Annotated in this window: 47 protein-coding genes (1 of these 47 running past the window's edge); 22 read left to right on the forward strand and 25 right to left on the reverse strand. The window is 62.2% G+C overall.

The features are described 5' to 3' along the window. Positions 1-237: 237 nt before the first annotated feature. Complete coding sequence (locus tag PQR67_RS30555) at positions 238-1,839, reverse strand: MFS transporter (protein WP_408466532.1); 1,602 nt, start codon at positions 1,837-1,839, stop codon at positions 238-240. Between the two features lie 129 nt (positions 1,840-1,968). Here PQR67_RS30555 and PQR67_RS30560 point away from each other — a divergent pair, with 129 nt between their 5' ends. Continuing rightward, positions 1,969-2,901, forward strand: coding sequence for a LysR family transcriptional regulator (locus tag PQR67_RS30560; protein WP_408466533.1), 933 nt, complete (start codon positions 1,969-1,971; stop codon positions 2,899-2,901). A 3-nt stretch (positions 2,902-2,904) separates the two neighbouring features. Here PQR67_RS30560 and PQR67_RS30565 read toward each other — a convergent pair whose 3' ends face one another. Then, positions 2,905-5,091, reverse strand: a complete 2,187-nt coding sequence (locus PQR67_RS30565) for a TonB-dependent siderophore receptor (protein ID WP_408466534.1) — start codon at positions 5,089-5,091, stop codon at positions 2,905-2,907. 409 nt (positions 5,092-5,500) lie between these two features. Between PQR67_RS30565 and PQR67_RS30570 the strand changes: the two genes are divergently transcribed. Then, complete coding sequence (locus PQR67_RS30570; protein WP_408466535.1) at positions 5,501-7,729, forward strand: NADP-dependent isocitrate dehydrogenase; 2,229 nt, start codon at positions 5,501-5,503, stop codon at positions 7,727-7,729. A gap of 158 nt (positions 7,730-7,887) precedes the next feature. Here the strand turns inward: PQR67_RS30570 and PQR67_RS30575 are convergent, their stop codons facing one another. Both PQR67_RS30575 and PQR67_RS30580 read right to left on the reverse strand, forming a co-directional pair. Next, positions 7,888-8,115, reverse strand: a complete 228-nt coding sequence (locus PQR67_RS30575) for a hypothetical protein (RefSeq protein ID WP_120342398.1) — start codon at positions 8,113-8,115, stop codon at positions 7,888-7,890. Positions 8,116-8,523: 408 nt separating this feature from the next. After that, positions 8,524-9,330 (reverse strand): alpha/beta fold hydrolase, encoded by an 807-nt coding sequence (locus PQR67_RS30580; protein WP_408466536.1) that lies wholly within the window; start codon positions 9,328-9,330, stop codon positions 8,524-8,526. Here PQR67_RS30580 and PQR67_RS30585 point away from each other — a divergent pair. Next, a complete protein-coding gene (locus PQR67_RS30585; protein WP_408466537.1) occupies positions 9,329-9,469 on the forward strand; it encodes a hypothetical protein in 141 nt (46 codons plus the stop codon). The genes PQR67_RS30580 and PQR67_RS30585 overlap by 2 nt on opposite strands. On the opposite strand, the gene PQR67_RS30590 is transcribed toward PQR67_RS30585, so the two are convergent. From PQR67_RS30590 to PQR67_RS30600, 3 genes are all read right to left on the reverse strand, one after another. Further along, entirely contained in the window at positions 9,463-10,857 is a 1,395-nt protein-coding gene (locus PQR67_RS30590; protein WP_408466538.1) for an MFS transporter, read from the reverse strand. The two genes, PQR67_RS30585 and PQR67_RS30590, sit on opposite strands and share 7 nt — an antisense overlap. 99 nt (positions 10,858-10,956) lie before the next feature. Further along, complete coding sequence (locus PQR67_RS30595) at positions 10,957-13,185, reverse strand: acetate--CoA ligase family protein (RefSeq protein WP_408466539.1); 2,229 nt, start codon at positions 13,183-13,185, stop codon at positions 10,957-10,959. Between the two features lie 20 nt (positions 13,186-13,205). After that, entirely contained in the window at positions 13,206-14,414 is a 1,209-nt protein-coding gene (locus PQR67_RS30600) for an acyl-CoA dehydrogenase family protein (protein ID WP_408466540.1), read from the reverse strand. A 143-nt stretch (positions 14,415-14,557) separates the two neighbouring features. On the opposite strand from PQR67_RS30600, the gene PQR67_RS30605 reads away from it, so the two are divergent. Further along, positions 14,558-15,406, forward strand: a complete 849-nt coding sequence (locus PQR67_RS30605) for an IclR family transcriptional regulator (RefSeq protein WP_408466541.1) — start codon at positions 14,558-14,560, stop codon at positions 15,404-15,406. A gap of 31 nt (positions 15,407-15,437) precedes the next feature. Here the strand turns inward: PQR67_RS30605 and PQR67_RS30610 are convergent, their stop codons facing one another. The 6 genes from PQR67_RS30610 to PQR67_RS30635 form a co-directional block, all read right to left on the reverse strand. Further along, positions 15,438-18,341 (reverse strand): tetratricopeptide repeat protein, encoded by a 2,904-nt coding sequence (locus PQR67_RS30610; protein WP_408466542.1) that lies wholly within the window; start codon positions 18,339-18,341, stop codon positions 15,438-15,440. 50 nt (positions 18,342-18,391) lie between these two features. Next, positions 18,392-19,984: a hypothetical protein gene (locus PQR67_RS30615; RefSeq protein ID WP_408466543.1), complete on the reverse strand. Its 1,593-nt coding sequence runs from the start codon at positions 19,982-19,984 to the stop codon at positions 18,392-18,394. 177 nt (positions 19,985-20,161) lie between these two features. Beyond that, positions 20,162-21,484, reverse strand: coding sequence for a DUF3443 family protein (locus tag PQR67_RS30620; protein ID WP_408466544.1), 1,323 nt, complete (start codon positions 21,482-21,484; stop codon positions 20,162-20,164). A gap of 30 nt (positions 21,485-21,514) precedes the next feature. Then, complete coding sequence (locus tag PQR67_RS30625) at positions 21,515-22,021, reverse strand: DUF2844 domain-containing protein (RefSeq protein WP_408466545.1); 507 nt, start codon at positions 22,019-22,021, stop codon at positions 21,515-21,517. A gap of 175 nt (positions 22,022-22,196) precedes the next feature. Then, entirely contained in the window at positions 22,197-23,759 is a 1,563-nt protein-coding gene (locus tag PQR67_RS30630) for a diguanylate cyclase (protein ID WP_408466546.1), read from the reverse strand. Positions 23,760-23,861: 102 nt separating this feature from the next. Then, positions 23,862-24,749, reverse strand: coding sequence for a LysR family transcriptional regulator (locus tag PQR67_RS30635; protein ID WP_408466547.1), 888 nt, complete (start codon positions 24,747-24,749; stop codon positions 23,862-23,864). Positions 24,750-24,847: 98 nt separating this feature from the next. Between PQR67_RS30635 and PQR67_RS30640 the strand changes: the two genes are divergently transcribed. The 3 genes from PQR67_RS30640 to PQR67_RS30650 are packed head-to-tail and all read left to right on the forward strand — an operon-like array spanning position 24,848 to position 27,899. Next, positions 24,848-26,152, forward strand: coding sequence for a CitMHS family transporter (locus PQR67_RS30640; RefSeq protein ID WP_408466548.1), 1,305 nt, complete (start codon positions 24,848-24,850; stop codon positions 26,150-26,152). Between the two features lie 33 nt (positions 26,153-26,185). Continuing rightward, positions 26,186-27,562 (forward strand): acyclic terpene utilization AtuA family protein, encoded by a 1,377-nt coding sequence (locus PQR67_RS30645; protein WP_408466549.1) that lies wholly within the window; start codon positions 26,186-26,188, stop codon positions 27,560-27,562. Between the two features lies 1 nt (position 27,563). After that, entirely contained in the window at positions 27,564-27,899 is a 336-nt protein-coding gene (locus PQR67_RS30650; protein WP_408466550.1) for an AtuA-related protein, read from the forward strand. A 73-nt stretch (positions 27,900-27,972) separates the two neighbouring features. Here the strand turns inward: PQR67_RS30650 and PQR67_RS30655 are convergent, their stop codons facing one another. Further along, positions 27,973-28,683 (reverse strand): FadR/GntR family transcriptional regulator, encoded by a 711-nt coding sequence (locus PQR67_RS30655; protein WP_408466551.1) that lies wholly within the window; start codon positions 28,681-28,683, stop codon positions 27,973-27,975. Between the two features lie 438 nt (positions 28,684-29,121). Here PQR67_RS30655 and PQR67_RS30660 point away from each other — a divergent pair, with 438 nt between their 5' ends. The 3 genes from PQR67_RS30660 (at position 29,122) to kdgD (ending at position 32,850) form a co-directional block, all read left to right on the forward strand. Continuing rightward, a complete protein-coding gene (locus PQR67_RS30660; RefSeq protein WP_408466552.1) occupies positions 29,122-30,453 on the forward strand; it encodes an MFS transporter in 1,332 nt (443 codons plus the stop codon). Between the two features lie 53 nt (positions 30,454-30,506). Next, the gene (gene gudD, locus PQR67_RS30665) at positions 30,507-31,856 is read left to right on the forward strand and encodes a glucarate dehydratase (RefSeq protein WP_408466553.1); all 1,350 of its coding nucleotides are present in this window, start codon (positions 30,507-30,509) and stop codon (positions 31,854-31,856) included. A gap of 76 nt (positions 31,857-31,932) precedes the next feature. Further along, positions 31,933-32,850: a 5-dehydro-4-deoxyglucarate dehydratase gene (kdgD, locus tag PQR67_RS30670; RefSeq protein WP_408466554.1), complete on the forward strand. Its 918-nt coding sequence runs from the start codon at positions 31,933-31,935 to the stop codon at positions 32,848-32,850. Positions 32,851-32,935: 85 nt separating this feature from the next. On the opposite strand, the gene PQR67_RS30675 is transcribed toward kdgD, so the two are convergent. The 3 genes from PQR67_RS30675 to PQR67_RS30685 all read right to left on the reverse strand — a co-directional run bounded on the left by PQR67_RS30675 (position 32,936) and on the right by PQR67_RS30685 (position 36,655). Further along, positions 32,936-34,444 (reverse strand): MFS transporter, encoded by a 1,509-nt coding sequence (locus PQR67_RS30675; RefSeq protein WP_408466609.1) that lies wholly within the window; start codon positions 34,442-34,444, stop codon positions 32,936-32,938. A 293-nt stretch (positions 34,445-34,737) separates the two neighbouring features. Beyond that, positions 34,738-36,387 carry an NRAMP family divalent metal transporter gene (locus PQR67_RS30680; protein ID WP_408466555.1) on the reverse strand — a complete coding sequence of 550 codons (1,650 nt, stop codon included), beginning with the start codon at positions 36,385-36,387 and terminating at the stop codon, positions 34,738-34,740. A gap of 127 nt (positions 36,388-36,514) precedes the next feature. After that, positions 36,515-36,655: a hypothetical protein gene (locus PQR67_RS30685; protein ID WP_183081230.1), complete on the reverse strand. Its 141-nt coding sequence runs from the start codon at positions 36,653-36,655 to the stop codon at positions 36,515-36,517. Positions 36,656-37,784: 1,129 nt separating this feature from the next. On the opposite strand from PQR67_RS30685, the gene PQR67_RS30690 reads away from it, so the two are divergent. Further along, the gene (locus PQR67_RS30690) at positions 37,785-38,066 is read left to right on the forward strand and encodes a hypothetical protein (RefSeq protein ID WP_408466556.1); all 282 of its coding nucleotides are present in this window, start codon (positions 37,785-37,787) and stop codon (positions 38,064-38,066) included. 121 nt (positions 38,067-38,187) lie between these two features. Here PQR67_RS30690 and PQR67_RS30695 read toward each other — a convergent pair whose 3' ends face one another. Next, complete coding sequence (locus tag PQR67_RS30695) at positions 38,188-40,086, reverse strand: potassium transporter Kup (RefSeq protein ID WP_408466557.1); 1,899 nt, start codon at positions 40,084-40,086, stop codon at positions 38,188-38,190. A 592-nt stretch (positions 40,087-40,678) separates the two neighbouring features. Between PQR67_RS30695 and PQR67_RS30700 the strand changes: the two genes are divergently transcribed. Then, positions 40,679-41,473, forward strand: coding sequence for a substrate-binding periplasmic protein (locus tag PQR67_RS30700; protein ID WP_408466558.1), 795 nt, complete (start codon positions 40,679-40,681; stop codon positions 41,471-41,473). After that, complete coding sequence (locus PQR67_RS30705) at positions 41,470-44,268, forward strand: bifunctional diguanylate cyclase/phosphodiesterase (RefSeq protein ID WP_408466559.1); 2,799 nt, start codon at positions 41,470-41,472, stop codon at positions 44,266-44,268. The genes PQR67_RS30700 and PQR67_RS30705 overlap by 4 nt, the downstream gene beginning before the upstream one ends. A 34-nt stretch (positions 44,269-44,302) precedes the next feature. On the opposite strand, the gene PQR67_RS30710 is transcribed toward PQR67_RS30705, so the two are convergent. Further along, positions 44,303-44,980, reverse strand: a complete 678-nt coding sequence (locus PQR67_RS30710; RefSeq protein WP_408466610.1) for a FadR/GntR family transcriptional regulator — start codon at positions 44,978-44,980, stop codon at positions 44,303-44,305. A gap of 224 nt (positions 44,981-45,204) precedes the next feature. On the opposite strand from PQR67_RS30710, the gene PQR67_RS30715 reads away from it, so the two are divergent. From PQR67_RS30715 to bfr, 5 genes are all read left to right on the forward strand, one after another. After that, positions 45,205-46,989, forward strand: coding sequence for a gamma-glutamyltransferase family protein (locus PQR67_RS30715; protein WP_408466560.1), 1,785 nt, complete (start codon positions 45,205-45,207; stop codon positions 46,987-46,989). 47 nt (positions 46,990-47,036) lie between these two features. Then, positions 47,037-48,449 carry an MFS transporter gene (locus tag PQR67_RS30720; RefSeq protein WP_408466561.1) on the forward strand — a complete coding sequence of 471 codons (1,413 nt, stop codon included), beginning with the start codon at positions 47,037-47,039 and terminating at the stop codon, positions 48,447-48,449. Positions 48,450-48,483: 34 nt separating this feature from the next. Next, entirely contained in the window at positions 48,484-49,038 is a 555-nt protein-coding gene (locus PQR67_RS30725; RefSeq protein ID WP_408466562.1) for a GAF domain-containing protein, read from the forward strand. 33 nt (positions 49,039-49,071) lie between these two features. Then, positions 49,072-50,292: an MFS transporter gene (locus PQR67_RS30730; RefSeq protein WP_408466563.1), complete on the forward strand. Its 1,221-nt coding sequence runs from the start codon at positions 49,072-49,074 to the stop codon at positions 50,290-50,292. Positions 50,293-50,466: 174 nt separating this feature from the next. After that, complete coding sequence (gene bfr, locus PQR67_RS30735; protein ID WP_408466564.1) at positions 50,467-50,943, forward strand: bacterioferritin; 477 nt, start codon at positions 50,467-50,469, stop codon at positions 50,941-50,943. Positions 50,944-51,005: 62 nt separating this feature from the next. On the opposite strand, the gene PQR67_RS30740 is transcribed toward bfr, so the two are convergent. The 4 genes from PQR67_RS30740 to PQR67_RS30755 are packed head-to-tail and all read right to left on the reverse strand — an operon-like array spanning position 51,006 to position 53,085. Next, positions 51,006-51,308 carry a 4Fe-4S dicluster domain-containing protein gene (locus PQR67_RS30740; protein WP_408466565.1) on the reverse strand — a complete coding sequence of 101 codons (303 nt, stop codon included), beginning with the start codon at positions 51,306-51,308 and terminating at the stop codon, positions 51,006-51,008. Then, entirely contained in the window at positions 51,305-51,619 is a 315-nt protein-coding gene (locus tag PQR67_RS30745; protein WP_408466566.1) for a hypothetical protein, read from the reverse strand. Before PQR67_RS30745 ends, PQR67_RS30740 begins: the two co-directional genes overlap by 4 nt. 13 nt (positions 51,620-51,632) lie before the next feature. Further along, positions 51,633-52,226, reverse strand: coding sequence for an RNA polymerase sigma factor (locus tag PQR67_RS30750; RefSeq protein ID WP_408466567.1), 594 nt, complete (start codon positions 52,224-52,226; stop codon positions 51,633-51,635). Between the two features lie 58 nt (positions 52,227-52,284). Beyond that, a complete protein-coding gene (locus PQR67_RS30755) occupies positions 52,285-53,085 on the reverse strand; it encodes an AraC family transcriptional regulator (protein ID WP_408466568.1) in 801 nt (266 codons plus the stop codon). 108 nt (positions 53,086-53,193) lie between these two features. On the opposite strand from PQR67_RS30755, the gene PQR67_RS30760 reads away from it, so the two are divergent. Together PQR67_RS30760 and PQR67_RS30765 are read left to right on the forward strand one after the other, a co-directional pair. Next, positions 53,194-53,493, forward strand: a complete 300-nt coding sequence (locus PQR67_RS30760; protein ID WP_408466569.1) for a hypothetical protein — start codon at positions 53,194-53,196, stop codon at positions 53,491-53,493. 41 nt (positions 53,494-53,534) lie between these two features. Next, complete coding sequence (locus PQR67_RS30765) at positions 53,535-54,500, forward strand: quinone oxidoreductase family protein (protein ID WP_408466570.1); 966 nt, start codon at positions 53,535-53,537, stop codon at positions 54,498-54,500. A 64-nt stretch (positions 54,501-54,564) separates the two neighbouring features. On the opposite strand, the gene PQR67_RS30770 is transcribed toward PQR67_RS30765, so the two are convergent. Beyond that, positions 54,565-55,707, reverse strand: coding sequence for an MBL fold metallo-hydrolase (locus tag PQR67_RS30770; RefSeq protein ID WP_408466571.1), 1,143 nt, complete (start codon positions 55,705-55,707; stop codon positions 54,565-54,567). Between the two features lie 83 nt (positions 55,708-55,790). On the opposite strand from PQR67_RS30770, the gene PQR67_RS30775 reads away from it, so the two are divergent. Continuing rightward, complete coding sequence (locus tag PQR67_RS30775) at positions 55,791-56,405, forward strand: TetR/AcrR family transcriptional regulator (RefSeq protein WP_408466611.1); 615 nt, start codon at positions 55,791-55,793, stop codon at positions 56,403-56,405. A gap of 45 nt (positions 56,406-56,450) precedes the next feature. Here PQR67_RS30775 and PQR67_RS30780 read toward each other — a convergent pair whose 3' ends face one another. Next, entirely contained in the window at positions 56,451-56,765 is a 315-nt protein-coding gene (locus tag PQR67_RS30780) for a helicase (RefSeq protein ID WP_408466572.1), read from the reverse strand. A 226-nt stretch (positions 56,766-56,991) separates the two neighbouring features. Between PQR67_RS30780 and PQR67_RS30785 the strand changes: the two genes are divergently transcribed. Beyond that, on the forward strand, positions 56,992-57,671 hold the 5' portion of the coding sequence (locus tag PQR67_RS30785; RefSeq protein WP_408466573.1) for a sigma-54-dependent Fis family transcriptional regulator. The gene runs 463 nt beyond the window's last position; 680 of the gene's 1,143 nt are visible here — the first part of the coding sequence; its start codon is at positions 56,992-56,994; its stop codon lies off the right edge, out of view.

The raw sequence follows: 57,671 nt of genomic DNA on the forward strand, positions 1-57,671 counted from the left end.
AACACCGCCAGCTCTTAAGCGGGTCCCCCGCGCAGCCACGGTAGTGGTGCATCTGGAATCTGTGTTCCCGCACACTCCGCGTCTGTGACACAGCAGTCATTCTTCCGGCGGCGCTGCGCGCGCCGCCGCGCATTTCTTAACACCGATTGTTTGGGTTGCGAAGTATTTCCGCGGCCTGAACGTATGCGCCCGCATGGGCGCAGGCCGCCCTGGTGGCGGCCCGTTCTTGTGAGTGCTTTAGCACGAGTCGCAACGGGGGACTTGCTGTGCGGCACGGGGTTCTACATTTCTTAGTCGCCTCGATGCGCTGCCCGAAATCATAAAACTAAGTACCGCGAGTACCCATACACCAACGCCACCATATAGCATCACCCACCCAAAGCCGTCGATTAACGCCGCGTGGACCGCCGTTCCCGTGGGATCGATTTGCGCTAGCGCCGGTATTCCCGCTCTGACCGCTTCCACATCTCCCGCGGCAATTTTCTCGGCAAGTCGCGCAAGCAGGCCGGAGTCGATCGTTGCAGGCAGTCTCGCCTTCAGGTGGAACAGGATGCCGGCAATCAGGATCGCACCCATCAACGCTATGTTGATCGCAAGCGTAATCATCCGCGCACTCATGTCGATCCCGGATGCCATGCCCGCTCGCTCCGCAGGAACCGCACCGGTCGTCGTGTTAGTTACCGGTGTGTTGGTCAGGCCGAGACCGGCGCCGGCGAGTATGCAACCAGGCAACATCGTCAACGCGTCCGGATGCGCGACGCTGCTGCCAAACTTCATCAACATGAAACCAAGGCCGATGACGAAGAGGCCACCGGGAATCGCGATTCCTGAGCCGTAACGCACAATAAGCCGTTCGCCAAGCGGAGGGAACAGCAGCGTCGGCAGCGTGTACGCAAGCAAGGCCAGTCCCGCAGTCATGCTGTCGTAGCCAAGACCGATCTGGAAGTAGATCGGTATGTAAATCATGAAAGGCCAGAAACTGAAGTTCATGCCCGCGGAACCCATCAAAGCACCCGAAAACTGCGGAATCCTGAATACCGAGAAATCGAACATCGGGCGCGCGCTAAAGCGCTCCGCGTACAGAAATGCTACGAAGGCAAGCACCGTCGCCACGAGAATGAAAATCGCGCGAGGGCTGCTGAAACCGAGGTCGGGACCCTGCGTGATGAAATACACCAAACCGAAAACCGCCAGCGACAGGGTGGCGATGCCGGCCACGTCGAGTGTATGCGCGTGCGGATCGCGCGATTCCTGCACGCCGCCGAAAACCAGCGCCAAGGTCAGGATGGCGAGCAGCGCATGCACCCAGAAAACCCATTGCCATCCCGATACCGCCACGATCATGCCGCCAATGATCGGCCCAAAGCCCAACCCGATGCCGAGAATAATGCCCCACGCGCTGAACGCCCGGGCGCGCTCGGGTCCCTCGTTGAACTGGTGCGAGAGCACGGCAACCTGACATATCAGCATCGCGCCGCCACTCGCGCCTTGCAACAAACGCCCAACGATCAGCGTCGGCACGCTCTGCGCGAGACCGCAAATCAGTGAGGTCAGGCCAAACAGCGCAATACCCATGACGAAAATCCGCCGGCGGCCGAATCGGTCCGCAAGCGTGCCGGTTGCCATCAGTACCGTAGTGACCGCAAGCGTGTAGGCGTTCATGATCCATTGCATGTCCTTGAAGTCGCCGTGCAGAACACGCTCCAAGGTGGGCAGGATCACCGGCACGCTCGAAATTTCGAGGCCGAACATCAGTGAAGCAAGACACACGGCGCCCAGCGCCAAGGTGTTCTTGCGGATGGAGAAGCGGGTCGTCGTTTGCGCCGGTTCGCTGGACATAGGAATTCACCTCGATAGTCGATGGCCCTGGCCACCAGAGAATGTGTAATATAGAAGGGAATTAGCGTCCCTATTGACGCTGTTTTGTCCCGTGAATGCGTCTTTGAGGGAACCAATGAGGTGAGGGATATGAGCGACATCCTGGATGGCGTGACGACGTTCGTGCGTGTCGTCGAAACGGGCAGTTTTGCTTTGGCGGCGGAGCGCATGAACCTGACGCGTTCGGCTGTCGGCAAGGTGATCGTGCGGCTGGAAAAGCGCCTCGGTGTGCGCCTGCTCAATCGCACCACGCGCAGCCAGAGTCTTACCGAAGACGGGCAGGCCTATTACGACCGCTGCGTACGTGCATTGGCGGAACTCGAGGCGGCCGAAGCCGATCTCGACTCAGGGCGGCGCGAACCCAAAGGGCGTCTGCGGGTGAGCGTGCCACAGGCGTTCGGCCATCATTGCGTGGCGCCGGTCCTGCTCGAACTCGCGCGCAGGCATCCGCAACTGAAGATCGATATTTCGATCAGCGATCGCTTCGTGGACGTGGTGGAAGAGGGCTTCGATCTGGTCGTGCGGATTGGTCCGCTGCCCGACAGCGCGAGTCTCGCGGCGCGCCGGCTGGGGGTGCAATACGCGAGCATCGGCGCGGCGCCGTCCTATCTCGCACAACGCGGCAAGCCCCGTAACGTCGACGAATTGCGCGGCCATACGACCATCGCCTACCTGCGCGCGGGCGTGGCACAGCCGTGGGACGTGGTGGATGTCGACGGGCAAATCCGCCGTGCCCAGGTCGAACCGCAACTCGGTTTTGACGACATGCAGGGGATCGTGGACGCCGCGATTGCCGGCTTTGGTCTGGCGTGGCTGCCGTGCTGGTTGCTGAGCCGTTATGTGCAAACGGGCCAAATGGTCGCGGTCATGGAGAACTGTTTTCGACCCCAGCAGGAGATCCACGTGGTGTGGCCGAAGAGCCGCTATCTGGCCTTGAAAACGCGCTATGCGATCGACGCGCTGGTGGCGGGAATTCCCGCCATGGTCAGGGCGCCCAGCGTGGACGCCCTGACTGACGCATAGTGCCTAGAACTGCATCGTGGCGCTGGCCACGGCCGTGCGCGTCGGCGAAGGGGAGACAAAGGAGCCCCACGCCGTGGTCCAGTAGCGGCGGTTGAACATATTGTTGATGCCCGCGCGCAATGTCACGTCCTTGCCGGCGATCTTCGTCTCATACCGGCCGCTCAGATCGAAGGTGGTATAGGCCGGCACGAACTGCGTGTTGGCGGCGTCGACCGCCTGGTTGCCGACATACTTGCCGCCGAACGCCAGCGTCAGCGGACGCAGATACGACGGGTTGTACTCGATACGGCCCGTGAACGTGAAGCGCGGCGCGCCATAAATGCGCTTGCCTTCGATGGCCAGGTCGTCGATATCGACAGCCTTCGTATCGAGCCACATCATGCCGCCCATCACGCGCCATTCGCTCGTCAACGCGAGCCAGCCGCTCGCGTCGATGCCGGTGTAGCGCTTGGTGCCGTCCTGCACGAACACGTTGGCCGTGTTCGTATAGTTGTAACCCTGGTCGACGCGGAACAGCGCGAGGTTGGCGCCCCATTTTGCGTGATCCGTCTTGAAGCCGATTTCATACTGCTTGCTCCTCAACGGGCCGTACGTGGCGGGGTAGTTGAGGTTGGTGTTCGACGCGGCACCGCCCTGTTCGAGTGACTGGACATAGCTCGCATACACCGTCGAATACGGGTCGGTCTTGAACATCAGCGCGAAGGTCGGCGTGACCGGGTTCGCGCTGTACTGCGATGTGACGGCGCTCGACGGATCGTACTGATGCTGGCGGAATTGCGTGTAGCGCACGCCGACCAGGGCCGACAGACGCGACGTGAATTGCAGCGTATCGCTCGCGTACAACGCGGCCTGCGTGATGCGTTGCTGACGATAGAGCTCCGAGCCGATGCTGACTTCGTCGTTGGTCAGCAAGGTGCTGTTGTACAGATTGCCGGTGCCGAGGAAATAGCCGTTGTTCCAACCCGTGCTGTTGCTGTACTCGGCGGTTTGCGTCTGGTAGCTCGCGCCGGCCACGACGTCGTGCTTGATGCTGCCGGTGTTGAACTTGCCCTGCACCATCGCGTCGACGTTCTGATAGAAGTAGCGCGTCATGGCCGCATAGAGCGTGTTCGAATAGTTGCCCGCGGCGTCGTTGACGAACAGGAAGCTATCCGAGTTGGTGCGGTTCTCCTTGGCAAAACGATACTTCACGCTCGCATGCCAGTTCTCCGAGAGGCGGTAATCGAGGCCCGTGCCGAACGAGGCCATCTCGGTCTGGTAGTAATTCTGCGGCTGCGTCAGCGCGTGGGTGACAGTGCTCGCGTCGGGAATTCCCAGACCGCTGGCGAAGCCCATGCCGAACAGCGTGCCGTTGGTCTTACGCTTCTGATAGAAGGCGTCGACCGTCCAGGTCAGGTCCGGCGTGATACGGAAGTCCAGCGCGAGCGAGGCGACCTGGCGGCGAATATGGCCGTTCTGCTCGGCGGTATTGCCGTCCTCGTTGACGAGGTTCAGGCGATAGCCGAAACGGTTGTCGTTGCCGAAGCGGCCGCCCAGATCGATCGCCTCGGTGAACACGCCGGCCGACCGGTAGCCGACCGAAATGCTGCGGTACGGGTCGTCGGTCGGCCGTTTCAGCACGAAGTTGACGATGCCGCCCGGTGAGCCGAAGCCATACATGAAACCGGACAGACCCTTCAGCAATTCCACCTGCTCGAACGGTTCGAGCGGCAGGTCGGTGTCCCAGGACGGGAACGTCTGGCCGTCCACCTTGATACTGTTCAGCGTGTCGATCGGCATGCCGCGCACCTGGAACATCGAGTTTTCGCCGACCGAGTTATCGCTGCTGACCGACACGGCCGGGTCGTACTTGAACAGATCGTTGGAGGTCGTCGCGAACAGGTCCTTGCCTTCCTCGCTCGTTACGGTGCGGGTCGAAAACGGTGTGTCCACTGCACGGCGCGTACCCAGGGCGCCCGCGCTGACGGTGTCGGCTTGCGCCACGCTTGTGTCTTTCGTGGCCGAGACGCTCACGGCCGGCAGCGTGGCGGCGTCGCTTGCCGCGTCCTGTGCCGATGCCGATGACGACAGCGTGGACAACGACAGACCGACGCTGACGAACAGCCCCGCACTGAGTAGAGACGGTGCGCGGCGGTGGCCGCGCATCGACGTCGGCCGCGCTGGGCGGCTGGCGAGAAGGAAATTCTGCATAGTGTTTGAGTTAGGCAGCGCGACGCCGTCGCGCACCCAGGATGGGCGAAACGGCATCGTTCGATGCGGATGGTGGTTAAACAGGTGGGCCAGACGTCGTTTGCAAGCGAATGGTAATGCATCTGATTCGCATTAACAATATGCTTTCAACTCAAGTCATCTATAAGACATCTGTCTTAAGGCCTAGGGTAACTGGCTGTAAGCCTTATCTGGCGGGACTCGACCCCGTTTGCGGCGGGTCGGCAATATGTTTGTTTAGCAGCGAGTAGAGGAAAACACGCATATACTCACGGTCGAGCCGTAAAAAGTAGTGCCGTGGGTCGCGCTGCGTTTTGCTGCTTCGTCGCAACTCGCGGGCTCAGCGCCACGAACGCCCTGTCTACCACTTCACCTAGCAAAGCATCAAAACATGTCCACATCGCCGAAGATCATCTACACCCTGACCGACGAAGCGCCTGCTCTGGCGACTTATTCGCTGCTGCCGATCGTCAAGGCGTTCACGCGCTCGTCCGACGTGATCGTTGAAACGCGCGATATCTCGCTCGCCGGCCGGATCATCGCTGCATTTCCGGACTACCTGACCGCGGAACAGAAGGGTCCCGACGATCTGGCGGAACTGGGTGGACTCACCACGCGTCCGGAAGCGAACATCGTCAAGCTGCCGAACATCAGCGCTTCGGTGCCGCAACTGAAGGCTGCGATTGCCGAACTGCGCGATCAGGGCTTCAAGCTGCCGTCCTATCCGGACGTAGCGAATACCGACGCTGAAAAAGACGTCAAGGCGCGCTACGACAAGATCAAGGGCAGCGCCGTGAACCCGGTGCTGCGCGAAGGCAATTCGGATCGCCGCGCGCCGTTGTCGGTCAAGAACTACGCCCGCAAGCACCCGCACAAGATGGGCGCGTGGAGCGCGGACTCGAAATCGCACGTGGCGCACATGAGCGGCGGCGATTTCTACGGCAGCGAAAAATCGGCGCTGATCGCAGCAGCCGGCGCCGTGAAGATCGAGCTGACCACCGCCGACGGCTCGACCAAGGTCCTGAAAGAGAAGACGGCCGTGCAAGCGGGCGAGATCATCGACGCGTCGGTGCTCTCCAAAAACGCGCTGCGCAGCTTCATCGAAGCAGAAATCGCCGACGCGAAGAGCAAAGGCGTGCTGTTCTCGGTGCACCTGAAAGCAACCATGATGAAGGTGTCGGATCCGATCATCTTCGGTCACGTGGTCTCGGTGTTCTACAAAGACGTGCTGACCAAGCACGCCGACGCGCTGGCGCAAGCCGGTTTCAACCCGAACAACGGTATCGGCGACCTGTACGCGCGCCTGAAGGACCTGCCGGAAGAAACGCGCGAAGCGATTGAAGCCGACATCAAGGCCCAATACGCGCAACGCCCGCAACTGGCCATGGTCAACTCGGACAAGGGCATCACCAGCCTGCACGTGCCGAGCGACGTGATCGTCGACGCGTCCATGCCGGCCATGATTCGCGAGTCGGGCAAGATGTGGGGGGCGGACGGCGCGCTGCACGACGCCAAGGCGGTGATTCCGGACCGTTGCTATGCCGGCGTCTACCAGGCGGTGATCGAAGACTGCAAGAAGAACGGTGCTTTCGACCCGGTCACGATGGGCACGGTGCCGAACGTCGGCCTGATGGCGCAAGCCGCTGAAGAATACGGTTCACACGACAAGACGTTCCAGATTCCGGCGAGCGGCGTGGTTCGCGTGACCGACGCAGCCGGTAAGGTGCTGATCGAGCAGCCGGTTGAAGCGGGCGACATCTGGCGCATGTGCCAGACCAAAGATGCGCCGGTTCAGGATTGGGTCAAGCTCGCGGTCAATCGCGCTCGCGCCACCGGCACGCCGGCTATTTTCTGGCTGGACGCAGCGCGCGCGCACGACGCCCAGATCATCAGGAAGGTCGAGCAATACCTGAAGGACCACGACACCACCGGTCTGGATATCCGCGTCATGACGCCGGTCGAAGCCACGAAGTTCTCGATCGAACGCATTCGTGCCGGCAAGGACACGATCTCGGTCACCGGCAACGTGCTGCGCGACTACCTGACCGACCTGTTCCCGATCATGGAACTGGGCACCAGCGCGAAGATGCTGTCGATCGTCCCGCTGATGGCTGGTGGCGGTATGTTCGAAACTGGCGCGGGCGGTTCGGCGCCGAAGCACGTTCAGCAACTGGTCGAAGAAGGCTTCCTGCGCTGGGATTCGCTCGGCGAATTCCTGGCGTTGGCGGCTTCGCTCGAACACCTGAGCGGCGCGTATCACAACCCGAAGGCGCAGATTCTGGCCAAAACGCTCGATCAGGCAACCGGCAAGTTCCTCGACAACGACAAGTCGCCGGCGCGCAAGATTGGCGGTATCGACAACCGCGGCAGCCACTTCTACCTGGCCATGTACTGGGCGGAAGCACTCGCCGCGCAAACGGAAGATGCTGCCTTGCAGGCGCAGTTCGCCGGCGTGGCCAAGGCGATGGCCGACAACGAAGCGAAGATCATCGAAGAGCTGGGTGCAGCGCAAGGCAAGCCGGTGGATATCGGCGGTTACTACCGTCCGAATGTCGAACTGACGAGCAAGGCCATGCGCCCGAGCGCGACGCTGAACAAGATCGTGGACGCGGTCGTTTAAGGTCCTGATCGAGGTGCTGCATGAGGTGCTGAACGAGAGGCTGAAGCCGCCGTTCAAGGTGCTGAAGCAAGCACGGAAATAAGCCGTAAGCAAAACGATGGCGCTCGTCAGGAGCGCCATCGTCGTTTCTACGCGTATCGAATCGGTCATGCCGGCCTTCACACGTGAACGATTTCCCATTCGCTGAGTTTTTCAGGAATTTCGAGCGTCGACGTGTCGACTTCCGTCAGTTGCGGGCAGCTCAGGCCGCGGGCGACTTCATCGGCTGCCTGTTCCGGGCAGGAAAATTCACCGAGCGTCTCGTTGCCGTAGGTTGCCTCCCAACCATCCTGGGCCGGCAAAATGTAGAACGCTCCCTGGGTCGATCCAAAGCGAAAGCCTTTCATTTTTAGTCTCCCAATTGCCAATTAAAAATCGCTGTGCCGTGGTGGCTTCAGGTAAGGGGCGGGGGACTCGCTGCGACTGCGCTTCGTCCCGTCTTTTGCTGCACCCTTTTCGCTGCGTTCCATGAAGCGTCGGCTCTTGTAAAAGAGTCTACGTCAGCAAGTCATGGCGCAAGGGGGCGTTAGACGGTTCATTCGATCAAAAAATATCTTTTAAAAATAAAGGCTTAATCGCGACGTTTTACGATGTGCAACGTGGGGCGACATTGCGAAATGGCGAATTTGTGCCACGCACCACGATTTTTTACGAAGCAAGGGCTCATGCCACATCGTGAAATTTTGACGTCCTGGCCAAATAGTGGGCGCCATGCGTTCTCGGCACAGCGAAACGGCACGGGTGAATGGCTCCGTTCAGGGGAGAACCCGCTGCAGAAAAGCGAGCATCACGTGGTTGAATTGCGCCGGCCGTTGCAGCGGGGCGAAATGACTCACGCCCGGCAGGAGAATCAACGCCGCGCCGGGAATGCTGCGCGCAAGATAGTCGGCGTGATCCGGCTTGATGAATTCGTCGTGTTCGCTTTGCACGATCGCAACCGGCACGCGAATCCGGGCCAGATCGTGGGCGGAATAATTAGGCTCGGTTCTCATCATTTCGCTGACGGCGCCAACGAATGCGTCGAAGTCGTCGGGCGTGGCCGAGAGCTGCGCATAGTCTTTGGCATGCCGTGCGAAACACCGGTCGATGATCGGCGTCGGCGCGAATTCTTTCGTCCCGCCCGGATCCATGTTGCAGCCGAAGAAGAACACGCCCGCAACCCGTTCGGGGGCCTGACTGCCCAGCACCATGGCGACGCAGGCCCCATCGCTCCAGCCCACCATCGCGGCGCGCTCGAGCTGCAGCGTGTCCATCACGGCCAGAACGTCGGAGGCCATCAGCTGGTACTGATAGGGACGCGCGTCGCGGGTGCTGCGGCCATGACCGCGGCTGTCGATCACGACCACACGGTGCCCGGAGCCGATCAGCGCCGGAACCTGATAGCCCCAGTTGCCGCTGTGCCCCAGACCGCCGTGCAGCAGGATGACCGGCGCGCCGCTCCCGTATGACGCGTACCAGATGCGTGCCCCTTCGTGCCCGACGTAGCCTTGATCGCTTGAAGCGGGCAGCGGGGCGGCACCGTGGGCTGCGAAATGGGTGAGATCGTCGTCGTGGAATTCCATGGACGGTTTCTTCCTGGTGAGTTTGGCAACCCAAGGATCCATCAGCTTGCCGGCGCCGTCACCAGAAAATCAACCGGGCTACGAATTCTCGCGCCCGAACGGCGCGTCAGGTCACCGCAACCGCAACGTCTTTCAATGATTGGTCTGCCCGAGTCCATGCTGCGCCGGCGCATTCGAATGACCTGCTGACGTGGCGTTCGAAACGACCCTTCCCGGCGCGGGAAACACCACGAGCATCAACCCGACCCCGGCAAGCAGCACCACGGCCAATCCAATCAGCCCGAATTGCGCGCTGCCGGTCTGGGTCTTGACCCAGCCGACGAACGCCGGACTCACGAAGCCGCCTGTGCCGCCGAGGCTCGTGATCATCGCGATGCCGCCCGCTGCCGATGAACGCGGCAAGAAGGTCTGCGGAATCGTCCAGAACACCACGAAGGCGCCGTAGGAAGCCGCCGCGGCCAGCGCCAGCAGGCCCACACCGAGCGCGACGTTATGGCCGGCGGCGGGCAGGAGCGCGAACGCCAGCGCGGTCACGCAAGCGCTCGCGGCGATGTGCCAGCGACGCTCCATGGTCCGGTCGGAACTGGCGCCGACCACATACGTGCCGAGCGCTGCCGCGATAAAAACGAGTGCCGACAACAGCCCCACGTCCAGCACGTTGGCGACCCCCATGTCGCGGATGAGGGTCGGCGCCCAGAAGCCGATCGCGTTGAACGGCATCATCACCGCGAAATAGACGAGCGCCGCGAAATACACGCGTGGATTGGCGAGCGCGCCGCGCAGCCCGTCGAGATGGCCGCTTTGTTTGGTCTTCTCATCGGCGGCGAGTTCGCGCGACACCAGCGCCTTTTCACGCGCGTCGAGCCAGTTCACGTCTTCCGGCCTGTCGCCGAGCATGACGAACGCGACGATGCCGAGCGTCACGGCGGGCACGCCTTCCAGCAGGAATAGCCACTGCCAGCCCGGCAAACCGCCGACACCCGCCAGCCGCGTCATGATGAATCCGGACATGGGGCCGCCGACAATGCCCGCCACCGCCGTCGCCATCATCAGGAATGCGGTCACGCGTGCGCGCCGCGCGCCAGGAAACCAGCAGCTCAGATAAAAGATGATGCCGGGGAAGAAGCCCGCTTCGGTCACGCCGAGCAGGAAACGCATTGCGTAGAACTGCGTCGGCGTGCGGACGAACATCATCAGACTCGACACCAGCCCCCACGCGAACATGATGCGCAACAGCGTGCGGCGTGCACCGACGCGTTGCATCCACAGATTGCTTGGGACTTCGAACAGTACGTAACCGATGAAGAAAAGCCCCGCACCCAGCCCGTAGGTCGACTCCGAAAAGCCGAGGTCGTGCATGAACTGCAGCTTGGCGAAGCTGATGTTGACGCGGTCGATATAGCTGATCACGTAGCAGAGAAACAGCAACGGGATCAGCCGGAAAAAGATCTTGCGGTAAGTGCGTTCGACTTCGACCGGTGTGAGGTCGTCGGTAGTCGGTGTGCCTGAATGCGAATAGCCGTGCATGATGGTCTCGCGAAGAATGCCCACTGCGGTGAGCGTCGCCGTGCATGTTGCTCGGCAAACCAGCGACGTCCAGTCTCAAAGCGGTTCGGCACCGCGTCACTATCCGTCCACGACGGCCGCCGCGCAATGCTCGCTTTCGTGCATGTGGTCGACGGCGCCGACTACGGTGTCCGCGCGCGGCAGGCAGCGTGCCAACGCGTCGCCGGCCCGCACGCCCTTGCCTGCGGGCAGCACGAACAGCGGATTGATATCCAGTTCCTTCAGATACGCCTGCTGGTCGAGCGCCATTGCGGAGAGCGCGACAATCGTTTCGACGAGCGCTTCGATATCGCCGGGCGGTTTGCCGCGCGCACCGTTGAGCATCGCGAAGGCGCGCAATTCGCGGATCATCGCGTGAGCGTCGGCGTACGTGACGGGTGCGAGCCGGAACGTCACGTCCTTCAGCACTTCGGCATAGATTCCGCCGAGGCCGCACATCACAGCCGGTCCGAACGACGCATCGTTCTCGATGCCGACGATCATCTCGATCGCGTCGCGGATCTCTTCCTGCACCAGCACGCCTTCGATTCGCGCGTGAGGCACATGGCGGCGCGCATTGGCGACGATTTCATCGAAGGCGTCGGCAAGCGTGGCTTCATCGCGAATGCCGACCCGCACGGCGCCGGCTTCCGTCTTGTGCGCAATGTCGGGCGATTGCACCTTGATCACGAGCGGAAAGCCGATCGACCGCGCAATCGCGCATGCTTCGTCGCGGTGATGGGCGAGCCCGCTCTTCGGCGTCTCGATGCCGTAATCGCGCAGCAGCGCCTGCGACGTGTGTTCGGTCAGGTCACCCTGACTGACAGCCAGCAGCGCGCGAGCATGCTCGACCTCGTAGCGCGCCTGGGCGCGCGGTTCGGCGTGGCGTGCCGCGGCGCGCTTTCGCTGTGCCTGTGCATAGTCCGACAGCGCCGCGAACGCGCGTCCGCAACGCACGGGTGTGGCGTACAAGGGCACGCCGTGTGCTTCGATCATCTCGTAGGCTTCACGCGCCATATCGCGGCGCGCGTTCCAGGCGAGCATCATCGGCTTGGCCGTGGCGTCGTAGACACGCACGATCGCCTCGGCCATCGCGCGGGCGACTTCGCCGCTCGCCGCGGCCGCCATGATCGCGATGGAATCGATGTCCGGATCGTCGGCAATGATCTGCAGTGCGTCGGCAAAAATCTTCGGCTCGGCGAGGATGCCCGCCGTGAGATCGACCGGATTGTTCAGCGAAGCAAACGCGGGCACGATGGGTTTGAGCCGCTCGAGCGTAGCGGCCGACAACGCGGGCACGGACATGCCGCGTTCAGCGCAGGCATCGGTAATCAGAATGCCGGCGCCACCGGAGAGCGTGACGACCGCGATCCGGTTGCCGTGTGGCAGGCGTTTGGCTTCGAAGGCGCGGGCGTAGTCGCCGAGGTCGGCAACATCGCTGACTTCGATCACGCCGGTCTGGCGGAATGCCGTGCGATAGAGCGCCGAGGCGCCGCCCAGATTCGCCGTGTGCGACGCGGCTGCCTTGGCGCCGTCGGCGGTGTTGCCGACTTTCCATGCAAGGAGTGGTTTGCCGGCATCGAGCGCGCGGTTGGCAACCTCGACGAGACGCCGCGCATCTTTCAGGCCTTCGATATACGCGGCGATCAGCGAGGTCTGCGGGTCGGCGATACAGGCATCGACAAGATCGAGCAGGCTGACATCGGCCTCGTTGCCGGTGGTGATGAAATGCCGCAAGCCGATGCCGAGCTCGTCGGCCATCAACAGCAGCGCGCAGCCAAACCCGCCGCTTTGCGAAATCAACGACAGGCCGCCGCGCCGGTAATCGACACCGAACGGTGCGCCGAAGCCGGCGTAGACGCTCGCGCCTGTGCTAACCAGGCCCTGGCAGTTCGGGCCGATCACGCGGATGCCGAACGCCTTCGCGAGCTCCGCGCATTCGCGTTGCAAGGCGGCGCCGGCTTCGCCCGCTTCAGCGAATCCGGAACTGTAGATGATCGCGAAGCCGATCCCTTTTTCGCCACATTGGCGCAGCATGTCGGGAACGCGGCGCGCCGCGACGAGGATCAGCGCGAGATCGGGCGTAACGGGCAAGGCGGCGATGCTGGTGTGGCACGCTACGCCGTCGATCTCCGCATACTTCGGATTCACCGGGTACAGCGTCCCCTGATAACCGTGCTGCAGCAGAAAGCGCATCGGCTGGCCGCTGATCGACTTCGGATCGTTCGAGGCGCCGACGATCGCGATCGAGCGCGGCTCGACGAGCCGTTGAATGTCGAGCGGTTTTTTGGCGTGCGCGGCTGGGTTCATGACATTTTCCATGGCGGTGTTCATGCGGCACGCGCAGCATCGGCATGATCGCTGTCCTGCGGTTGTGCCTGATTGCGTTCAGCCGCGCGCCGCAGCGTGATCTTCGCGATGTTCAACTGATGAATCTGAGTGGTGCCTTCGTAAATGCGGAACGCGCGCACGTCGCGGTAAAACCGCTCGACCGCATTGCCGGTGAGATAGCCGCGTCCGCCGAGCATCTGGACCGCGCGATCCGCGACGCGGCCGCACATCTCGGAGGCGAACATCTTGCACATCGAGGCTTCCAGCGCGACGTCCTTGCCCGCATCGCGTTGGCGAGCGGTTTCGAGAATCATCGAGCGCGCGGCAAAAATTTCGGTCTGGCATTCGGCAATCAGCGCCTGCACGAGCTGGAACTCGGCAACAGGCTTGCCGAACTGTTCGCGTTTCGATGTGTAGGCAACGGCTTCTTCAAGCATCCGCATGGCCGGGCCCGTGCACAGCGCGGCGAGATGAATCCGTTGCTTGTTCAATACCTTCATCGCAGTACGGAAGCCCTGGCCTTCGACGCCGCCGATCAGACTGGCCGCGGGCACGCGGCACGCATTGAACACGACGTCGCCGACCGGCGAACCCGCCTGACCCATCTTGTCGTAAGGCGCGCTGGTAGAGAGCCCAGCCATGCCGCGCTCGACAAGAAATGCGGAAATGCCGGCGGCGCCGGGCGTGGCCGGATCGGTGCGGGCCATCACCGTGAACAGGTCCGCGATCGGCGCGTTGGTGATGAAGCACTTGGTGCCGTCGAGGATGTAATGATCGCCGTCGCGTCGCGCGGTGGTGCGCAAGGCGGTGGCATCCGAGCCGGCTTCCGCCTCGGTCAAGGCGAAAGCGCCGGTCAACTCGCCGGACGCGAGGCGCGGCAGATAGCGTTGCTTCTGCGCTTCGGTGCCGTCGGCCACGAGCGCTTCCGAGCCGATGCCGGTATTGGTGCCGACCCGCGCACGGAATGCTACCGAGGCTTGCGAAAGCTCGAATGCGCCGCGCACGAGTTGCTCTGTCGACAGTCCCGCGCCGCCGAAATCGCGCGGAATGCTCCAGCCGAAATAGCCGAGTGCGCGCATGCGCTCGACCAGATCCGCCGGCACGGCATCGGCCTTTTCGATCTCGTTCTCGCGCGGTATGGCTTCTTCACGAACGAAGCGCGCGACATCGGCGAGCATCGCGTCGAAAGGCGTGGGATGGCTGGTCATGCTTGTCTCCGTCATGTGAGTCGATTTATGACTTCACTATCGAAGATTTACAGGTATCCGGCGTGATTTGTTCGACTCTGCAGAACAGAGTTTGGATATGCTGAACAGCGAGCGCAAAATTGGCTATCTGAAGGGAGACGATCATGGCAGCCAACAGCAAGCATTCCGCGGCGGCGCTGGCAAGCGACTATCTGGATTCGAAGGCGCGCTACGAACCCGACGAGTTCGACGGCGACCGGCAGTTCGCCACCACGTTGGCGCGCGGCCTCGATATCCTGCATTGCTTTACGCCGCGCGAATCGCAACTCGGCAATGCGGAACTGGCGGCGCGTACGGGCATGACCAAGGCCACGATCTCACGCTTCACCTACACGCTCACGCGCCTCGGCTACTTGCGCGTCAATCGTATGAACAACAAGTTTCAGCTCGGGTCGGCGGTGCTGTCGTTGAGCTATCCGTTGCTCGCGAGCTTGAGCGTGCGGCAGATCGCGCGACCTTCGATGAAAGACCTGGCGGATCAGATTCGCGGCTCGGTCTCGCTCGGCATGCGCGACCGGCTCAATGTGGTGTACCTGGAAAGCAGCCGCAGCACGACGCCTTTGGGGTTGCCCGCGGATATCGGCCTGAGCTATCCGATCGTGCGAACCGCGATGGGCCGCGCGCTGCTTGCGGCGCTCCCGGTCGAGCGGCGCGAGGCGCTCTGCAATGAGATCGCGGTGAAGGCGCCGAATGAATGGAACACGTTTCGCGAGCGCGTGATGAGCGGCATCGATTGCTTCTATGAGCGCGGTTTCTGCGTCTCGTATGGAGACTTGCGCCAGGAAGTGCACGCCGTCGCGGTGCCAATGAAACCTTCGGCCGACGGCGAGATCCTGGTGTTCAACTGCGGGGTGCCGTCTTACCTGCTGAAGGAAAATCAACTGGAAGGCGATATCGGGCCGCGGCTGGTTTCGATGGTGCGCAGTATTGAAGGGGCGATGGGGATTTATTAGCGGCGCTGAACGACCACCTGCGATTTCGATTTCAGTGCGCCTCGATCCCGGCCATGCTGGCAGGAACCGTGGCGATCAGATTGGCCGCCAACTGATGCGCCCGCTCCCGTTCCTCCACCGTGAGCCCGGCGCCGACCCGCTGTTCGACAATCCTGGCGGCGTCGGCATAGACACGCAAGCCCGGTTTGGCGGCAAAGCTCGCCTGGGCACGCTGCAGCCACGCGTCGCCGAGTGCCTTGTCGCGCGTCACGCCGTCGCCCGCGAGGAAGCGGATACCGGTCTCATACTGCCGCAAGGGTTCGCCCAGCAGGGCTTTGTTGAGCGCCGAGAGTGCGCTCCACGTCGCGTCGCTATCGCCTGCAGCGGCAGCGGTCTGTAAGCCGCTGCGCGTAGCCGCTGGCGCATCGTCGGTGGCGAGGGCGAGCCAATGTGTTGAGCGCTGAGTGAGCGAATGGGTGGCATCCGCGGCCTGCGCGCGCAGAGCAAGTGCAATGGTTGCCGCATCGCATCCCAACGCGGCGGCTTTGCGATGCCACGTTAGCGCGCGTGCGTCGTCGCGCGATACAGCGGTGCCCGCGCCGGTGTCGTACAGATTCGCGAGATCGCTCGCCGCTTCACACGACCCCGCCGCCGCGGCCTTTTCGAGCCATTCGCGTGCAAGCGAGAGATCTTGCGCGACACCGCGTCCGCTCAGATAGGCTTCTCCCACCATTTCCATCGCGGCCGAACTGCGGTCCGTCGCCCGGCTGGCCCATGCAAAGGCCTCGTGTTCATCCCGTTCACCGCCGAGTCCGGTGAACAGATGCCACGCGAGCGAGGCTTGTGCTGAGGCATTGCCTTGTGCCGCGGCGCGGCGGAACCAGTACATTGCCGCACCGAAGTCGGCCGTTACGCCGTCGCCCTGGTCGTACGCGTCACCGAGGACCGATTCGTAGACGGCGTCGCCGTTATTCGCGAGCCGCCATTGCCAGTAGACTCGCTCGCGGGCGGCCGTGTCGCTGCCGGTGGACACGCCGACAGCCAACTGACGCATCGCGAGGGTGTCGCCCGCCTGTGCGGCAGCGCGGCACCAGCGCTGCGCGGCTGCCGCATCGCGGGCGACGCCCGAGCCGTTCGCGTAGGCGACGCACAGCACGCGCTGCGAGACGAGGTCGTTGGATTCCGCGCCACGTGTGAACCATTTGAGCGCGCTCGCCTGGTCGGGCGTCATGCCTTGGCCGTTGGCGTAGAGGCTGCCCATCGCGGCGTAAGCGGGGCCGAATTTCTGCGCGACGGCCTTGACCAGCCATGCCTTTCCGCTGTCCTTGCTGGTCGATGACGGACGCGCGAGCAGTGCTAGGCCAAGCATGGTCTGCGCCTGTGGATCGCCGGCTTGCGCGGCGAGTTCCAGATAATGTTCGCCGAGTGCTTCGTCGCGCGCTGTGCCGACGCCGTAAAAGTACTGCCAGCCCGTTACGCGTTCACCTTCGACGTTGCCGAGGTCCGCTGCCTTGCGATACCAGACCAGCGCCTGCGTTTTATCGACCGGCACGCTTTCGCCGGTGAACAGCATCCTGCCCACCATCACCGCGGATGGCGCATAGCCACGCTCAGCGCCCGTGCGCGCGAGCTGGAAGGCGAGCGCCAGGTCTTTCGGCATGCCGAGCCCGGCATGGGCGAGCGATGCGAGATTGAACGACGCGACCCCCAGTCCCTGCGCGGCCGCACGTTCGTACCACTGCTTCGCTTCGACGGGATCGCGCGCTTCGCCTTCGCCACGCTGCAGCATCACGCCGAGATCGTTTTGGGCCGAGCCCACACCTGCCCGCGCGGCGCCGCGCATCCATCCGATGGCGGCATCCAGATCGATCGGGCCGCCAAGCCCGAAGCGGTACTCGACAGCCAGCTCGAATTGCGCCGTGGCGTCGCCCTCGAGCGCGGCCTTTCGATGCCATACGCGCGCCAGTGCGGCGTTGCGCGGGGTGCCGACGCCGCTTGCATAGAGTTCGCCAAGCCGGCGTTGTGCGTAAATCGAGCCTCGGCGCGCGGCCGTCGACATCAACGCAAAGCCGCGTTGGTTGTCGCGCGAAACGCCTGTGCCGCTCAGATAAAGATCGGCGAGCGCGGCGTGCGCCTCGGTGTGGTTTCGCGTCACCGCGACGTTGAGCCAGCCCGCCGCGTTGCTGACATCCTGCGCGACACCCCAGCCGCGCAGCAGCGAGATGCCGAGCAGAAACGCGCCGTTGGCGTCGCCGTGCGTCGCGCCTTGAATGAACCACGTCACGCTGCCCTGAACGTCGCGAGACACGCCTGGCCGGTCGCTCGCCAGCAATTGACCGGCATGGGTCGCGCCACCCGGATCGCCGTTTTCAGCCGAGCGCGCAAAGGCCGCGTACGCGGAGGCGAAGTCGACCGTTGCGCCTTCGCCGTTGTAGTCCATCAGGCCGAGCATGTCGGCCGCGGCGCCGTCGCCGTTGTCCGCTGCGAGCGCCAGCCAGCGGCGCGCGGTGGCATAGTCTTTCGGCACACGCGAGCCGTCGTGGTAAAGCGAGCCGACCACGCGCTGTGCGGCGGGTGAACCGTCGAGAGCGGTCTGCGTCAGGATGGCGAGACCGGCATCGTCGGGGCGCGTCGCGAAACCGAACAGCACCATTTGCCCGTAGATGAGGCGCGCGTCGCGATTGCCGGCGTCCGCCTCCGCCCGGCACGCCGCGAGCAGTTGCGCGGGTTTCGCGAGCGGCGAGGCAGCCCATTCCTGGCCGGCGCCGAAGCGCAATACGCAAGGCGTGGTCGGGTCGCTGAACGGCGCGAACGGACCGGCCGCGAACGAAAACGCCGGACGGGCGGGGTCCTGAGCGATCGACGGCATGGCGACGGCGACGAGCGGCGTCACGGCGGCTACTGCTGATAGCGCGAGCGACGGGAGCCGCCACAGCGACGACAGCGGCGAACGCATGCGCGATACGACAGGCCGCGCGCGATCAAATCGGCTGACGGATGCAACTGTCACGCACCGCCTCGCTGGACCATCATCCACTCGTTGGTTCCATAGGGTTGGAGATCGTTCAGACGGCCGATAAACGCACGTGCGGCGTTGTCGTCGTGTTTCACGTATCGCTCATAGGCCGCGGCCACGAACCAGGTCTCGGCGAGCGCATTCTGGATGGCGGGTGGCTCGGAGAGCATGACGACCTGCATGTACACCTGCGTGACCGGCAGTTTGCCCTGCATGTACAGCAGCAGCCAGCGGCGATAGCTCCCGAAGACCGGTTGCGACGCATGCCGGATGTAGTCGTCGAAGTAGGCATTGGCGGGCGCGGCGCCGGCGCTTCTTGCGCGCACGTACAGATAAAGCGTTGCCATGTAGTCCTGGTCGGCGGGCTCCGCGCCTCTCGCGCTATCGACCAGCGCGTCTATCGCCTCCGGCCACTTGCCCTGCTGCATGTAGGCGAGCGCCGCCGAACCCGAAACCTCGCGGTACGTGCTGTAGACCGCGAAAGGGTTGGCCGCCGCAGCCGCTTCGTCATGGGCCCGCTTGCGCAGCGGTGCGGCATACGCGAGGGCGGCGTCGATACGATTCAGATCGAGCAGCGTTGTGACCTTCGACTGCTGGTAGCTCACGTTGTCCGGTGCGAGCGCGATCGCCTTGTCGATTGCCGCCAGTGCGTCGAGATGCCGGCCGACGCCGTCCGAGAATGCCGAAATGTCACTGTAGGCCTCGGCTTTAGCCTGTGGCGTCGTGGAAGACTTGAGCGACTGCCGTCCCTTCTCGACCTGCTCGGCTGCCATGCTGTAGAGCGGATTAGTATCGCCGAACGGATGGCTTCGTTCGTGCGCGAGATCGATGCCGAGCGAAGCAAGTTTCGCGCGCACCGCCGTATCGATTTCCCGGTCGGACGCCCAGCGGGCGAACTGCACGTAGTCTGCGCGCGCGCCGGCGGCGTCGCCGGATACCTCGCGTACGAAAGCGCGTCGGTGATACATATCCGAAAATGCCGGTTGCAGCGCGATGCCCTTGGTGAACGCGTCGATGGATTCCTGATAACGCTTCTTTGTTGCCAGCGCGGAGCCGAGTTCCTGATAGTAGGACGCGCCGTCCGTCAAATCGAGGTCCTGCGTGATCTCATGCGCTGCCCGAATCCGTTCGAGCGTCGCGAGACTCTCGTCGTTGCGCTGATTGGTTCCATATAGATGCGCGAGCAGCAACAGTTGCACATCGGTTGGCGCCGGCATCAGTTCGATCGCGGCCAACTGCGAATCGAGCGCGGCCCGATCGTCCCGAAGCGCCATATTGATGAGCGTGAGTGCTTGCAGCACTTGCTCGCGCAACGCGACCGGCAGGCTGTGCGAAGCAAGGCATTCGTTCGCGAGACGGTTTGCGTCGGCCGGCTGGCCGCTGTCCATTGCCGCAGGAATACGCTGGCAAATGGCGAGCACGTCCGGCGGCACATTTGCGGTAACGCTCGCGGACGAACCAGACTGCGAGCCGACTGTTTTAGCTATTGCCGTTGCGGCGAGCGGAGCGGGATCATGCGCGCACGCGCTCAGGCACAATGCGGCGGCGACGGCCGCCGCGCGTCGGCTTACGATGTTCTTCATTTTCATTTGCGGGTGGTGAAGAGGCCGGCGCGGCTGTGAATGATTCTGCGCCCAGCATCCATATCGGCAGAAAAATGAAGAACTTGAGCCCTTCGGCTCGTTCGCGGATTCAGGCGTCCCGCACGGTGGATATCGATGCGCGCGCCGATATCCACCGCGCGGGACACTCCCGGCCGCTTAGCTCGAAACGTACGCTACGTAAGGCCCCGTGCCGCCGCCCGTGGACGGCTTGCCGGTAATGCCGTAGTACACGTGCCGGCCATAGAAGAACGGCATGCCGAAGTCGAACTGCCGTGTCATATAGATGCCGAGGTTATTGAACGCGTTATTCCCCGATGCGTTCAGCGTCGTGCCGTTGGCAATATTGAAACCGAGCACCGCATTCGCCGGGCTGGATCCCACCAGCGTCGAGGTCCGGCCCAACGTTGTCGTGGGGACGTAATAGCCAGTCGTACTGTTGATCGGGATGGTCAGGTCCGGGAAGAACATGACCGTCGAGCCGGAATCGAAGAACGTTTGTGTCTGCGTGGACCCGTTGTAACTCGACGTAAAGTCGCCGTTCCCGTCCGTCCTCATCAGCGTGGCGCTCGTGCCGAGCAACGCGTTGTTGGTCTGCGTGTCGATGCCGAACACCAGCGTGCCCTGAGCGGTCGGACTGCCGGTGTCGGACACCTGGGCCATCTCCAGAATCACGCCGTTGTTGTCCTGCGGGAACAGGGAAACCGGATTGGTGATCTGTCCGCTAATGGGCACCGCGGTGCCGACGCCGGCGGTGGTGTAGTAGAACGTCGACTCGGGTTTTTGCTGGCACGCCAGGCCGCAGTCGGTCGGACTCACGCCGATGCCGAGAATGCCATTTGCACCGAGATCGCTCGTGGTGACCAGCGCGCGGCCAACCTGGCATTCGGTCGGGGCGGGCGTTGTCAGCGTGCTGTCGCCGATTATCTGGATCGGCACGTTCGGGGCAATCTCGCCCGAAAGCGCGACGTCCGCGAAATGGACCGTACCCCACGCGTAGCCGCTACCGAACAACGCGCATTCGGCGAGTGGCTGGCTGCTGCCCACGGTTTCGGCTTGCAGTGCATTGAAGGTGGGGGTCGGAATCGCGGAGCGAACCAGACGCAACCCGAACGATGCGGTATCGACGATCACGTTGGGGATGACCGTGCAGTTGCCGGTGGCGTTCGTGTTGCCGGTACAGATCGTGACACTGACCATGGGCTGATTGTGGACGCCCGTTCCGCTGACCGTAACTCCGATCGTATTGCCGGGACCGACCGGGGTAGGCACCGCCGAGGCGTCTACCGCGAGCACATTGGGTGTCGAGTTATTGCTGTTCGACGAAGAACTGGTTCCGCTCGGCGCTGCGGGCGAACTGGCGGCGGCCGGTGCATTGGCCGCCGTGCTGCTGTTACCGCCGCTGCTCCCTCCGCCACCCCCACCGCAACCAGTCAGACTAAGCCCGAGCACCGCGGCAATGATCCATGCGATTTTGCGCACTTTTATTCTCTCGATTGATTTTTAACAGACTTACTTGACGTCGTCAGCGCTTACGCCTTGCGGCAACGCTTGCGGGAGATAGGCTCGGCCCACAAAGGCGCCCATATGGCCGCCGGTCTCCACGACCAGCGCCGACTGATGCACGACCGCGGCGCCGTAGCCGCCGCCTTGCGCGGCGTGCGTATCGGTGAGGCCTTGCACGTAGGACGGGAAGTAAGTGGCGAGCAGCGTCTTGAGCGGCGGCATGGTCGGGCCTGCCCAGCTCAACGCGAATACGGTGTTGCCCGCCGTGATGTACTCGTTCACCACGGTGCCCGACGGCAGCGTGGTCTGACTCACGGTGTACGTCGGCGTGGCCGCATTGGCGCTTGCAGCGTAGCGCGCCACGGCGGCGCCGCCCTGACTCAGTGCCCCTGCACTGGTACTGCTCGCGGTCACGGGATAGGTCGGTGTGCCGCCTAACCCAGCGTAGGCTGGAACGACCATGGCGAACGAGGCAGTGGCCACCACGAGCGTTCGAAATTGACTGATTATCATTTTTTGGACTTTCGGCGGTTTTTGGAAAATGCGCGCGAACGTTATCCTCGCGTCCGCGCGATGCTAATACTAGTCTGAGTCGATTCGATTAAAACAGACGAATAGCGAGGCGATTCGGCTTCTATTCGAATCTGAAAGCTTGCCTGCCTGGAATCAAACGATATTCAAACGGTATTCAAGCCGGGTCTTGCACGGCGCTTGCCTGCCATGCCACGCGGTTGCGTCCGCCGGCTTTGGCGGCGTACAACTGGGTGTCGGCCGCGGCAAGCAGGGCGGCCGGGCTGCCGCCCTCGGTTGGCTTGCATGACGCACAGCCCAGGCTGATCGTCACATACCCGCGCTCCGTATCCTTGTTCGCCAGACCCGCCGCCGCGACGCGCTCGCGGATCGTTTCCGCGACCTTGAGCGCGCCTTCGAGCGACGTATTCGGCAACACCACCGCGAACTCTTCGCCGCCGTAGCGCGCGGCAAGATCCACTGCCCGCCGGGTACCCGACATGATGCGTTCGGCCACCACGGCCAATACCTCGTCGCCGGTGGCATGGCCATAGGTGTCGTTCAGGCGCTTGAAGTTATCGATGTCGATGAACAGCAGCGAGAGCGGCGTCTGCTCGCGCTGCGCACGCCGCCATTCCTGCGCGAGCCGCTGATCGAAAGCGCGGCGGTTGCTCAGGCCGGTCAGCGCATCGGTTTCCGCAATGCGCTGCAATTCGGCTTCGGCCCGCACCTTGTCGCGCAGCGCAAAGGCAAACAGCCAGGCTACGGCCACGTAGGCCCCGCCGAACAGGACCGTCATTGCGCCGGCCAGCATGTTGCGTTTGCGCCAGTCGGCCAGCACATCTTCCACGGCCGGCGCGATGCCGACGATCAGGGGCGTGCCCGGCACGTGGGCATAGGTGTACAGGCGTGAGACGCCATCCAGGGAACCGTCCGAAACGAAGTTGCCGGCCTGGTGGCCCGCAATGCCGGGGAAATTTGCCGTATTCGCATAGTTCGAGCCGATACCGCGGCGCGCCGGCGGCCGGCTCGCGAGGAGCGTGCCGTCTTCGAGCACGATAAAGCCGCCGCCGTTGGGGCCGAGATCGATATTGTCGAGCAGATGCTCGAAGTATTCGATCCGGATGCTGACGAGAGCGATCCCGTCGAACGCGCCACTGGCTGAGTCGATACGCCTTGACAGTGCAACCGCCAGCGCGCCGTCACGGACTTGCGACGCATAGGGATGCGAAATGTACAGGCCCGCCGAGGGGTTTTTCTGTTGCACGGTGAAATAGTCACGGTCGGCGAACGACAGGCCGGGGTACGTGTTGCCGCTTTTCGACGCTCTAACATGACCTTGCGCGTCGACGACGTAAGCGTCGCCAGAGATCGGCGAACCCAGTCCGCGATCGAACAGTACGCGCTGACGCAGATAGGGCGACAGGGTCCATGTTTCCACGCGCTCGGCGTCCGACGCCACGCCGCGCAACGACAGGTCATAAAGAGCGACATTGCGCGCCAGGTCACGGCTGATAATCGCGACGAGGTTGCGCGAATTGTCCATGGCATGGCGGAATTCGTCCTCGCGGCTGTTATAGAGCGCGACGAAAGTCAGGGCGGCCAGGACGGTGGCCGCGACCATGCCGCACAGGCCGGCCAGTAAGGGGTGCCGGCCAATCGTCCACGCGATCCATTTGCGGGTCCCGGCAAACCACCTGGCCGACCGGTAGCGCAAGGTAAGAACCTGTCCATTCGACACCTGCCTGACTCCCCCTGGGTGGCCGGTTTATCCGGCGTGCTGCATAAGACTTTGTCTCAGTCCGGTTGCATGGTCGATTGAATCATTGAATGCGTATGGGGGTCAATCGAGCTTGCCGAGCAACACCGCAACGAAGGTTTCCGTGACCGGCGGCAGGGTCCTGCCGCGCTTTTTGATGAGCGCGATCGGGCGCGTGAAAGCAGGATCGTCGACGGGGCGCACCACCAGTTCGGGCTCCGCTCGGACCTCGCGGGCCGATGCCGGCAGGATGGTCACGCCGAGCCCGGCGCGCACCATCGCGACGGCGCTCATCATGTAGGTCGGCTCGCAGGCGATCTCCGGCGTACAGCGGGCGTGGGCAAAGGCGCTGTCGACCACGGCCCGCACGCTCGTGCCTGGGGCCGTCAGAACGAGCGGCACCGCGGCGAGGTCGGCTAGCGTGATGCGCCGCCGCCGCGCCAACGCATGGCGTTTCGGAAAAACCGCCACCAGGCGATCGATGCCCGCGTGCAGCACCTCGAAGGCGCTGTCGTCCAGTTCGCCGCCGGTCAGCCCGATATCGACCTCCTCATTGCGCACCAGCGTATTGACCATGCTGGCGACCACGTCACGCACATGAAAGCTCACGCGCGGCACGGCCTTCTTCATGTCCTGCACGAGTTCGGGCAAGACGCTGGCCGCGAAAGTCGGCAGACACGCAATGCGCACCGTGCCGCTGGTTCCTTCGCCGAGCGCACGCGCGTCGATCAGCACGTGCTCCATATCGTGCAGCGACTTCTGCAGCAGCGGCAGCAACTCGCGGCCGGTCGGCGTCAGCGCGACATTGCGGCTGTTGCGATCGAACAGGCGCATGCCGACGGTTTCTTCGAGCCGGCGAATCTGCACCGTCAAGGCCGGTTGTGACAGGTGCAAGCGCGCCGCCGCACGCGTGAAGCTGCCTGTTTGCGCGACGGCGATGAACGCGCGGATGTCCCGAAGATTCAAATCCATAATGGTTTGTAATTGCTGCGATCAAATCATTTCAATTGATTTATTGTTGCCTCGAACTTACGCTCGATCGCAGTAAAAAACAACATGGAGACAAGCACATGCTGCCACTACTGGGGCTGGCTACCATTGCCGTGCTGCTCGGCGCGATCCTGTCGAAACGGATGTCGCCGCTGGTGGCGCTCATCATCGTGCCGATTGCAGCGTCGCTGCTCGGCGGTTTCGGCTTTCAGACAAGCAAATTCGTGATCGACGGGCTCAAGAGTCTTGCGCCGGTGGTCGGGATGTTCGTCTTCGCGATCCTTTACTTCGGCACCATCACCGACGCCGGCACGCTCGATCCGATCATCGACCGAATCTTGCGTGCCGTTGGCACGCGGCCCACGCGGATCGTGATGGGGACCACCTTGCTGGCGCTGCTGATTCACCTGGACGGTTCCGGCGCGGTGTGCTTTCTCGTCACGATTCCCGCGATGCTGCCGCTTTACGATCGTCTGAAGATGGACCGGCGCGTGCTGGCGGCGGCCGTTTCGATGGCCGCCGGCATCAACTTTCTGCCGTGGACGGGACCGATGATCCGCGCATCGGCGTCGCTGCATCTGCCGATTTCGGCGTTGTTCAACCCGCTGATTCCCGTGCAGTTGATCGGGCTGGTGTTCGTCTTCGGTATGGCGTTCTGGCTTGGCCGGCGCGAGGAAAAGCGGCTCGGCCTCACCGCCGCGAGTGCTTCCGTGCCGATGCCGGAGCGCCAGTTGACGCCCGAGGAACAGGCGTTGCGCCGGCCGAAAAACTTCTGGTTCAACATCGTCCTGACGCTGGTCGTACTCGGCACGATGGTCGTGATGGGCGAAAAGATCCCGCCGGCGATCATGTTCATGGTCGGGCTTTGCATCGCATTGATGGTGAACTACCCGAACGTCGACATGCAGCGTAAGCGGATCGACGCGCATGCGCGCGCCGCCTTGATGATGGCCGGCATTCTGCTTGCCGCCGGAGTGTTCACCGGCGTGATGCAGGGCAGCGGCATGCTGAAGGCGATGGCGCAGGCGGCCGTCGGCTTCGTGCCGCCCGCGATGGCGGGCCACATTCCCGTCGCGCTCGGCTTGATGTCGATGCCGCTCAGCATGCTATTCGACCCGGACTCGTTTTACTTCGGTGTGCTGCCGGTGATTGCCGAAGTGGCCGGCCAACTCGGCGTGCCTGCCGTGCATGTCGGCCAGGCCGCGCTGCTCGGCCAGATGACGACCGGCTTTCCGGTCAGCCCGCTCACGCCGGCGACGTTCCTTGTGGTCGGCCTGTGCGGCATCGATCTCGCCGATCACCAGAAATTTACGTTCCCCTTACTGTTCGGCGCCTCGATCGTGATGACGATTGCCTGCGTCGTGCTGGGGATATTCTCACTGTGAGCCACACGGCTTCACTGAACGGATGCGACCATCATGACAGCGACTCCACCTGGGCGAACCGTGCGAACCGTGCGAATAGGCGCGGGCGCGGGATATTCCGGCGACCGTATCGAACCCGCGGTCGAACTGGCGGAATACGGCGCGCTTGATTACCTGGTATTCGAGTGCCTCGCCGAACGCACCATCGCGATCGCGCAGCAGGCGCGCAGCAAGGACCCTGACCAGGGCTACGACCCGTTGCTCGAAGCGCGCATGACGGCCGTGCTTCCCGCTGCCATGCGTGGTCCGGGCAATGGTGTGCGGATCATCTCGAACATGGGCGCGGCCAATCCGCTCGCGGCGGCGAAGAAGACGGGCGAGATCGCGCGCTCGCTCGGCTTCGGCGCGGTGAAGATTGCCGCTGTCACGGGCGACGATGTGCTCGACGTCGTGCGGCAGGGTGATTTCCGCTTCGAGGAGTCAGGGGAGAGCGTCGCTGCGTACAAGGATCGCCTCGTGTCCGCGAATGCCTATCTTGGCGCGGCGGCGATTGTCGAGGCGCTTGCGGCCGGCGCGCAAATCGTGCTGACCGGACGCGTCGCCGATCCGTCCTTGTTCGTCGCGCCGCTGATCCATGAATTCGGCTGGCGAATGGACGACTGGCAGACGCTCGGGCAGGCGACCGTGACCGGCCACCTGCTCGAATGCGCGGGACAGATCACCGGGGGCTATTTTGCGGACCCGGGTTTCAAGGATGTCCCGGATCTCGCGAGACTCGGTTTTCCCATTGCAGAAGTTGCGCCGGACGGCTCGGTGGTCATCACCAAGCTTGCACAAGCCGGCGGCCGGGTGACCGAAGCCACCTGCAAAGAGCAACTGCTGTATGAGATTCACGATCCGCGGCGCTATCTGCAACCGGACGTGGTCGCCGATTTCACCCAGGTGCGTGTCGCGCAGGAAGCGCCGGATCGCATTCGCGTGAGCGGCGGACGTGGCACGCCGCGTACCGATACGCTGAAGGTATCGGTCGCTTACTTCGATGGCTATATCGGCGAGGGGCAGATTTCATATGCCGGTCCCGGCGCGCTGGCGCGTGCCCGGCTCGCGCTCGACATCGTGCGGGAGAGGCTCATCCTGACCGGCGTGGACACGCGCGAATTGCGCTTCGATCTGATCGGCGTGAATGCCTTGCATGGCGAAACGTTGGCCGGCGCTAATGCCGATCCCTACGAAGTGCGAGCGCGGGTCGCGGGCCGCGCTGATTCGCTGGCGCAAGCGGTGCGGATCGGCAACGAGGTGGAGACGCTCTACACCAATGGCCCGGCGGGTGGCGGTGGCGTGAGCAAATCGGCGCGCGAAGTCGTCGCGGTGCAATCGGTGTTGCTGCCGCGCGAGCACGCCAAACCCACCTTCTCGCTCGTGGAGGCGTGACATGAAACTACGTGAGCTTGCTCATTCGCGGACCGGCGACAAAGGCAATACGCTGAATATCTCGGTCATCTGTTATGACGCGCAGCACTATGAGCATCTGCGAGCGGTGTTGAGCGCGGAGCGGGTCAAGGCGCATCTCGCCGAGGTGGTGCGCGGCGAAGTCGTGCGTTATGAATTGCCCGGTCTCGGCGCGTTCAACTTCGTGCTCGGCCAGGCGCTTGGCGGAGGCGTGACGCGTTCGCTGGCGCTGGACGCGCATGGCAAATCACTGAGTTCGGCTTTGATGGGGCTGGAAGTGGAGGCGCCGGCGGAGGGTGGAACCGCGCCGGCTCCTTAAGTCGTCGGCGCGCTGTCCGGCGGGTTAAAACGCTGGGCCGGCAGAGGCTGCCGTTCCAAACCTGGCGTTCGGCTTAGCCGGCCGCCTTGCTTGACTCGTGAGCGCGCCGAAGCCGCTCGCGGCTGTTACTCAGATGCATGCGCATCGCGGCGCGCGCGTCGTCGGCGTCCTGACGCTCGATGGCCCGGTAGATCATCTGATGCTCGCTGAGCACGGTGCGCAGGGTTTCAATATGATCGAGTTCCGCGATCTCGGCTGAGCCGAGCCGGGTGCGCGGGCTCACCGCGCGGCCGAGTTGACTGAGCACGTCGAAGAAGTAGCGGTTGCCACTGGCGCGGGCGATCTGCAGATGAAACTCGATGTCATGCGCCAGCGTATCCGTACTCCCCCGTTCGAGTTCGGACTCGAAGCGTTCCAACGCGCCGCGAATCTGCTTGAGATTCTGTTCGGTACGCCGCGCCGCGGCGAGCGCGGCCGAAGCGGCCTCCACGTCGATGCGAAATTCGATGATCGCCATCACGTCGAGCATGCTGGAGAGATCGGCGGCGGCCAGTTGCATCGACTGTTCCGTGGCCGGCTCCAGAACGAACGTGCCGATGCCGTGACGCGTCTCGACCACCCTGGCCGCTTGCAGGCGCGAGATCGCCTCGCGGACCACCGAGCGGCTCACTGAGAGCTGCTTCATCATGGCGACTTCTGTCGGGATGCGGTCTCCGGGCCTCAGGGCGCCGCGGCGGATTTCATCGGAAAGGGTGGCCACCACCTTCTCAGTTAGGCTGCTCATTTATAGGCTTGTTGACTAATCGGCTGGAAAGACCCACGTTGCGGGCGCGAGCGACGTCATATGACGGCTCGACATAGCAATCATAGCGTCAGTCAGAATGATCACGACTCGAATCTCGTACTCGCGGGGGAGCAGCGGGATGCCGCGTTGATCTTCTGGAGCAGGATTGCATCTTGTTGTCGGACGTCTTATTTTGGATGTTTCTTTTTGACGACCAGATTCCGTGCCTGTTCCTGTTTCGCTCCACGATCGGGCTGGATATGCGACGTATAGCAGGGTAAACACCTTGTAGGAATCAACGGAAAGAAGAAGGTAGACTGTCGTCAGACAACGTATCACGAAATTCGCTGAACCCGCCGAAACGGGATTTCCGGCCTGCCCGGATGCGTCGCGATGCGTTCGCTCAGGCCGCCGGAGTGGCCGGAACTGGAGACAACCTTGACATCTGCTCTCACCACCGCCGCCGACCCGCTCGAGTCTGCGGTCTCGAAGGTCAAGCGGCACATCTTGCCGCTGTTTCTGATCATGTTCATCGCGAACTATATAGACCGCGTGAACATCGGCTTCGTCAATTCGCACATGCAGGCGGACCTCGGCATCGGTGCTGCCGCCTATGGGCTGGGGAGCGGTTTGTTCTTTGTCGGCTACGCGCTGTTCGAAGTGCCGTCGAACGTGTTGATGCAGAAGTACGGTGCGCGTGTCTGGCTGACCCGCATCATGGGGACCTGGGGGCTGGTTGCGGGTGCCATGGCGTTCGTCTGGAACGATACGTCCTTCTACGTGCTGCGCTTCCTGCTCGGTATCGCTGAAGCCGGCTTCTTTCCCGGTGTAGTGTTTTATTTCACCCAATGGCTGCCGCAAAAAGAACGGGGCAAGGCCGTGGCGGTTTTTCTCTCGGGCTCCGCGCTTGCCTCGGTGCTGTCCGGGCCGATCACCGGCAGTCTGCTGTCCATTCGCGGCCTTGGCTTGCAGGGCTGGCAATGGATGTTTCTCATTGAAGGCGGCTTCTCGATCGTGCTGTGCGGTGTCAGCTGGATGCTGCTGAAGTCTCGTATTCGCGATGCCTCGTGGCTGACGGCTGAGGAACAGGCCGTTCTCGAAAGCTCGATCGCCGCGGAACAGGCCGAGCGCGTGGCGCACGGCGGCGCGCATCTGCCCTCGATGAAACTGCTGAAAGACCCGCAGATTCTCCTATTCTGTTTTCTGTACTTTGCGATTCAACTGACGATCTACGCGGCGACGTTCTGGCTCCCCACCATCATCCGCAAGATGGGTGGACTGTCGGATTTCGAAGTCGGCATGTTCAATACCATCCCGTGGCTCATCGCCATGGTCGCGATGTACTGCTTCGCGGTGTTGTCGGCGAAATGGCGTTTCCAGCAGGCGTGGCTGGCGGTGGCGCTCGTCATCGCGGCGTGCGGGCTGTTCGCCTCCACGTCGGCTAATCCGGTCGTGTCGTTTGTGGCTATCTGCTTCGCGGCGATCGGTTTCAAGGCCGCATCGTCGCTCTTCTGGCCGATTCCGCAGGGCTATCTGGACGCACGCGTTGCCGCTGCCGTGATCGCGTTGATCAATTCGGTCGGCAACCTCGGTGGCTTCTTCGCACCGGCGACCTTCGGCTATCTGCAACAGCACACCGGCTCGATCACCGGCGGACTGTACGGCCTGGGCGTGGCTTCGTTGATCGCGGCGGCGGCCGGTTTCCTGACCCGCAATCGCCGTGTGAACCGCGACGCGTTGCCGGAACCGCTCCATAGCAAAGCGCATTGAAATGTCGATCGACCACTGCCAGCCGGCTCACTCACTTACCTGATCTTCCTATCATGTCCACGAACTCATCCCAATCGAACGCCACGCCGATCGTGACCGAGCTGCGCGTCGTGCCCGTCGCCGGCCGTGACAGCATGCTGATGAATCTGAGCGGCGCGCATGGCCCGTTCTTCACGCGCAATATCGTGATTCTGCGCGACAGTGCGGGACACACCGGCGTCGGCGAAGTGCCGGGCGGCGAGAGCATCCGTCAGACCATCGACGACGCGCGGCCGCTCGTGGTCGGCCAGTCGATCGGCAATCTTCAAGCTATCCTGAACAAAGCGCGGACCCAGTTCGCCGACCGTGACGCCGGTGGCCGCGGTCTGCAGACGTTCGATCTGCGCACCACCATTCACGCAGTGACGGCGCTCGAAGCCGCCTTGCTCGATCTGCTCGGTCAGCATCTGGGCGTACCCGTCGCCGCACTGCTCGGTGAAGGCCAGCAACGCGACGAAGTGGAAATGCTCGGTTATCTGTTCTATATCGGCGAGCGCACGAAAACCGATCTGCCCTATGCCAGCGGCGCGGACGGGCGCGACGATTGGGAGCGCCTGCGCACCGAAGAAGCGATGACGCCCGAGGCAGTGGTGCGGCTCGCCGAGGCGGCGCAGGCGCGCTACGGCTTCAACGATTTCAAGCTCAAGGGCGGCGTATTGTCCGGCGACGCTGAAATCGAAGCGGTCACGGCGCTTGCCGAGCGTTTCCCCAATGCGCGCGTTACGCTCGATCCGAATGGCGCATGGTCGCTCGCGGAAGCGGTGCGTCTGTGCCGCGACCAGCACGACGTGCTGGCTTACGCGGAAGATCCGTGCGGCGCGGAAAACGGCTATTCGGGCCGCGAGGTGATGGCCGAATTCCGCCGGGCGACCGGTTTGCCGACGGCGACCAACATGATCGCGACCGACTGGCGCCAGATGGGTCACGCGATCCAGTTGCAGTCGGTGGATATTCCGCTTGCCGATCCGCATTTCTGGACCATGCAGGGCTCGGTGCGGGTGGCGCAGATGTGCAACGAATGGGGCCTCACCTGGGGCTCGCACTCGAACAATCACTTCGACATCTCGCTCGCGATGTTCACGCATGTCGCGGCCGCGGCACCGGGCAAGATCACGGCGATCGATACGCACTGGATCTGGCAGGACGGTCAGCGCCTGACGCGTGAGCCGCTGCAGATCGTCGGCGGCAAGGTCAAGGTGCCTCAGGCAGCGGGCCTCGGTGTCGAACTGGACATGGACGAGATCGAGAAGGCGCACGCGCTGTATCAGCAACACGGCCTCGGCGCACGCGACGATGGTGTGGCCATGCAGTACCTGATTCCGAACTGGAAGTTCGATAACAAGCGCCCGTGCCTGGTGCGCTGAGTTTTTCATGCTTTGAGCGGCACGCCGTGCGGCCGCCCGTTTTCACTGACCATTACGCTATCTCGCCATTCACGCCATGACCTCACCACAAGAACTCAAAGCGATCGTCTCCGAAGGCTTGCTGTCCTTTCCGGTGACCGACTTCGACGAACAGGGCGATTTCCGCGCCGATACCTATGCCGCGCGCCTCGAATGGCTCGCGCCGTATGGCGCGACGGCATTGTTTGCAGCAGGCGGCACGGGCGAATTTTTCTCGCTGACCCGCAGCGACTACACGAACGTGGTTCGCACGGCGACCGAGACGTGCCGGGGTAAGGTGCCGATTCTTGCCGGCGCGGGCGGCCCGACGCGCGTGGCGATCGACTATGCACAGGAAGCCGAACGTCTCGGCGCAAGCGGCGTGCTGCTGATGCCGCACTATCTGACCGAGGCGTCACAGGAAGGAATTGCCGCGCATGTCGAGCAGGTCTGCAAGGCGGTGAAGAACATCGGTGTGATCGTCTATAACCGCGCGAATTCGAAGCTGAATGCGGACATGCTCGAGCTTCTCGCGGACCGTTGCCCGAACCTGATCGGTTTCAAGGACGGCGTGGGTGAAATCGAGAACATGGTGACGATTCGCCGGCGTCTGGGCGAGCGCTTCTCGTACCTTGGCGGCCTGCCGACCGCGGAAATCTACGCGGCGGCTTATAAGGCGATGGGCGTGCCGGTGTACTCGTCGGCCGTCTTCAACTTCATCCCGAAGACGGCGATGGATTTCTATCGCGCGATTGCCGCCGACGACCACGCGACTGTCGGCAAGCTGATCGACGAATTTTTCCTGCCGTATCTGGCGATCCGCAATCGCCGCCAGGGTTATGCGGTCAGTATCGTGAAGGCCGGCGCGAAGCTGGTCGGCCACAGCGCGGGCCCGGTGCGCGCGCCGTTGACTGATCTGACCGAAGAAGAAATGGCGCAGCTCGACGTGCTGATCAGGAAGCTCGGCGCGCAGTAAATGATGCAACTAGCGGCACAACGAGCGTAACGACAGGAGCGGCGCGGGCCGTGGTCGCGATGAACGGATCGCGGCTTCGCCGCGATCAGCTCTTGCGAAACACCACGTGCGAGATGCGCTGCACGAGCAGTGCGGCCGCCAGTGCCGCCACTGCCGTCAGCCACACGCCGATATGAATCGACTGCACCAGCGCGTCGCGTGCCGTGTCGATCAATGCCAGGGTATTGAGTCCCGACGGTTTCATATCCGCAATCAGTTTCAGGCGCGACGCTTCGTCGATCAGGATGCGCAGATCGACGAAACGCGGCTGCCATTGCGAGACGGCCGGCTCACCGAGCACGCTCATCGTGCGCGTCACCACGTCGCGATAGTGATGCTGCACCACGGTTGCCACGATGCTGGTACCCAGCATCCCGCCCACCATCCGCGTGGACTGCAGCAGGGCTGTCGTGATGCCGAAGCGTTCGCGCCCGGCGATCTCCTGGCCGAACACATTCAGATTGTTCAGGATGAAACCCAGACCGACGCCGACGGCCGCCATCGGCAATTCGATCCACACGTGCGGCGTGTCCGGATTGGCAAACGCCAACGCGATCGCTGCGAACAGCAGCAGCGCGAAGCCGATCGACAGAATCCGCGTGGGCTTCTTCATGTGAATGACGATGCGCGTATTCAGCAGGCTGCCGAGCGCGATACAGGCGGCGATCGGCGTGGCGAACAGGCCGGCCTGTTGCGGCGATAAGCCGAAGCCGCCTTGCAATAGCAGCGGCGCGAAGAAGATCAGCGAAAACATCACGAAGCCGGACAGGAAGCCGAGTATGAACAGCGTGACGAGTTGCGCGTCCTTGAACAGGTCGAGCGGAATGATCGGATGCGTGGCGCGCTTCTCACACACCAGCAACGCAATGGCGCTCGCGATCACGAAGGCCGCCAACGCCAGGTTGCCGGTCGTCAGACCGTGTTTCGGCACGGCCTCGATGAACGCCTGCAGGCCGCCGAGCACGATTGCGACCAGCGCCGCGCCGAGCCAGTCGATCTTGACTTCGCCCTCGTGGGGCCGCTGGAAGTTGGGCAGATGCGCCCAGATGAAATAGAGTGCCGCGATGCCGACCGGCAGGTTGATCAGGAAGGTGGAGCGCCAGCCCCAATGCTCGCTCATCCAGCCGCCCAGCGACGGACCCGCCGCGGTGCCGATCCCGTACGCGGCTGCCATCACCACTTGCCAGCGCACCCGTGCGCGTGGATCGGGGAACAGATCCGGAATCGACGCGAACGCCGTGCCCACCATCATCCCGCCGCCGACACCTTGCAAGCCGCGCGCGATCACGAGGAACAGCATGTCGTTCGCGACGCCGCAGAGCACCGACGCCACCGTGAACGTGATGACCGCGGCGATCACGAAACGCTTGCGGCCAAAGTAGTCGCCGAGACGGCCGAACACTGGAACGGTCACCACCGAAGCCAGCAGGTACGCGCTGGCAATCCATGCGTAGTACTCGAAGCCGTGCAGTTCGGCGACGATCGACGGCAGCGCGGTACTGACGACGGTCTGGTCGAGCGCGACCAGCATGTTGACAAGGCCGATGCCGAGCATCGCTAGCAGGGCGTTTCGGAACGGCAGGGCAGTCGCAGTCGGGTTCACGGGTCTGGGAAAGGAGGGCTTTTCAGGGCAGGCGCCGCGCAACGCGGGCCAGGGTCTTGACGGGCACTGTGTCCACGAATGTCCACTGGTTGTCTGACCTCTTATCCTGAATTATACGGGTTTTCCCCTATCCGTGACTAATTTAAAGGCATTCAGCGCGAAAAAATGCCGTGCACGTGGGCACGGCAGAGTGGATGCAATCCGATAAGAGACGTCTTACAGATATATGACGTCTCACGTTTGCTTTATTTCAGCAGCGTCATCTGCACGACTTTCAGAACGACAAGGCCGACGGCCACGACCAGATAGCCACGCAGCACACCCATCCAGACACGCTTGGTCAGCGTGAGGTTGGGCGGCGGCAGTTCTTCCAGCGGCGGCATGCGCCACGTATCGCGGGCATTCTTCGGATACTGCTGCACGTGTCCATCCGCGGCTTCGCGACGAACTCGACGAATTCCGACCGTAGCCGCATAGCCAAAGACGGCGAGGAGTGTCCCGCCAGCGAGTGTCTCCAGAATCGTTTCACCCGTGATGTCCGGGTAGACGACCGACGCGGTCAGGATGATGGACAGCATCACCAGCACCCAGATCACGGCGCCTGTGAACAGATTGAGTTTCTTCGAGTTGACCCACGGACCCAGAACGGCGCGGTCGTTGCACAACAGCAGCAGAAACACCGTGGCGCTAGGCAGCAGGACGCCCGCGAGCGTTTGCACGGCTTCAGTCAGCAGACCGAGCGGGCTGCCGGGAATCAGCACCAGCGCTGCCGCGGCCGCCACAATGCCGAAGTAGACCAGATAGAAACCCTTGGCGTCCGATACGGGACGATGCAGCGAGTGGCGAATCTTGAACACATCGCCGATAGCGTAGGCGGTCGACAGTGACACCGCGGCTGCGCCGATAATGCAGGCGTCAAGGAGTGCCACGGCGAAGAGCGTAGCCGAGGTGCGTCCCGCGTATTTCTCCAGACCTGCAATCACGCCCCCTGCGTCCGTGAAATTGCCGAACTCAGGCTTGCCGGCGTACATCGCCGCGCAGAATGAAATCATCGCCACTGCGCCGATCAGCACGAACACAATGCCAATCCACAGGTCGGCTTTTTCGTACTTCATGAAGCGCGGCGTGATGCGCTTATCGACCACGTAGCTTTGCTGGAAGAACAGTTGCCACGGTGCGACCGTTGTACCGACGATGCCGATGACGAGCAGCATCACGTCGCTCAGTTTCGAATGAGCGGGCCAGTTCGGAATGAAGAAATCGCGCGTCATCTGGCCGACCGGCGGGTGAATCGACACCAGCACGGGCACGAGCAGCAAACTCAGCAGACACAGTACGACAGCGAAGCGTTCGAAGCGCCTGAAATTGCCGGTACTGACGGCGGCCATGGTCAGCGCCGCGGCAATGCAGACCCCCAGAATCTTCGAGATGCCAAAGAAGTCCAGGACGAAGGTGATGCCGATGAACTCGGTCACGATGGTCAGCGCGTTGAGGATGAAGAGGTCGACAACGCTGAACGCACCCCAGAATTTGCCGAAGCGTTCGAAGATAAGCCGGGCATGACCCACGCCCGTGACCGCGCCGAGGCGCAACACCATTTCCTGGTTGACGAACAGGACCGGCACCAGCAGCAGCATGGTCCACAGCAACGTGGTCCCGTAGTTCTGCCCGGCCTGGGTGTACGTGCCAAAGGCCCCGGCATCGTTATCGCCGACCATCACGATCAGGCCGGGCCCGAGGATCGCGAGCAGCGTTCGGAAGCGCGCCCACCAGTTGGTGCGCGGCGCGGTGTCGTGGTGGGCGATGGTGCCCAATGCCCCCTTGATATCGCCGATGTGCGCCGAGTCGAGCACGGCGCTGCGTGGCGGTGAGACGTTGGTAGCTGGAGTGGCCATTTTTCTTTCTTCCCTGATTCTGATTATTAAAAGGGGCGATGAGGAAATTGCGCACCTCCGGCATACGTAAGGGCGTGTGTCGTCGATCGACGGCGTCGCTTGCGTATGGCGGAAAGGGCGCGGGAGATCAGGAAACGAGTGCTTTAAGGCGCTGCCAGAACGCAGCGAGCTTGTGCGGTTCGTTGGCATGCAGTGCCAGCATGGCGTCGTAGTGGACGCGCGATTCTTCAACGTGCGGCAGTTGCGACAGAAGGAGGCCGAAGTTCATGATATTTCTCCATGCGTTTGGCTTAACGCGGTTCGCGGAAAGCCAGCAGATCTGGAGGTCGGGCGCACTATGCGCGTATCGACGAACGTCTACTTGCTTTCCTCAGGCAAAGGGTGAGGTGAGCGGCATAAGGGATAACTGTCACTGTCCGGCATGGCGGCTCCTTGTCTACGTTTTGGCACGCCTGTTTGCAATGGGCGTGCTTAGTCACGCGTCCGCTGCGCCATCGAAAATCAACAAGGCGCGAACGGACGCAGCCGCGGGCTGATGCTCGCGACGCGATGCCATATGGACGCGAAAAGACGCGAAAGGACGCGATAACGTCGCGGCCATATGGCGCTAACAAAGGTGCACGGAGAAGGTAACTACGGCGCGCACCGTCTGCCTGAAGGCAAGACGGCGGCTGGATGAAGAGAGCGCGGACGTCCTGCCGGTCAGGCAGCGAAACTATTCGAAGGTCGACTACTGCAGGTGTCCAAGGCATTAGCCCCGTTTGTCAAGATTTTTGAATTTTAGGCGTCGTGCGAATCTCAAGTCAACATGATTCGCTAAGCAGAGCCAATATAATTTTCTAGCCTCATTTCCTTTCAAAATTGACAGGAAAGAGCGACTGTCGCGTGTCGTGAGTGGCAGTGAAAAAGGGAAGCGGGAAACAGAATCGTTTGGCGCGCGATTCTGGTCAGGCGATCCGAACTGCGATTTCTTGCAGGTTTTTTTACTTGCGGTTCTTAGCAAGAGCCGAATACAATCCGCCCGTCTCATCGAAAGGAGTCCCTCGTGGACACATGCTCTAGTAGTGAAAGCTCGATGCCGGTTTGTGCCGGCGAAGTCACCGCGAGATAGCCGCCGCAGGAACACTCCTTCGCCGCTAACTCGCTTTTGTCGGGTTAGCGCGCTTCTTTACCGACTGGCTCCCTGCCGGTCCGTCAGCAGCACGCTCCCTTTGTTTGGCCGCATGTCGCCAGTCGTCGCCAGTCCGCTTGCGAGATGCAGTCACGTCGTCACACGTCGCCCAGCTATATCCGGGCAGGACGGGGGTGCGCTTATGTTCGTCAAATCATTCGTTATGTTTTTCGGTGGCGCCGTGCGTGCGCCACACCCACTGCGGGTTGCCGCCCGCGCACATCTGATGGCCGTTTCCTCGTCGGCCCCGGCAGCGGCGCGCGCCGGCGTTCCCGGTTGCGCCGATGCAAGCCGTCGGTCGGCAGCGGCAAGCCATGCGCGCCGCGCCGGCAAAATGGCCGCGCGCGCCGCTCTTCGCGTGGCCTATGCCGGCAACCCGCTCACGCCTACCGGGTATGCGATTGTCGCCGTCACGGTCGCCGCTTTCGCGTTGGTGGCGATGCTGTGCACGTCCTCCATCGCCGATGAGTTGAGCCGCTCGCTACGGCTGAGCTGGTGGTTCTCCTGACTGACCCAGCCAGGAAAGACGGCGCCGTCGCACTGGCTGGTTTCGGATTAAATCGTACTCCTTGCCGTGTCCATTCATGACCGACCACAGCCCATACCGGACGACAAGGAGACGCCGGCGCTCAGATATTGATCTGGCCGCCCATTTCCACCACGCGGTTAGCGGGCAGACTGTAGTACTCGGCCGCCTGTGCCGCGTTTCTGGCCATAAACGCAAACAGCTTCTCGCGCCAGAGCGGCATTGATTTGCTTTCGCCGGTCGCCATGACGGTGTCGCGCGCGAGGAAGAACGACGTATCCGCAGGTTCGTACGTCCAGTTCGGCATCTGTTTCTGCGCCAGTTCGAGAATGAAGGGGACGTTCGGAATCTCCATGAAACCATGGTGAACCGTGACGGCGTAGCATCCGTGCCCGAGGTCGACCACCGTCGCTTTCCGTTCATCGGGAACATGAGGAACGTTGTCCGTCGTACCCGCAAGGAAGATGTTGACCTGATGCATGACGCCGTTGTGCTTCAGGTTATGCAGAAACGCCGAGGGCGCCATGTCCACGACCCCGCCCGGAAAGACGGCCGTGCCATTCACGCGCGGCGGTGAGTGCTCGCCGCCGCACAGGGACTGAATCAAGGCCACCAGCGGCATATTGTCGGTTTTCATCCGGTCGACCACGGTTTCACGTCCCTTGTGCCAGGTTGTCATTACGGTAAACAGCGCGCCCCCGGCGAGCAGCGGAAACCAGCCGCCTTCGAGTACCTTGCTGATGTTGCTCGACACGAACACCGCGTCCACAAGCGCCAGCGGCCCGATGACAACCGCGGTTGCCAGCGGCTTCCAGTGCCACAGGCAGTGGGTGATGAAGTACATCAGCAAGGTGGTCAGCAGCATGGTCGATGCCACGGCAATGCCGTAAGCCGCCGCCAGATTGTCAGACGATTTGAAGAACACCACCAGAAAGACCACGGCCGCGTAAAGCGTGACGTTGATGAACGGGACATACACCTGGCCGATCTCGTGCGTCGACGTGTGCACGACCGGAATGCGCGGCAGAAAGCCGAGTTGCACCGCCTGCTTGGTCATCGAAAAAGCGCCCGAGATAACGGCCTGCGACGCGATGACGGTGGCCGCCGTGGCGAGCACGACCAGCGGCACGAGTGCCCAGCCAGGCGCAGACTGAAAAAACGGTTGAGCGATCGCTGAGGGCTTTTCCAGAACCAGTGCCGCCTGACCGAAGTAGTTCAGCACGAGGCTCGGCAGCACGAGAAACAGCCACGCGAGACTGATCGGCTTCTTGCCGAAATGACCCATGTCGGCATAGAGCGCCTCGCCGCCGGTCAGCGCCAGAAAGACCGAACCCAGGACGACGAACGCAGTGGCCGGAGCGTGCGCGACGAATGCGACCGCATAGAGCGGCGACACGGCTTGCACGATTGTCGTATGCGTGACGATATGGGAGATGCCGAGCACCGCCAGCGTCACGAACCATACGATCATCACCGGTCCAAAAACCTGGCCGACCGCGCCGGTGCCGCGTTTCTGAATTTTGAAAAGACCGGTGAGGATGACGAGCGAGATGGGGACGATCCATTCAGTCAGATGCGGATCGACGAGTGTCAGGCCTTCCACGGCGGATATCACCGAAATGGCCGGTGTGATCATCGAATCGCCGTAGAACATGGCCGCGCCGAATACCCCGAGCGTGAGCAGAACGCTGCGCAATCGTGCGGGCGCGACGCCGGATGCGAGCGCCGTGAGCGCCAGGATGCCGCCTTCGCCCTCGTTGTCCGCACGCATCACGAAGCTGACGTACTTCAGCGTGACGACGATGATGATCGACCACAGAATCAGCGACACAATGCCGAACACATTGGTCTGCGTGATGCCGCCTGCCGCCTTCAGGCATTCGCGCAGCGTATAGAGCGGGCTGGTTCCGATGTCGCCGAACACAACCCCGATGGCGCCAAGCACAAGGCCAGGCGCAGCTTTTTTTGCAGAGGAGGCCGCGCTGAGAGCAGTGGAGGACATAGGGATTCAGGTTGAGGGTTGCCGCGGACGCGCGGTCTACGGATATTTCCGTAGCCGCGCGGCGTATTGATGACAGCGACTGTTGCGTGTGACGCAAACTGCGGGCGAGTCCGTGTGCCTCGCGGGACGAGGCCTTCGCGTGCTGCCGGAACGTCTTGCGCGTCAGCGGTCGTCCGCTATCTAAGCTGCCAGATTCCCCATGCAGCAATCAGCAAAGCCACGGCCAAGCCGCCGCCGAGTAGGATGTAGGTAGCCATGGAAAATGAAATGTAAGTGATGCGTGATTGAAAGGAGCATTCGGGAGCGTGCTTCGCATGCTACCGGCTCTACCTTTCAGAACCGCCTTCGATGGCCCCTTGAGCGTCGTCTTTGAGTGGCAGGCACGCACGGCCAATGGGTGTCATGTACGCCCTGTCCGGTTTCGCCTGGGCAGTTGAAGTTATCGTGGCGCGCCGGCAGCGGATCGGGTCAGAAAAGTATCCCGAATTCTGTGATAAAAGTAGGGTATGAGCAAAATACACCTGTCTGAGCATGCCGCCGGATTATGACCCGGCGAGAATATAACCAGGCGTCATTCCGCGACGGAGGCGTTGTGATTCGAAACTGGCTTGGCGGGGTCTTGTTGGCGGTGTGTTTCGTCAGCAATGCTTTTGCGGGCGGACCGGATTGTTCCCGGCCGTTCACGCTTGGATTGCACGACCATGGCCTGCTCTATTCGCTCGACACCGACAGCGGTATCGACAAAGACTTTGCGGACGAGCTGATCCGGCGCAGCGGTTGCCAGATCAAGGTCAGTCTGATGTCACGGGCACGTATCTGGAAACTGATCGAGTCGGGCGCACTCGACTTCAGTCTTTCTGGAATCGCGAACGACGAACGCAATCAATATGCGTCGTTTGCGTGGTACTTCAGCAATAAATATTATCTGCTCGTGCGCAAAGACGCCGACATCCGTAACGTCGCGGACTTCGAGCGCAACCGGCACGCCCAGCTCGGCGTGATCCGCAGCTTTCGCTACAGCGCATCGGCCAACGAACTGGTCGACAGACTGACGGCGGAAAACCGGGTTAGCCTCGCGGGTGGGCTCGAGCCGCTCTACCAGGCGCTCATTCTCCGGCAGATCCAGGGCATGATTATCGAGCCCTTCGATTACCCCGCGCTGGACGCGAAAAAAATCCGCGACACCACGACGATCGTCGAGTTTAACGATCCCTCGGTGCCGCACGGTCTGATCATGTCGAAAAAGGCGCTGCCGGCCGCCGAACGGGAGAAGTGGCGGGCTCTGGTAGATGAAATGCGTGCCGACGGAACGGTACGGCGAATCTTCGAAAAGTACTTCCGGCCGGATCTGGCCGACTCCATGGTCAACTTCAAGGCGTCACCGTGATCCGGGTGCGCGCGGTCCTGCTGCCGTTGCTGGTTCTATCCGCATCGCTCTGCGTGACCTGGATCGTATGGAATCACGAACGGCAGGCGAGTCGCAAAGAGCTTCGCAGCCAGTTTGAATACACCGTGAGCGATGCGGTAGGCCGCGTCGAGCAGCGCATGGCGGCCTATGAGCTGATGCTGCGCGGCGTGCAGAGCCTGTTTGCCGCGAACGGAACGATCGATCGCGACAGATTCCGGCTCTATGTGAACGCGCTCAATCTCGACGCGAACTTTTCCGGGGTCCACGGCGTCGGTGTGATCGAATGGGTGCCCGCGGCGCGTAAAGCAGCCCACATAGCGGGTATGCGTCAGGGCGGCGTTGCAAACTACACGATTCATCCCGACGGGCCGCGTGCGGCTTATGCCCCGATCATTCAACGCGAACCCTTTATTGGCCTCGCGCGCAGCTCGCCCGGCTTTGACGCCTGGGACGAACCGGTGCGGCGCGCGGCGATGGAGAAGGCCCGCGATTCCGGCATGGCGGCCCTGTCGGGAAAAGTGCGCCTCACGGTCAACGTGGATCCCGAACCGCAGCCGGGCTTCATCATGTACCTGCCGATTTACGCTTCCGGCAAAGCGCAGGACGACCTTGCGCAACGCCGGGCGAACATTATCGGTTGGGTCTATGCGTCGTTCCAGATGCACGATGTGATGGCCAGTCTGTATGGCGAGCAGCCACGCGGCGTCTCGCTGGCCATTTACGACGGTGTGGAGCCACTGGAGTCAGCGCTGCTGCATCGCACGTCGGAGGCAAGCGTCCGGCTTGCGCCCGCAATCATCTCCGCGAACGAATATCTGGTGGTGGACGGACACGACTGGATGCTTTCGATAAACGCCGCCGACGAGTTTCGATCCCGCCTGGGACGTAATGCGGAGGTGTTGATCGCCGGCACTGGCACGGGCTTGAGCCTGCTGCTGGCGCTTCTGACCTGGCTGATGATGACGGGGCGCGAGCGCGCCATGCGGCTAGCCTCGGCGATGACGCGGGAGTTGCGCGAGAACGAAGAGAAATTTCGCGCCATTGCCGACTGTACGGTGAACCTGGAGATCTGGTGGGGGCAGGACGGCAGGCCTCGCTGGATCAATCCTTCGGTTGAGTATTACACGGGCTATACGGTCGTCGAATGCATGGCGATGCCCGACTTCGCCCGCACGCTGATTCATCCGGAGGACCTTGCTCGCGTCGCGCCGGAATTCAAAAAAGGGCTCCAGGGTTCACGCGGTGAGGATCTCGAGTTTCGTTGCGTGCGCAAGGATGGATCGCTGCTGTGGCTGTCGGTGTCCTGGGTACCGATCAGCAATCAACGGGGAGACTTCATCGGTTTTCGGACCAGCGGCCGCGATATTACCGAGCGTAAGAAGTCGGAGGAGAAAATCCGCGAACTCGCCTTCTATGACACGCTGACGCGCCTGCCCAATCGCGCGCTGCTTCTGGACCGGCTGAGGCAATCCATGGCGGCCGGCCGGGAGAACAAGGTCTGCGGCGCCCTGATGTTCATCGATCTCGACCACTTCAAAACGCTGAACGATACGCTCGGGCACGACAAGGGCGATCTGCTTCTGCGGCAGGTCGCGCATCGTCTGTCGAATAGCGTCAATGAGACGGACACGGTTGCCCGGGTCGGCGGTGACGAGTTCGTCGTCGTGCTGGGCAATCTGAGTCTGGACAGGGCCGTGGCGACAATGGAAACCGAAGTGACGGGGGAAAGAATTCTCGGCGTGCTGGGATGCGCCTACGAGCTCGATGGTGTTCAGTTCCGGAGCACCGCCAGCATCGGCGTCACGGTATTCAACGGCGACCAGACGTCCGTCGACGAGCTTTTCAAGCAGGCCGATCTCGCCATGTATCAATCGAAGGAGCGTGGCCGCAATGCCATGTGTTTCTTCAACCCCGCGATGCAAACGGCGGTGCTCAAGCGCGCCGAGCTGGAGGTCGGGCTGCGCAATGCCATTGAGGAGAACCGGATCGTCCTTCACTATCAGGCGCAGGTCGTCGACGGCAATTACATCACCGGTGCGGAAGCGCTGGTGCGCTGGGCGCATCCTGAGCGCGGCCTGATACCCCCGGGCGAGTTTATCCCGCTCGCGGAGGAGTCCGGATTGATTCTCGAGATGGGGCGCAAGGTGCTGGCGTCCGCCTGTGCTCAACTGGCTTTGTGGGCGACGTGCCCATCGATGGCGCACCTGTCCATGGCAGTGAACGTCAGTGCCCGGCAATTTCGCGAGCCGGATTTCGTGGACGGTGTGCTCGAAGTCATCGACCGGACCGGAGCGAGGGCGGACAAGCTCAAGCTTGAACTGACCGAGAGTGTTCTCGTTGAGAACGTCCAGGACATTATTGAAAAAATGAGCACCCTCCGTGCTCGAGGCGTGACGTTTTCGCTGGACGACTTCGGGACCGGCTACTCTTCGCTGGCTTATCTGAAGCGATTGCCGTTGGACCAGTTAAAGATCGACCGGTCGTTCGTGCGCGACATTCTGGTCGACCCCAACGACGCCGATATCGCGAGAACCATCGTGGCGCTTGCGCGAAGCTTCAACCTGGGTGTGATCGCCGAAGGCGTTGAAACCGAGGCGCAAAGAGACTTCCTTGCGGTAGCAGGATGTCATGCCTACCAAGGTTTCCTCTTTTGCAAGCCGTTGCCGATCCAGGGTTTCGAACAGTTCGTCAACCTGTTCAGTTCCCGGCATCGGGCGGAAGGCCAGTCGGCGAGGAGTGTTGAGAGAAACGTGGGTTCAGGTACGGCAACCTGATCGATCTGCAGCGAAGACCGGCCGGTCACCCTGCTCAATCGTGGCGGCGCGCCGCCTCGTCGCTTTTTGCGGAGGCGCGCCACTGAACGCTGAGCAGATGCTCGCGCATGCATCGGGCCGCGGCTTCGCCGTCGCGTGCCTTCATCGCACTGACAATATCCTGGTGCTGCTGGGCGAAGAAACCGCGCGTTTCCTGGGCGGACGTCTTCTCTCGTACGTCAGGTTTAACGCGCATGCCATTGATCACTTCCATCAAGGAAATGAGTGCGGGATTGCGTGTGGCCTGCCCGATGAGTAAATGAAATCGGTGATCCCACTGTTGCCACGCTTCATCATCTTTTGCCGCGGCATTTTTTCGTGCGCATTTTTCAAGTTCCAGCAAATCGTCCCGGCTGGCTTTCGTCGCGGCTAGCTGTGCGAGTGCCGGCTCGAACAGAAGGCGCATTTCCGCAATGTCCGCCGGACTGGCGCCCGCGCGAAGTCCGCGCAGCGTCGGGGCGAACTTCAGCGGTCGCGCGCCCAGATAGGTGCCGCGACCGACGCCGCGCCATACGCGTCCGGAGGCCTCCAGGGAGGCAAGCGACGAGCGCAGTTCCCGCCGGCTGACCTGCAGATCCTCGGCGAGTTTTCTTTCGGGCGGCAGGGCGTCGCCATCTTTGAGTTGATGGTCGGCAATATAGTCCAGCAACCTGTCCAGTATCGAATTTTCCATTTTCTGCGTTTGAACCAATAAGTATTGGTTCAAACCATACCATGGCCGACACCATTGAGGGGATGGCAGTCGATTCTTTTTTATTGTTGTTATGTGCTGATTTCAGGGTTAACGCGTGATGCAACCTGGTACTGTTCGCCGTAATCTCATGACTTGAGATGTTGGTACCAATAACAATTGGTTCAACTTTGATCGGTCTTTGATCCTTGCAAATGGAGTGGCGCATGTCGTTTACAACCCGTCCGGAGCTGATCGGCACATTCGGCATGGTGGCCTCGACGCACTGGCTGGCGAGCGCGTCGGCCATGGCCGTTCTGGAGAAAGGGGGCAATGCGTTTGATGCGGCAGCCGCTGCGGGCTTCGTTCTGCAGATCGTTGAGCCGCATCTGAATGGTCCCGGCGGCGAGCTGCCGGTCGTCTTCTACAGTGCCCGCGAAGACCGTGTCCGCGTTTTGTGCGGGCAGGGCGTGACGCCGGCGGCAATGACGATTGCGCGCATGCGTGAGTTGGGACTCGATGTCGTTCCCGGCACGGGGTTGCTGCCTGCTGTCGTGCCTGGCGCATTCGGCGCCTGGATGCTGATGCTGCGCGACTATGGCCAACTGCAGCTCGAGGATGTCCTGAGCTACGCGATCGGCTATGCGGAAAATGGCTATCCGGTTCTTCCGCGCATGACGTCGTCGATCCTGGCAATCAAGGATTTCTTCCGCACGGAATGGCCGACTTCGGCTGAGCAATGGCTGCACAACGGCGACGCGCCGATGCCGAACCGCTTGTTTGCGAATCCGGCGATTGCCCAGACATACCGGCGTATTCTCGCGGAGGCGAATACGCGCGCCGATCGTGCCGAGCAATGCGAACTCGCCCGCAAGGTCTTTTATCGCGGCTTCGTGGCCGACGCTATCGATCAATACTTCCGCTCGACGGCCGTGCTCGACACCTCGGGCCAGCGCAACCATGGGCTGCTCAACGCGGACGATCTAGCGCGCTGGGAGCCGTCCTATGAAGATCCGGTTTCATACGACTATGAGGGCTTGCGCGTTCACAAGACCGGTCCGTGGGGCCAGGGGCCGATGTTCCTGCAGCAGCTCGCGCTCCTCAAGGGTTTCGATCTCGGGGCAATGGACCCGATGGGCGCCGATTTCGTGCACACAATAATCGAATGCTCAAAGCTTGCGTTCGCCGATCGTGAGGTGTTTTACGGCGACCCCGCGTTTGCGCATGTGCCCATGGACGTGCTTCTGAGTGACGTCTACAACGACGAACGCCGCAAACTGATCGATCCCGAGCGTGCGTCGTTCGAATTCCGGCCCGGCTCTCTGGGCGACAGCGCGCGACGTGCCGAACTGATCATGGCCAACGCGGGGAGGCAGCAGTCCGGCGGCTTCGGCCAGGGCGAACCGACGTTTGCTCCGCTGCCGGAACTACGTGGCGATACGGTGCATCTCGATGTGGTGGATCGCTGGGGCAACATGGTTTCGGCAACGCCGTCGGGTGGCTGGTTGCAGGCCTCGCCCGCCGTGCCCGGTCTCGGTTTTAACGTCACCACGCGCGCGCAGATGTTCTGGATGGAGGAGGGACTGCCGTCCTCGCTCGGCCCAGGACGCCGCCCCCGTACCACGCTCTCGCCCACGCTGGTCACGCGCGACGGCAAACCCTATGCGGCGTTTGGCACACCGGGCGGCGACCAGCAGGATCAGTGGTCGATCCAGCTATTTCTCAGGCACGTGCACGCCGGCATGAATTTCCAGACTGCCGTGGATTCCCCCTCGTTTCAGACCGCGCATTTCCCGGGTTCGTTTTATCCGCGTTCGATGCAATTGGGCAAGATGTCCGCCGAGTCCAGTTTTCCGGAACACACGCTGGCGCAATTGCGTGCGCGTGGCCATGACCTGAGTCTGGCGGAGCCCTGGTCGCTGGGTCGCGTGTGCGCGGTCGGGATCAGAAACGGCCTGATGCGTGGCGCTGCAACACCGCGTCAAATGCAGGCATACGCAATCGGGCGATAAGTTTCGAAGCCTGCAAATCGTATTCATTTCCGTCAGGGAGAACAGTCGTGTCTGCTATTGCCGCCCGTCTCGAGCGATTGCCGTTGTCAGGTTTTCATCGCAAGCTTCTGCTGATTGGCGGGCTCGGATATATGTTCGACGGGCTCGATTCGTCATCGCTCGCGTTTCTGCTACCTGTCGTGAGCAAGCTGTGGAACCTGACGAGTGCGCAGACGGGTCTGGTCGCGAGCAGTACTTACATTGGGTATTTTTTTGGCGCGTTTCTATCGGGTGTGCTCGCGGATGTGATTGGTCGGCGTCGCATCATGATGAGCGCGCTGGCGATTTATTGCTGTGCATCGCTTGCGAGCGCAACCGCCACAGACTGGCACACGTTTTTCGCGTTGCGGGTCGTCGCGGGCTTTGGGTCAGGTGCTGAGACCGTGGTGATCGCACCGTTTCTGGCCGAGTTCGTGCCACGGCGTTACCGGGGCATTTTTTGCGGCGCGCTGGTCGGCTTCATGTCGTTCGGCTATCTGGGGTCGGCCATTCTCGGCTTCACCGTTGTGCGTAATTTTGCGGATGGCTGGCGCTATCTGGCGGTGGCGACGTCGTTGCCTGTCGTCATGCTGCTCTGGTGGCGAAGAACCTTGCCCGAATCACCGCGTTGGCTTGAAAGCCAGGGGCGGGGCGCTGAGGCGCACACCATCGTGAGTGCAATCGAGTCGTGGTTTGCAGGTAAGGGCATCAGTCTGGCGCCCGTTGCGTTCTCCGGCAACACGCCTGCATCGGCGCCTGCAAAGGGTCATGCGCTCCGGAATGTGCTGACGCTGTGGTCGCCGCGACTGGCGCGTACGACCACGGTGAGCTGGTTGATGTGGTTCTCGGTCGCGTTCGCGTATTACTCGTTTTTCTCCTGGATTCCGAGCCTGCTCCTGAAGGAGGGGCTCACCATGACGAAAAGCTTCGGTTATTCGATCGCGATCTATGGGGCGCAGATTCCCGGCTATTTCTCGGCGGCATGGCTCAACGAACGGCTCGGCCGCAAGGGCGTGGTGGCGTCGTACATGCTGCTGGGCGGGATTGCGGCGATCACGCTTGCGTTTTCCCACACAGGCTTGCAGATCATGGCTGCGGGGATTTTCCTGTCGTTCTTCATGAATGGCGCGTTTGCCGGCGTGTATGCGTACACCCCCGAAGTCTTTCCGACCGCCGTGCGCGCAACCGGGACCGGATCGTCCTCATCGTTCGGCCGTATCGGCTCCGTGAGCGCCCCCATTCTGGTGGGCCTTGTCTATCCGCTCTTCGGATTTCTGGGCGTGTTCGCCATGACAACCACGGTCTTGCTCGTGGGAGCCTGCGTGGTGTTCTTCCTGGGTATCGAGACCCGTAACCGGTCGCTCGAAGATATCGAGGAGGGCGGCGCAGACCAGCCCCTGGATTTGCATGGCTCGCTCGGTTCCACCGAAATGCGTGGCTGAGTGTCCGTGATTTCAAACATTTGACAGAGTGACAATGCCAGGCAATCCGATCGATCCAATCCTGCCAGTCCCGCAAACACTGGACATTTCTGACCTTGAACGGCTTGCGGGGGTGATGCGGCTGAGAAACCAGCCCATGGAAATTTTCCGTGCGGTTCATGCCCTGGCCGCGAGCGCGATAGGTCTCGGTCTTTTCACGATCATGTCCTACGACGCGCAACGCGAGGAGGTCGAACGCGTCTACACCAACATGCCGGACGTGTATCCCGTTGGAGGTCGCAAGCAGAAAAGCGGCACCGTGTGGGCAAACCAGGTGTTGCGGGATATCAGGCCATTTCGCGCGGAAACGAGCCAAGGCATCCGGGAAGCATTCGACGATCACGCGGTAATGACCGGCATGGGTCTCGGGTCGATATTGAACATTCCGGTCGCGTACGACGGGGTGTGCGTCGGCACGATGAACCTGACCCATAAGGAGGGGTGGTACACGGGCCGGCACGAAGCAATGGGCATGCTGATTGGCGCCTTCCTCGCGCCCGCGCTGATCAGGTGCAATAGGGCACATGCCGCTAGCGCCACACCCCTCTGACGTCACTACGATCAATTGCCGGCAAAAACAATCTTGACCCCATCCGCCAAATCCTCAAACACCTGGGTGCTTGTCTTCGTCCTCAGCTACCTGGCCTTACTGGCCGATGGTGCGGACGTGATGATGTACGGCCTGACGCTCACGCGAATCAAGGACGAATTTGGCTTGAGCAATGTCGAGGCGGGGGCGCTGGGCAGCTTGACGCTGGTTGGCATGGCCATTGGCGGCATTCTCGGCGGCTGGGCCAGCGATCGCCTGGGGCGGGTTCGGGTCGTGGCCTGGGCGCTCGCGCTTTTTTCGCTCGGAGCGGGGCTGCTGGGATTGACGCACAGCTTCCTGGAGTTTGCCGTGGTGCGGTTTATCAGTTCGTTGGGCATCGGCTGCATGGTGCTGGTTTCCACACTGGTTGCCGAGTACGTGCCCACCGAGCGGCGCTCGCTGATTCTCGGCGTCCTGCAAACCGGCATTTCCGCGGGCTATATCGTCGTCATCTCGCTGAGCAACTGGATCTTGCCGCACTATGGCTGGCGTACGCTCTACTACCTGTCGGCACTCCCTGTGCTGCTGGCGCTGGCGATAAAGTTCGCCGTGCCCGAGCCGGCAGCATGGCAGGCGAGCCGCGCGACGGGCCGACAGGGCGAAGGGGGACATCGCACCAACCGCTACTCTCTGATCTTCAGTAACCGGCAATCGCGAACCCTGTTCATCCTGTGGACCCTGGCTTCCGTGTTCGCACTGTCAGGATTTTACGGTCTGAACAACTGGTTGCCGACTTACCTGGAAAAGGAACTGCACATCAAATTCGGTGCGATGGCCGGCTACATGATCGGCACTTTCGTGGTCGCCTTCATTGGCAAGATTTTTGCTGGATGGCTAGGCGACCGCTGGAGCCGGCGTGGTGTTTACGTGCTTGGCTGTGTGGGCGCCGCGCTCTTTCTGCCGGTGATCATTTTCTGGCATACGCGCGACAACATTGCGTACCTCATGCTCATCTTCGGGTTTTTGTATGGTGTGCCGCTGGGTACGATCGGCACCTTCATGTCCGAGAGTTTCCCTACTGCGATCCGCGGAACAGCCGTGGGTGGCTCTTATAACCTTGGCCGCTTCTGCGCAGGCGCGGCCCCCATCGTGATCGGCTACATTGCCACCCAACTGTCTATCGGCGTCGGATTTCTGGTGGTCGGCGGGGTGTTCTTTCTGAGCGGCATCACCGCGTTTTTCGTTCCAGACCGGCTGTACGACACTCAACGTTAGGTTAACAATTCCGGTTCTCATTTTTAACGTTGCCTGGTCAATACACTATGCTGGACTAGTGGCAACGGCCATTCGCGCGTCGACGGATGAGCGCGAGGCCGCATCAGACGGAACAGGATGCCTGAGCAACACCCCGCACCTTTATCGCGGGGCGTCACCCTTCAAGGAGGCGATATGCAAGGAGACCCCAAGGTTCTCGAGTATCTGAACGCTCAGTTGAAGAACGAACTGAGCGCAATCAATCAGTATTTCCTGCATGCCAGAATGTACGGGCACTGGGGCCTGAAAAGCCTTGAGAAGCACGAGTACGACGAATCGATCGGCGAGATGAAGCATGCGGACCTGTTGATCGAGCGCATCTTCATGCTGGACGGCTTACCCAATCTGCAAGATCTGCATAAGTTGCTGATTGGTGAGGATACGAAAGAAATTCTTGAGTGCGACCTAAAGCTCGAGCAGGTGTCGCAGACAACGTGTAAGGAAGCGATCGCATACTGCGAAACGGTCCGCGATTTTGTCTCGCGCGACATCATCACCCATATTCTCGACGATACCGAAGATCATATCGACTGGCTCGAAACGAATCTGGCCTTGATCGACAAGGTCGGGATTCAGAACTATCAGCAATCGGGAATGGATTCGGTGAGTTGAGACCGCGGCGCTCGCGGTCCCGTCACTGTGTTTGTCTGAGCGATGCGCAGCCATGCGCGACTTTACGGCGTCCCGAGCCTCGCCAACGTAATGGCGCGTTCGGGGCATGCGGTCACACACAGGCCACATGCCCGGCATGCATCGGCGTTGGGTGTGTATGCGACTTTCATGCCGTGCACGCGCAGCTTGAATCTGTTCAATGCCCCTAACTGTTGATAGTCCGCCGTGTCGATCCGGCGGATTTCGAACACGTCTTCGGGGCAGACGATCGCGCAATCGCCCTTGCCTTCGCAGCGCTTCAGATTGACCACGGGAGCAATCACGCCTGCGGGCTGCTTGCAAGCGGATGTAGACGCGCTGTTCATGCTTGATCCTCGTTGCGTTTGCCGTCAAAGGGCGACAGGTTTTTCTGAAAGTTTTCGCGCTCCTGTGGCGTCATCCGTTCCCAACGGCGCCAATGTCTGCGGCCATGCCAGCCGCCATGCCCGCGAAATCCGCCAAACAGAATCCGGCTCAGGATCAGCAGACCTAGTGCGTGCGGAAAGTCGATCACACGGGCACTCACGAATAGTGCGGGGACCACCCAATTCCAGAGTGTCATCACCATCCATCCCAGCACGGCAATGGCCACCAGAACCAGCAGTGCCTTGCCGAAGCATCTCAGTTTGAATCTCATCTAGCTGCTCCTTTTAGATATCCAGTTCGTCATAGACGGCTTGCAGGCGAACGCGCAGATGCAGTACCGCGTAGCGCTTGCGGGCCAATAGCGTGTTCACGCCGACACCGCTTTCGGACGCCAGCTCCTTGAAGCTGCGCCCTTCGAGTTCGTGAGCGACGAAGACGTCGCGCTGATCCGTTGGTAATTCGTCGAGCGCGGCTTGCAGGGCTTCCAGCAGCCTTGACCTTGCGTAGACCGCTTCCGGGCCGGCGTCGGTTGCAGGCAGGGCGAGATCCAGCCGATAGTCGGGGTTGTCCGGGTCGTCCAGGGTGTCCCGGTTTTCGGCGATGTCGGTCAGCGGTTGCTCGCGGCGCTTGCGAAAGCGGTCGATGATGCGGTTTCGCGCCACGCGGAACAGCCACGCGCTGACCTGTTCGATCGGTGCGGGGAGCCGGTAGGCTTGCACGAACTCGTGAAAGACATCCTGCAGGATGTCTTCAGCCTCGCCCTGGTCCTGCACGCGGCGCCGGATGAAATTGCCGAGTTTCGACCGCTCACGCAACACAGTTGCGGTGATGTCCTTATCGCGTTCGATCATCGGGTTTGGGGTGCGCGGCGGTTCCATACGTCTGTAGACGATTCACGTCAGAAAATATTGTCCGCGGCGTGAATACGGTTTCGAATTAGCCGCTACGGTGATTCTCCGGCGCCGCAACGGCGAGGTAGCGCCCGGGCGTAGTGCCCAGGGTTCGGCGAAACATGTCGATAAAGGCGCTGACGTTGTCGTAGCCGAGTTCGAGCGCAATCGTGGTGACGGGAACCCCGTCCGCGACCAGCTCGAGCGCGCGAAGCAGGCGAGCCTGCTGACGCCATTGCGCGAACGTCATGCCGGTTTCGGTCAGAAAGCGACGGCTGAGCGTTCGCGGCGCGAGACCGGCCCATGTTGCCCATTCTTCGAGGCGGCGGTTGTCCGCGAGATCGCTGGCGAGCGCGTCCGTGATGCGGACGAGCCGCGGATCGATAGGGCTCGGCAGGCCCAGCGATTCCTCTTTCGACGCGGCGAGTTCATCGACGATGACCTCCGCAATGCGTGCCTGCGTCTGATCGAGATCGATCCCCGGCCAGCTCGCGGCGCGCCGCACGGCTTCGCGCAGCAAGGGTGTCGCCTTGATTGCGCGAGCCTGGCGCGGCAGCGACTCGCAGCGGTTCTCGGCAATGAAAACGCTCCACCCCGAGAAGGGGCCGTAAGAGCGCACCGAGTGGACGCAATGAGGTGGAATCCAGATCGCGTGGGTGGCGGGCACGACCCATTGCTGTTTGTCGAGCCCAACCGATACGAGCCCGCTCAGCGCGCCCATGAGTTGTCCGCGCGCATGGCTGTGCGACGAGGTCGTGCGCGACTCGCTTTGCGTCAGTTCGGCCGCGGCAAGGAACGGACCGCCGGGCGAGCTCACGAGATCCGGTCGAATTAGGCGGGTAGTCATGGCTAGGTGTGGCTGGAATGCAGTATCGAATGACCTTTATACCGGAGACGGGCCGAGTCCGCATCACTAGACTGGCTTCTACTTACACAACCACCGGAGTGCCGCGCGATGCGAGCCGAACACGTTCTCCCCGACCACGTCGATCAGGTCGATATCAATGGTGCGACGGTCCGCAAGGGCACGGTCGCCGCTTTTCTGGCCAATGCGCGTGTCTGGACCGATCCGGCAAGCACCGAAGCAGCGCGTGCCGTGGCCGCCACGGACATCGTCGCGGCGCTGCCGGCGCTGCGCGCCGTCGGCCTGTTCGATGTACTCGAGATTCGCGATGCCAGGCTGCGCGAATGGATCGACTCATCGATCGACCCATCGGCCGACTCATCGATCGCCATACAGGGCGACGCCCGCTGAGCGGCACGCCGGTTTCACTTCGAATTCAAGGAGCCAGCAACATGAAAGCTGCAGTCGTCAAAGTGGCGGGCGAACCGCCTGTTTACGCCGATTTCAATCGTCCCGATCCGCGTCCGGGTCACCGTATCGTCGACGTGACCGCGTCCGCGCTGAGTCACGTCACGCGCTCCAGGGCATCGGGCGCGCACTATTCGTCGAAGGGGACGTTCCCGTTCGTTGCGGGACTCGACGGCACCGGGCGTTGCGAAGATGGCCAACGCGTGTATTTCTTCTGGCCGCAGGCGCCGTTCGGCGCGATGGCGCAGCAGTGCCTCGTGTCCGAAGCGAATTGCGTGCCCTTACCAGATTCGATCGACGACGTCACGGCTGCCGCCATCGCTATTCCGGGCATGTCGTCGTGGGCGGCGCTGGTCGAGCGGGCCAGGTTCGTGGCGGGTGAGACCGTGCTGATCAACGGCGCAACGGGCACGTCGGGCCGGCTTGCCGTCCAGATCGCCAGGCATCTCGGCGCCGGGAAAATCATCGCAACGGGTCGTAATGCGGGCGTGCTGGCGTCGCTTAAGCAAGCGGGCGCGGATGTCGCCATTTCGTTGGAGCAGGACGCCGACGCGCTGAGCCATGCATTCGAATCGCAATTCCGCGAAGGGGTCGACGTGGTGCTGGATTACGTGTGGGGCGCGAGCGCGCTGTCGCTGTTGATCGCCGCGGCCCGGACCCTGGCTGAAGATGAACCGCTGCGCTTCGTCCAGATCGGCGCGATCAGCGGTGTCGATCTTCTTCTGCCGGCCACCGTGCTGCGCGCGGCGCCGATCTCGCTGTTGGGCAGCGGTATCGGCAGCCTCACTTTACCGGGCGTTCTGCACACGATGCAGCAGGTGTTCGATGCGACCGCGCGCGCGGGGTTGCAGATCGCGACGGAGACTGTCCCTCTCGCGGCTCTGGGCGCGCATTGGGGAACCCCGGGCAGCCGTCAGCGCACCGTTTTCATTCCTGGCCGTGACGATTGATGGCGACGCTATTGGCCGCGAGCGCCACGGCCAAAGGCCAGCGGCCAATAGCGCGCCGTGAGCCTTACGAATTCGCTTGCCGGCTAGCGCGGCAGAACCCGCGCCGTGACGTTGCGGGGGTCTGCGCAACTTCAGCCACCCCCGCCACCTCCACCACCTCGCGCCACCACTTTCCGCCGCGATGCGGCGCGCCCAGATCCAGCCGCTCGCCCATGCGCGGTGTCGAGAGCGCGATGCCACGCGCGGCGGCGAGCCCGACCACGCGCTCGTACGGCTCCTGCCAGCGATGCATCGCCAGATCGAAGGTGCCGTTGTGAACCGGCACCAGCCAGCGTCCGCGCAGATCGACGTGCGCCTGTACGGTCTCGTCGGGCTGCATGTGGACGTATGGCCATTGAGCGTCGTAGGCGCCGGTTTCGAGCAGCGTCACGTCGAACGGGCCCAGCCGTTCGCCGATGGTCTTGAAGCCGTCGAAGTAACCCGTGTCGCCGCTGAAGAACACGCGTAGCGCGTCATCGACGATCACCCACGAAGCCCACAAGGTGCTGTTGCCGTCGAACAGACTGCGGCCCGAGAAATGCTGCGCCGGTGTCGCCGTGAACGCGAGGCCGTCGATTTCAACGCCCTGCCACCAGTCGAACTGACGGACCTTCGACGCCTCGATACCCCATTCGATCAGGCGGTCGCCGACACCCAGCGGCGTGAGAAACACGCTCGTCCTGGCGGCGAGTGCCAGCACCGTCTCACGGTCCAGATGGTCGTAGTGATCGTGCGACAGAATCACGCCGCGCAACGGCGGCAAGTCTTCGAGCGCGATGGGCGGGGCGTGGAAGCGCTTCGGGCCGAAGCGGCGGAACGGCGAGGCACGCTCGGCGAACACGGGGTCGGTCAGCCAGAACTGACCGCGCAGCTTGAGCAGCATGGTCGAATGTCCGAGGCGGTACAGGCTCCGGTCCGGCGCGGCGTCGAGTTGTTCGCGCGACAGCGCGTCCACGGGCAGCGCGCCCGCCGGCACCGTGCCGTCCGGTTTCCTGAACAGCAGATTCCACGCGATATTCAGGGTCTTGCCGAAGCCTTCAACGGGACGCGGCTTGACGTTCCGAAAGCGCTCGCCGTCATGCTGAGCCGACATGTCGAACAATTCGCGCCCGCGTTGCGCCGCCGTCAGGCCGAAGATGCGGCGAATAGAACCGATGAACGATGTCATGCAGACCGCCTCGATACAGAAAGTAGACTGTCGAGTGTAGTTTATTTTTGAGAAAAGTAAACTGCCCGGTGTAAAATTTTATGATGAACACCAGTGATCTCCCCCTTCGCCTGACCGACCGCAAGCGGGCCGCCGTCATTGCGGCGGCGATCGAAGAATTTCTCGCGGCCGGCTTCGACGCGACCAGCATGGACCGCATCGCGGCGCGCGCGAGCGTCTCGAAGCGTACGGTCTACAACCATTTCGCCAGCAAGGAGGCGCTATTCGCAGCGATCCTGCGGCAGTTGTGGGAATCGAGTGACACGGGCGAGGCGCCGGCTTACTCCGCCGTGCATCCATTGCGTGCGCAGTTGCTGCAGCTTCTGTTCAAGAAACTGAGCCTGTTGAATAACGAGGCGTTCCTGGCCCTCGCGCGCGTTGCGATCGCGGCAGGCATTCATTCGCCGGAGCGGGCGCGCGAGATGATGACGCGCATGGGTGAGCGGGAGGAGGACTTGACCGTATGGATTCGGGCGGCCGCAGCCGATGGCCGCCTCAAGACGTCGGACCCGGTATTCGCTTCGCAGCAGTTGCAGGCCCTCGTGAAAGCGTTCGCTTTCTGGCCCCAGGTGACGATGGGTCAGCCACCCCTTGGTGTGGATGAACAAAGGCACGTTGCGGAAACGGCCGCCGACATGTTTCTCGCGCGGTACGCGTGACGTGTGACGCCTACCGCGAGGGCGGCGGGTTGCCGACGTGTGGCGTTAAGCGTCTTTCAACCAGGGCATTTCCACGGGCGACACCACCAGAGCGCGGGACTCCCGTTTCAGTTCGAAGATGAAGCCGACCAGGATCATGGAGTCGGCGTACGGGATCGGAAATACGTGAGGATTGTCGGCGGCGCTTAGCGGGTGCGCCGGCGTATCCGCTGTCTTCGCGGCGTTCTCGCGGACGCTTTCCAGCTCGTCGACCATTGCCTGCCCACTTACTTTCTGGACGCGGCTGCGCAGGTCGCTGAAGGGTTCGATGCGCGCTCCGTCTTCATTGTATTCGGGCACTTCATAGATGAACCAGGACATGGGCGTCTCCAGGGAAAAGGGCAAGCATTCTAGCAGGGGGCATCATGCGCCATGTTTTCAGTACCGCGGAAATTGAACCGCACTCCGTCCCCACCATAAAAGAGCTGAGACAAAAGTCTCATCCGGCTTGATGCTGCACTGCGGTGTGATCTTCCGGAACACGCATGCTAAAAGTCATCCTGAGCGCGCCACCTGATGATGTGCGCTGAGCAGACCGGAGACATTCATGCCTTATGTTCCGCAGGTGAGACACATCGACCGGATCCGCAGGTTGATCGAAGGCCGAACGCCTGATCGCGGCAGCGATACCGCGCGACTGGCCTCATCGTATTGGCGCTCGCTCGAGCAATATCATCTCGATCCTGGTCTGACAAAAGGTCCACGCATTCTGAGCGCGCCCGAACTACGCGACGTACAACACCGGGAAGAATCGGTTCTGCGGGCCTCAGGCGAATGTCTTTCGCGTTTGCACGAGACTGTACGCGAAGCGGATTACTGCGTGATGCTCACCGACGCGCGGGGCGTGACAATAGATTATCGCGTCGACCGGGATCGGCGCCACGACTTCAAGCGCGCGGGACTGTATTGGGGCTCCTGCTGGTCCGAGCAGGAAGAGGGAACCTGCGGCGTTGCAGCCGTGCTGCTCGATGCCCAACCGATCACGGTTCATAAGACAGATCATTTTCGCGCCGCGTTTACCACGCTGACCTGCAGCGCCTCGCCGATTTTCGGGTTGGAGGGTGAATTGATCGGCGTGCTGGATGCGTCGGCGATCCGCTCGCCTGACGAACGCGAAAGCCAGCGCCTGATCAACCACATCGTGCGTCACAGCGCGGTGCTGATCGAGGATAGTTTCTTTCTCAACGCGACCACGCATTACTGGGTTTTGCTGGCGCACCGGAATCG

This window comes from Paraburkholderia fungorum (assembly GCF_046026025.1).
GTDB lineage: Bacteria > Pseudomonadota > Gammaproteobacteria > Burkholderiales > Burkholderiaceae > Paraburkholderia > Paraburkholderia fungorum_E.

Bases quoted from the DNA above. Each gene is read 5' to 3' on its own strand.
- PQR67_RS30635 (WP_408466547.1), bottom strand. From the start codon at position 24,749: ATGGATTTGAATCTTCGGGACATCCGCGCGTTCATCGCCGTCGCGCAA.
- PQR67_RS30615 (WP_408466543.1), bottom strand. From the start codon at position 19,984: ATGAAGAACATCGTAAGCCGACGCGCGGCGGCCGTCGCCGCCGCATTG.
- PQR67_RS30605 (WP_408466541.1), top strand. From the start codon at position 14,558: ATGGCAGCCAACAGCAAGCATTCCGCGGCGGCGCTGGCAAGCGACTAT.
- kdgD (WP_408466554.1), top strand. From the start codon at position 31,933: ATGACCTCACCACAAGAACTCAAAGCGATCGTCTCCGAAGGCTTGCTG.
- PQR67_RS30580 (WP_408466536.1), bottom strand. From the start codon at position 9,330: ATGGAATTCCACGACGACGATCTCACCCATTTCGCAGCCCACGGTGCC.
- PQR67_RS30590 (WP_408466538.1), bottom strand. From the start codon at position 10,857: ATGCACGGCTATTCGCATTCAGGCACACCGACTACCGACGACCTCACA.
- PQR67_RS30690 (WP_408466556.1), top strand. From the start codon at position 37,785: ATGGCCGTTTCCTCGTCGGCCCCGGCAGCGGCGCGCGCCGGCGTTCCC.
- PQR67_RS30610 (WP_408466542.1), bottom strand. From the start codon at position 18,341: ATGCGTTCGCCGCTGTCGTCGCTGTGGCGGCTCCCGTCGCTCGCGCTA.
- bfr (WP_408466564.1), top strand. From the start codon at position 50,467: ATGCAAGGAGACCCCAAGGTTCTCGAGTATCTGAACGCTCAGTTGAAG.
- PQR67_RS30725 (WP_408466562.1), top strand. From the start codon at position 48,484: ATGCCAGGCAATCCGATCGATCCAATCCTGCCAGTCCCGCAAACACTG.
- PQR67_RS30640 (WP_408466548.1), top strand. From the start codon at position 24,848: ATGCTGCCACTACTGGGGCTGGCTACCATTGCCGTGCTGCTCGGCGCG.
- PQR67_RS30645 (WP_408466549.1), top strand. From the start codon at position 26,186: ATGACAGCGACTCCACCTGGGCGAACCGTGCGAACCGTGCGAATAGGC.
- PQR67_RS30560 (WP_408466533.1), top strand. From the start codon at position 1,969: ATGAGCGACATCCTGGATGGCGTGACGACGTTCGTGCGTGTCGTCGAA.
- PQR67_RS30760 (WP_408466569.1), top strand. From the start codon at position 53,194: ATGCGAGCCGAACACGTTCTCCCCGACCACGTCGATCAGGTCGATATC.
- PQR67_RS30775 (WP_408466611.1), top strand. From the start codon at position 55,791: ATGAACACCAGTGATCTCCCCCTTCGCCTGACCGACCGCAAGCGGGCC.
- PQR67_RS30765 (WP_408466570.1), top strand. From the start codon at position 53,535: ATGAAAGCTGCAGTCGTCAAAGTGGCGGGCGAACCGCCTGTTTACGCC.
- PQR67_RS30695 (WP_408466557.1), bottom strand. From the start codon at position 40,086: ATGTCCTCCACTGCTCTCAGCGCGGCCTCCTCTGCAAAAAAAGCTGCG.
- PQR67_RS30780 (WP_408466572.1), bottom strand. From the start codon at position 56,765: ATGTCCTGGTTCATCTATGAAGTGCCCGAATACAATGAAGACGGAGCG.
- PQR67_RS30710 (WP_408466610.1), bottom strand. From the start codon at position 44,980: ATGGAAAATTCGATACTGGACAGGTTGCTGGACTATATTGCCGACCAT.
- PQR67_RS30680 (WP_408466555.1), bottom strand. From the start codon at position 36,387: ATGGCCACTCCAGCTACCAACGTCTCACCGCCACGCAGCGCCGTGCTC.
- gudD (WP_408466553.1), top strand. From the start codon at position 30,507: ATGTCCACGAACTCATCCCAATCGAACGCCACGCCGATCGTGACCGAG.
- PQR67_RS30655 (WP_408466551.1), bottom strand. From the start codon at position 28,683: ATGAGCAGCCTAACTGAGAAGGTGGTGGCCACCCTTTCCGATGAAATC.
- PQR67_RS30745 (WP_408466566.1), bottom strand. From the start codon at position 51,619: ATGAGATTCAAACTGAGATGCTTCGGCAAGGCACTGCTGGTTCTGGTG.
- PQR67_RS30555 (WP_408466532.1), bottom strand. From the start codon at position 1,839: ATGTCCAGCGAACCGGCGCAAACGACGACCCGCTTCTCCATCCGCAAG.
- PQR67_RS30750 (WP_408466567.1), bottom strand. From the start codon at position 52,226: ATGGAACCGCCGCGCACCCCAAACCCGATGATCGAACGCGATAAGGAC.
- PQR67_RS30715 (WP_408466560.1), top strand. From the start codon at position 45,205: ATGTCGTTTACAACCCGTCCGGAGCTGATCGGCACATTCGGCATGGTG.
- PQR67_RS30625 (WP_408466545.1), bottom strand. From the start codon at position 22,021: ATGATAATCAGTCAATTTCGAACGCTCGTGGTGGCCACTGCCTCGTTC.
- PQR67_RS30770 (WP_408466571.1), bottom strand. From the start codon at position 55,707: ATGACATCGTTCATCGGTTCTATTCGCCGCATCTTCGGCCTGACGGCG.
- PQR67_RS30575 (WP_120342398.1), bottom strand. From the start codon at position 8,115: ATGAAAGGCTTTCGCTTTGGATCGACCCAGGGAGCGTTCTACATTTTG.
- PQR67_RS30755 (WP_408466568.1), bottom strand. From the start codon at position 53,085: ATGACTACCCGCCTAATTCGACCGGATCTCGTGAGCTCGCCCGGCGGT.
- PQR67_RS30585 (WP_408466537.1), top strand. From the start codon at position 9,329: ATGGACGGTTTCTTCCTGGTGAGTTTGGCAACCCAAGGATCCATCAGC.
- PQR67_RS30595 (WP_408466539.1), bottom strand. From the start codon at position 13,185: ATGAACCCAGCCGCGCACGCCAAAAAACCGCTCGACATTCAACGGCTC.
- PQR67_RS30570 (WP_408466535.1), top strand. From the start codon at position 5,501: ATGTCCACATCGCCGAAGATCATCTACACCCTGACCGACGAAGCGCCT.
- PQR67_RS30565 (WP_408466534.1), bottom strand. From the start codon at position 5,091: ATGCAGAATTTCCTTCTCGCCAGCCGCCCAGCGCGGCCGACGTCGATG.
- PQR67_RS30600 (WP_408466540.1), bottom strand. From the start codon at position 14,414: ATGACCAGCCATCCCACGCCTTTCGACGCGATGCTCGCCGATGTCGCG.
- PQR67_RS30685 (WP_183081230.1), bottom strand. From the start codon at position 36,655: ATGAACTTCGGCCTCCTTCTGTCGCAACTGCCGCACGTTGAAGAATCG.
- PQR67_RS30675 (WP_408466609.1), bottom strand. From the start codon at position 34,444: ATGCTCGGCATCGGCCTTGTCAACATGCTGGTCGCGCTCGACCAGACC.
- PQR67_RS30740 (WP_408466565.1), bottom strand. From the start codon at position 51,308: ATGAACAGCGCGTCTACATCCGCTTGCAAGCAGCCCGCAGGCGTGATT.
- PQR67_RS30650 (WP_408466550.1), top strand. From the start codon at position 27,564: ATGAAACTACGTGAGCTTGCTCATTCGCGGACCGGCGACAAAGGCAAT.